Below are 57,671 nucleotides of genomic sequence, written 5' to 3' on the forward strand. Positions count from 1 at the left end.
AGCCATATTGCCAATAAAGCATTTATTTGCATCTGATAGAAACGGCAGAAAGTTCAAACGGCATATATCTTACTGCGTTTCTTAATACATCTTGCCGCGCACGATTCATCCCTGTTATATGTCCTGTTTGTATTCCTGTTTCTCCAGTTCCGATTTCAGGTCTTTGTTTTTTAAATAGTGTGCAATATAATCACGCGTTGCAAGGTACACTTTTTCCCGCGCATATTCAATATCTTCCGGCCGTTCTTCCAGGGCGAACTCATAGGTCTGACGCAATTCGGTACCTACATTGATTTTTGCAATCCCGGCGTTAATCGCGTCCAATATATATTGATGCTTGATCCCTGAGCCGCCGTGCAGAACCAGCGGTATTTTTACCGCCATAAACAGATCCGCAATATGCTGCACATCCAGTTTCGCTTCCGGTTTCTTCTGGTTCCGCACGGCCTCGGCAACCGCTCCGTGAATATTTCCCACGGCGACGGAAAGCCAATCGCAGCCGCTTTCCCGTGCGAACCGGACCGCTTCTTCTATTTTGGTAAACCCCATTTTTTGCGCGAATATTTCCTCATATGGCGGCAAAGTCTTGCTTTCATGTCCCATTACCGCGCCCAGTTCCGCTTCGCATGGTATTCCGGCTTCATGTGCCGTTGCAGCAGCTTCCGCCGTTTTTTCGATATTTCCCGCCAAGCCGAGCCTTGACCCATCTATCATAATGGATTGGTAGCCGGCAGATATCGCGCGTTTAATAAGCGGCATATAAGGAACCGGTTCATAGTCCTCGTCTATCACGGGAATATGGTCCAGATGCAGCAGCGTGTGATCCTCTTTTTTATATTTTTCATATTCTTCCGCAACGCGTTCCAGCGATTCCGAATGCATCTTTTCCCATTCTACCCGCGCGACCTGAATCATCGCCACGCTGTTTTCATCGGCAATTGCCTGCGCAATTGGCTTTACCATGGGGATATGCGGAATGTTAAAGGCGGGAATGCATTTGCCAAGCGCCCGTGCTCTTTTTACAATTTTATTCGCGTTCATAATGTCCTCCTCAATTGTTAGTGGTTTCTTAAATAATCGGCAGAGAGTTTTTTATAAGTTTCATAGCTGGCCCGCTGTCTTTTCCCATTGGCATCGTTCGGTTCAAAATACAGCACCCCGTTCCGGACCTGCGACTGTGCTTCCTCCACCGTCTTGCTCCATCCATTTCCAAGAGAAGCCAGGATGCAGCTCCCGAGCGACGGCAGTTCGATGTTCCGCATCCTGCCGACCCGGGCGTTCAATAAATCCGCACGCAGTTCGATCAGTTTGTCCGACCGCGAGCCGCCGCCCCCGAAATGGATATTGCAGAATATCCCGTCTGCGGTTCCTTTGATATAATCGATACAGGCGATAAATTGATATGCTAGGCTTCGGAGCAATGCCGCGAAAATGTCGTCCAACGTCGTTGCCAGACTCATGCCTACGACCGCCCCGTGGTAATTTTCCATATAGGGAAGTACAAAAAGCCGGCTCTCTTTCTGCAAATCTGCCTTTGCTATCATTTCGCCGATATCTGCTTTCGGATTCATCAGAAGGTTCTTGCAGTACCATTCCAGCATGGCCCCTGCCGTAGGGAATGCATCCATCACCGTATATTTTCCTTTAAACGGCGAATTGTAACAGCAGGAAAATATCAGGGAATCCCCAAAATCATTGCATCCCGTTATAAATTTATCTGAAAAATATCCGATTTGCTCATAGGTCCCCATGAGTACTCCCAGAGTTTCTATTTTATCTGTTTTTACGCCTGCGGCCAAAAGAGAAGCGGATACGTCATGGCAGCCAATCGTTACCGGGACCATGCCGCCCAAATCTACCCGTCCATAATGGCGAACCTTTCCTACGACCGTCTGGGATTCGACGATATCCCTTCCAAGCTGTTCTTCCGCCATGCCGCACACGTCAAGAATCGGTGCGGACCACTTGTCTTCCTTTACATCATAGGCGAGCTTGCGCGCCGCCATCGTCCTATCCTGTATATCCCCAAAACCCAGTTTATGCATCACGTACTGTTGATTGGTATAAAAGGCTTTCGCCTGTGCGAAAATCTCCGGACGGTTGCGCCTGAGCCATAAAATTTTAGACGCAGAGCTTAAGGTAGTCAGAGTATTTCCAGTAATATCCCCATACCGGTCCGCGCCGATCTCCCGGTCTATGGTCTCAACTTCCCGGTGCGATCTTCCGCAAAAACCGGGCAGCATCTTGTACAATGCATTGCCGTTCCCATCAACCGGTGTGATATTATCCCCAAAGAATGAAAACGTCATGGCAGCAACTGATATCCCTGTTCCGCCGCGGCGTATGGCGTCGGCCACAGCTTCTTCGGAAGCCGTCCACATCTCATCTGCATCCAGTTCGATCTGGTCGGCTGCCGGCGTATACCACCGGTATTTTTTATTTGCGCCGGCAACCGCTTCCGCCGTTTGCTGGTCTATCAGCGTTACATGCACGTTTGAAGTGCCAAAATCAACTGCCAGATAACACGCTTGTTTGCCCATACAAAATTCCCCCGTCTCAGGCGACAATATTTCGCAATGGTTTGCCCGAGAGATAATCCCTAAGGCTATCCGCAACAATATCGACGGAGGCAGTGAAGGTTCCGATCGAAGTCCCCGCAAGATGCGCCGATAATGTAACATTATCCAGCTTACGCAATACATGGTCTTCGCTTAAAGGCTCTTCCTGGAAAACATCTAAGACCGCTCCCCCAATACGTTTGTTCCGCAGTGCGTCTATCAATGCCTGTTCGTCTACCAGGCCCGCTCGTGCCGTATTCACAAAGATTGCTGTCGGCTTCATTTTTTCGATCCAGTGTTTGCCGAACATTCCTTTTGTTTCCGGCGTCAGCCGCATGTGCAGGGATACGAAATCGCATTCCGAAACCACTTCTTCCATACTTCCCGCGGTGCATCCGAGTGCCTCTATATCCTCTTTTTTGCAGTATGGGTCGTATACCATAATCGTTGTTCCAAATGCCTGCAGGCGCTTTGCAATCCTTTTCCCAATATCTCCGAACCCGATCAGCCCTACCTTCATATTGCACATATTGTCCGAATATGCCATGTTCTCGAACTTTTTAGTCCAAAGTCCCTTTTTGATGTCGGCATCCGTCCGGGCAATATTCCTCATCTCGCACACCATTGCCGCAACTGTGAAATCCGCTACCGCCGCTGCCGCGCGCCCCGGGGCGTTAATTACTTTGATGTTCCTTTTTTCCGCTTCTTTCAGGTTGATGTTCTCCACTCCCGTGCGCAGCGTTCCGATTATCTTCAGGTTGGGTGCGGCATCCATCAATTTCTTTCCGACCGGTGCAAAATGCGTAATAATGATCTCCGCATCCGCCACCGCCTGATAAGCTTCGGGATTGATGGGCGTCTTATCCGGTCCGTTCACTTCCACTTCCAACATGGAATTCTGATACTCAAGAGGCGTTTCGCCTACTGTTTTCTCGATGAGCTCCACCTCATATCCATATTCCTCTAATTGACAAAAGCCGCTCATAGCTGCCTTATCTATCCCTCTGTCATAAATGCAAACGACTTTCTTAGCCATCTTTTTCTCTCCTTCTGTCATGATTTATTCGTGGTCAAAGTCGACCCACCCTTTCATATAATCCGGATCGCCGCCTTTCATCATCGTTTCGAGCAGGCTGTCGAGCGTACACCTGTGCGTAAATATATCCCCAAAGCCAAACTGTTTGAATTTGCACAACATCTGGAACGCTTTATTGAACGCTCCCGCAGTATTGACACTCATGCCGATATAGGTCGCATGTTTACTGCACAAATCTCTCGCGGGATCAAATTCTACCGTGCTTTTCCCTACGATGTTTCCTGTCTCAATCAAGGTCCCGACATTTTTCAGGAGGTCTATTCCGTCCCGGAATGCCTGCGGCGAACCCGCGCACTGGAATACGACATCCGCACCTTTTCCATGGTTGAATCCGGCAATGATTTCTTTTCGTTCTTTAATCGGCATCTTCGCTGAATTCATCACGGCGTCCGCCTTGGACAACTTTTGCGCCAGCGCGAGTTTCTGTTCGCTGAATCCGCTGATAATAATATTCTGTACACCCAGCGCGCGGGCAATCATTGCCGTGAGGGCGGCCACCTGCCCATCGCCTATCACAAGTACTGTAGAGCCTAAATTGAAAGAATCTTCGAATATTCCCGGGGCACGTATTGCCAGCTCTACCGACCGCATTGCAACCGCCATTGGATCGAGCAGTGACGCAACATTGCTCGGCATTTCTTCCGGCACCTGCCACATAAATGTCCCGGGGAATACATACATATATTCTGCAAAACCGCCTTTTAAATAAGGCGCCTCATCAACGGCATTCGAGCGGACCGGTATGCCTCCGACCCCCAACTCTTCAAACGGGACGCCATACACAAAAGCATTTTCGCATATTCCGCAAGCGCCTATGCCGTAGGTAAGGCAATTCGAACATGTTCCGCATACGACCCACGGATAAAGGCATATCCGGTCGCCGACCTTAATATTTCCCGTATAGCAGCGCATCGCCCGCGCGGCATTTTTCCCCATTTCGACAATCCGCCCGCACATTTCATGCCCTAAAATAAGTGGTGACGGCGGTGCCTGCCGGAAAAGATGCAGGTCTGTTCCGCATATACTCGCCGCTTCCAGCTTGATGATGAGTCCGTCGTCCATACATTCCGGCATCCTGATATTTTGAATCTCTATTTTCTGCGGTCCAGACCAGACCGCCGCTTTACATGTGGTATTCATACCGCTCTCCTCCTTGTCATGCCTCTGCGCCTGCCGCTTCTGCAGCGATCCGTGCGCTGCGTGCACGCTGCATATTGTCGAACGCAACTGCAAACAGCAGAACCGCACCTTTTACGACCCACTGCCAATATGTATCGAGGTTCAGCAGTGTCATGCCGTTGCTCAGCACGCCCATAATAAGAACACCGGCAATAACATTCAATATTTTCCCTTCGCCGCCCGCGACGCTCACGCCGCCCAGGACAGCGCCTGTGATGACGTCCATCTCAAATCCCTCGCTTGTATTCGGCTGCCCGGAGTTGATGCGTGAAAGCATGATGACGCCCGCAAGGCCCGCGAAAAAACCGCTCAGCGCGTATACTTTCAGCAGTCCTTTTTTCACATCAATGCCGGAAAGCCGCGCAACTTCTTCATTTCCGCCTATCGCATAGACATAACGGCCAAATCTTGTTTTTTCAAGCAGCCACCATCCCAACAGGAAAACAAGAGCCATAATGATAACCGGAATCGGAATACCTGCCATATACCCCTGCCCTATGACCTTGATATCTTCCGGCAGTCCGTAAACTGGAATTCCTTTTGTCAATATAAAAGCAAATCCGCGGGCGATCGTTTGCATAGCAAGGGTCGCGATCAGCGCGGGGACTTGGAACTTCGCCACCATAACGCCGCTGATGGTTCCGCAGCCAGTTCCCACCAAAACCCCTATTATCATCGCCAGCGCGACTGGCATTCCGGTATTGGCAATGAGTAGCGCCGATACAACTCCGACAAGTGCAATGACAGAACCGACTGAAATATCGATCCCCGCTGTCAATAAAACCATAGTCATGCCAACTGAGCATATTCCAATCATGGAGACCTGACGCAGCATATTAAAGATATTATTGGATGTCAGGAAACTATCCGGTGCGGAAAATGAGAAAAATGCCACGACAACGATCAATATCACATAGACAAATATATTGCTGAATGAAAATTTCTTTTTCATGATATAACTGTACCTCCTTTGCGCGCACGGTTCTTCAGCCGCACGACGCCATCTCCAATATTTTCTCCTGGGAAACCTCGTCTCCGGATATCTCACCGACGATTTTTCCCTGCTGCATCACGACGATCCTGTCGCTCATCCCAATCAATTCCGGCATTTCCGAAGAAATCATAATAATAGATTTTCCCGCTTTAATCAGTTCGTTCATCAAAAGGTATATCTCATACTTGGCCCCGACGTCTATTCCGCGGGTGGGTTCATCCAGAATAAGAATGTCCGCATCGACTGCCAGCCATTTGGCGATCGCTACTTTTTGCTGGTTCCCGCCCGACAAGTTTCTCGTTAATTGTTCCATGCTGGGCGCTTTTATGTTGAGCGCTTTTATATATTCATCCGCAACGCTTCGTTCTTTTTTCCGGTTAATACCCAGTAAGGAACAAATCTCTTTTCCTTTCAGTTTTACGAGTGATATATTTTCCCTGATATTCAGCGTCAGGGATACCCCCTGCCCTTTGCGGTCCTCCGGTATCAGGCTGATACGCTGTTCAATAGCGTTTTCCGGTTTATGTATCGTTACCTTTTTCCCATATAAATAGATATCCCCCGCGGTCTTCCTGTCTGCGCCAAACAAAGCGCGCATTACCTCGGTACGGCCCGCGCCGACCAATCCGGCAAATCCGAGTATCTCTCCCCTGCGCAGGGTAAAAGAAACGTCGCGAATCTTAGTCAGGTCTGTTGACAGATGCTCGACCCGCAGTATTTCTTCGCCTGGGACGCTGTCCCTTTTTGGATATTCTTCCGTCAGGTCCCGTCCGACAATCAGGCTGATTAGTTCTTTCCTGTCCGTCTTATCCGCATCCATCGTTTTGATATACTTGCCGTCCCGCATGACGGTGATGCGGTCCGCAACTTCAAAAATTTCTTCCATCCGGTGTGAAATATAGATAATGGAAACGCCTTCTGCTTTCAGCGAACGAATCAACGAAAACAGGATTTCCACTTCACGGTTGGAAAGCGGAGCTGTCGGCTCGTCCATACAGAGAACCTGCGCATTCTCGAGCACGGCCTTTGCAATCTCGACAAGCTGCTTATATGCATTTGACAGGTCGCAGATGCGCGCTTCCGGGTCAATTTTGATTTGAAAACGGTCGAACACCTCTATCGTTTTTGCAATCATTTCTTTTTTATTAAGGTTCAACCCTTTTATGAGCTCTTTTCCCAAAAACAGATTTTCGTAAACTTTCAGATAGGGGACGAGGTTAAACTCCTGATAGATCATGCTGATCCCCTTCTCTTTGGCCGCATGCGGGGTCAGGCCCGTAACTTTTTCCCCGAACAAATAATATTCCCCCGATGTCATCGGCTGGGCCCCCGCAATGATCTTGCATAAGGTCGATTTTCCGGCGCCGTTTTCTCCCAGCAGGGCATGCACTTCGCCTTTCCTCAGTTCGAAATTGACGTTGTCGAGCGCTTTGACTCCCGGAAAATATTTACAGACATCTACCATTTTAATATTGAGATTGTTGTCTTCCATTTGCACTTATAATACCTCGTGTCCTGAGCGGCTCGTTTCAGGAGCGCCTTGCCGTACGGCAGGGCGCTCTCCAAAACCTGATTTTTCTTACAAAGATTTATTGGATATATTCGTCGATGTTTTCAGCGCTGATCGCATTGACCGGCACCATATAGGATTCCGGGATCTCTTCTCCGTTTTTCAGCGACAAAGCATAATCGATAAACTGCTGGCCTGTGCCGACCGGGTTCAGGTATACAGTGCCGCGATAAATGGTTCCGTCTTTGATGAGCTGGAGTGCCTGGTCAGTTCCGTCTACGCCGCCGATAAAGAACTCATCCCCCATATCGCGCGCGGAAACCGTTTCATAGGCCCCCAGGGCGCCGGAATCGTTGATACCGATAATCGCGCATACATCCGGATTTGCGGAAAGGATGTTTTCAGCAGCGGTCATACCAAGGTCTGTCGTATGCGCATCGACCTTCGTTACGCATTCCGCATTGGGCACAAATTCCTCGATGCCCGCCTGAATACCGTTTTCGCGGCCAATTGTCTGCTCCAGAGAACTTTGCGTGAGGATGGCGTACTTACAGCTTGCATCTTCCCCGAAGGTGTCCACCATCCACTGGCCGGCAAGCTGGCCAATCGCCGTTCCCATTTCGATCTCATCTACGTTCATGTTGCACGTTGCGTCTTCATAAGCCGTTGTATGCGTAATAACGGGGATATTGGCACTTTTCGCTTCTGCGATCACGCCTTGAAGCGACTCCGCGTCAACCGGGCCGACTACGATAACGTCCACTCCCTGCGAAATGAAATTCTCCAGTGCTGTTACCTGCGTAGCCGCATCAGACTTTCCATCCGTCACGATAGTCGTAATACCCGCTTCCGCACCGGCTTCTTCAAATGAATTTGCAATAGCGGCCCAGAAATTGTTCGACAGGTCCATCGGGCAAAAACCTACTGTAAATTCTCCGTCGGCAGCAGCCGGTTCTTCTGCGGCGGACGCCTGCGCATTCACATCAGTATCCGTTCCGGGGCTTTCCGCCGGCGAGCTCATGCTGCACGCTGCCAAACCAAAGACCATGAGAGTTCCCAATACTAGCGCGATAATTTTTTTCATTCTACATTTCCTCCTTATTTTTAATCGCAAAGAGTTTCTCTTCTTCTTTGCAAAATATTTCGAAATCATTTTTGATTTTTCTTATTTCAAAATTTTTCGCTTCTTATTTTCCGATTTATGTTTTGATTTTGAGTTATTCGAACGTTTTATATTTCATATATTACTCATTTAAAGTTTTAATGTCAATATTTTTTTCGATTATTGCGAAAAATATTTTTATATTGTTCTTTTTCCGCTTATACTTTCTTTTTAATTTCGTTTTTTATTCCGATTTCCGTCATTTCTTTTTCTTGCAAAATCCTGATTTTATCCTTTTAATTGGTAACTTCAAATGCTTTTAGGACTAAATTACGAATTTACTTGATTTTTCTTTTGAAATTCGATATCATCTATTTAGATTTCGAATATACGATAAATAGGAATTAAAAAATGGATAGTCATACAAATGGCAATAAAAAGCGGCTCAGCATCGAAAAACGAAAACAATATATTCTGTCTCTTTTGGATAAACAGGGCTCTGTTACGGTTTCAGAGCTTAGCGAGTGTTTCCAAATGTCTGACGTTTCTATTCGCAAACTATTGATCGCCATGGAGAACGAGTCTCTTTTACAGCGCACCTGGGGCGGGGCGACAAAGCTGACCCGCGCGACCAATGAACTTTCTTACCCAATGCGCGAAACGCGTAACCTGGCTGAAAAAATTGCAATCGCTAAGGCTGCATACGGCTACATCGAAGATGGCGACGCTGTATATTTGGATAGTGGAACTACCACCTTAGAACTTGCCAAAATGATCGCGCAGGGTGATAAACAAAATCTTCTGATTGCAACAAATGCATTGGATCATGCACGCGAATTACAAGTGAATCCTGAGTTGAATGTTATTATGGTGGGCGGAGAGATCCGGCCTGATGTTCGGGCTTGCAGCGGTTATATTACAAATGATATCATTCGCCAGCTTATTTTCGATAAGGGGTTTATCGGTGTAGAACATATTTCCTTGGAACATTCCTTTACTACACCCAATATGCGTGACGCGGAATTGAAGCGTACAATTATACAATCATCCAAGCAAAATTATGTCTTGGCAGATTATTCAAAATTCTGGAACGATTCCCTTGTTCAAATTGTTCCTCTCCAACAGATTTATCGTGTGATTACCGATTGGCACATGCCGGATACGGAACGCGCCCTCTTTGTTGAAAAGGGAATCGATATTACCGCAGCGGTTTCGCCCGCTCTTTTTTAGGCCTTTGGTTTTGACTGCGGTATATCGGATAAAATTTTTGATCTATATCCAATTTTTTCATATCTTTTTCCTTTCCATGCCAGTCCCGGAATATTATTTTGCCCAAAATGCCATAACCACGCTCTTGCCCACGACTATCCAATATGCTATGATGGGTAAGGTTATTATTCCAAGGCAGGTATTTTATGAGTAAAAAAATCGTTTTGACAGGCGGCGGCAGCGCCGGGCACGTAACGCCCAACCTTGCCCTCATTCCCGGGCTTCAAGGGCATGGGATCGAAGTACATTATATCGGCACGGAAGACGGCATCGAGCATACGCTCGTACATGGCATTCCCTACCACGTAATCGAAGCAGGCAAGATGCGCCGCTATGCAAGCGCCAAAAATATCAGCGATATCTTTAAAATTATCAAGGGATACGGGCAGGCAAAAAAAATCCTGCGCGACCTTCGTCCTGATCTCGTGTTTGCAAAGGGCGGCTTTGTATCGGTTCCCGTCGCATGGGCTGCCGCAAAAATAGGAATTCCCGTTATTCTGCATGAAAGCGATTATACTCCCGGCCTTGCGAACCGTCTGTGCACAAAAAAAGCGCAGAAAATCTGTCTTTCCTTTGATACGCGTGAGTCTGCGGGTGGAAAGGGGATCCTGACCGGATCACCAATCCGAAGCGACCTTCTAACCGGCGAACGGGCTGCCGGTCTAAAAAAACTGGGGTTTAGCGGCTCAAAACCCGTGTTATTAATAATGGGAGGATCTTTAGGTGCACAGGCGATAAACGATGCTGTAGACGCGGGAATTGATAGATTGACCAAACGGTATAGTATTGTCCACCTGCGCGGGAAAGGAAAATTGAATCCTGCATTGGAAGCTATGCCCGATTATCGGCAATTCGAATATGTGGAAGATGGTCTTAACGATATCTTTGCGGCGGCCGATCTTGCGCTTTCGCGCTCGGGCGCCAATGCGATTTTTGAATTTCTTGCGTTGCGGCTCCCTGCGCTCCTTGTACCGTTGCCTCTTTCTGCAAGCCGCGGAGATCAAATTTTGAACGCAAACTATTTCCAGAAACGAGGCTATGCAAAAGTGCTGGAACAGGAAAATTTGAATTGCGACACTTTGCTTACAGCCCTTTGTGATCTTGAGGCACACCGGGAAGAATTGGTATTGAATATGACGCAAAGCGCAGAAGCCGATGGTACGAACAATGTCCTCAATATTATTTTAGAGAGCATTGGAGTAAAATGAACATTCAGAATTTTATTGAAAATTATCACAGTATGCCTGCCACTGAACGCAAAGAAGGACTTTCCTATATTATCAAAGAAGGAAAACTTCAAACTGTGTTCAATCAGGCTAAGGGAGCGAATACGCGTGCCGCCCTGCGTGTAATTGCCGATATGGACAACCGCGCGGCCGATTTTGTACGCGCCAATATCGACGGCATTTTAAAGTTTTTGCGCACGGGGGATGCAAAAGTACGCATGCACGCCGCCCAGATTATCGGCAATACTTGTGCGAATGAGTATCTGGATGATCTCATTGACGCGATTATGCATGAACAAACAATGTTTGCCCTTCCTTCTTACCTGCTGGCAATCGGCCGGGCAAAAAACGACCGGGCAAAACGCTTCCTTGATTCTTACCAACTCAGGAGTGATCTGGATAAACACCGCGAAGAGGAAAAGGCAGCCCTTGATAAAGCGCTTGCGGGTTTTATTATTCGCAAAAAAGCGCGCGTGCGTATTCTTCCTACGGATATCGTAATGCTGGCTTCTCCCAACCCCAATGTTACTTATGCCCAATGTGCGCAGGCAGGACTGAATCCCAAGAAACTAGGACGGTATATTGCCGTTTCCGGCCTGAATGATTTTTATGACATTTATCAGCTTCGCACTTATACGGACGCATATATTTATCTTGGTTCCGCTTCTGTCGGAGATCTTCCCACATTTCTTGCGCAGCGCGAACGCGCGGTGATTCAGCGTACCGGCGTGACAGGGTATCGTCTCGAGGTGCGGAGCGTTACACATGAAGTTCGGCTGGATATCATCAAGAAATGTGTTGCTGCAATGAAGGAGCTTATTAATACGCCTTCCTCTTATTCCATCGAAATCATGATTGAAATGGATGGAGACAAAGCGCAGGTGTTTCTGAACCCACTCACAGACGAACGCTTCGCTTACCGCAAAAAAGCGATCCCCGCCAGCATCAATCCCGGAGTCGCTGCCAGTGTATGCGCCTATGCAAGCGAATTTTTCAATCCCGATGCGCGGGTGCTGGATAATTTCTGCGGCAGCGGTACCATGCTTTACGAACGTGGGTTCTATCCGCATCATTCCCTGACCGGAGCGGATATTAATATGACGGCCGTCGAGGCAGCTAAGGAAAACAGCCGGTATGCTCACGTTCATCCCCAGTTCCACTATATCGACTGCCTGAAATTCACGGCGAAAAAGTACGATGAAATCATTGCGAATATGCCTTTCGGATTGCGTGTGGGCAGTCATTCCAAAAACGAACGGCTGTATAAGGCTTATTTTCGGATCCTGCCCGATATCCTTACAGACGAAGGCCTGGCGGTACTATATACACATGAAAAGCAGCTAACGGAGCAGCTCGTTAAAGAATGCGGAAAGTTCGACATATTGAAGCGGGCGACCTTCACCGCGGGCGGTCTTTATCCCGCCGTGTATGTACTGCGTAAAAACGCAAAATAATCAACTTATAAACAAAAGGAAGCTTCGCTCCCTTTTTTTATTTCCAACGTATTCATCACGCACCTTGTTGTTCCCCGCCCATTTTGCCCGGCACTTCCTGCTTTGTCCTTATCCGTCTCATTGCCAGGATTCCACCGGCGATGATCATTGGAAATACCACTGCGGATAAAAGTCCAATTTTAAGGCCAATTTGTTCCGGTGTAAATCCATCCGCCGCTGCCTGCGCAACAAGCGCGGGTGAACTTTGCGCTCCTTCCGATACGAATCCTGTAATCCACGGTCCAATAGAACATCCGAGGTCTCCGCAGATTGCGAGGATACCAAACATCGCCGTACCCCCGCCTGGGTAACAGGCAGAAGAATAACTGAGCATGCCCGGCCAAAGCAGGCTGACCGCAAGGCCGCAGAGTGAGCATCCCATCAAGGCAAACGCAGGAATATTCGACAATGAGGCAAGCAGATAAGATACCACGCATAAAATAGAGCATACAAGAAGCGCACCCGTAAGATTGATTTTCTTTCCCCACAGTCCATAGAAAGTTCTTCCGACGCCCATAAATACGGCAAACAGGCATGGACCAAGCAAATCGCCCATCACCTTGGAAACCCCCAGCGCCTTTTCCGCAAATAAGGACGACCATTGCGCCATAGATAATTCGGCAGCCCCCGCACACAACATCATAATCATGGCAATCATGAATATTTTTGATGCAAGTAATTTCTTAATCGGGATCTTTTCATGCCCTTCCGCAGGCGTAGGGATTGGCACCTTCAGGAAACTGAGACCATTCACAAGCGGAAGCACCGCCCATAAAACGGGCAGTATCATCCACATACCATGCCCGCATATCTGCAGGAATACCGTGGAAAGCAACACCACCAACACCTGCCCCCAACAATAAAAGGAATGCAGCAGGCTCATTGCGGATGCCTTGTCATCCCCCGGCACCGCATCTACGATCGGGCTGATCAACACTTCGATCAGGCCCCCGCCGATTGCATAAAAAATCACCGCAAGGCACAGCCCGGCATAAGGCATCATGATGTTCGGCAGGATCCCGAGGGCAACCAACCCAACCGTACAAAGGATATGCGCCGTTACCATGCACTTTCGGTAGCCGATTTTGTCTGCAAATTTTACTGCGATCGCATCCACGACAAGCTGCGTACCAAAATTCAGAAAAATCAGGTTCCCGATCATGGAAAGCGATAAATCAAACTGCTGTTGGAAAATAACGAATAAAAGGGGCGCCAGGTTGTTAATTGCCGCCTGTACGATATAGCCCCTGTAGCAGGCATGAATTGTCCGTTTAAAGGTATGTGCCATTTTGCCTCTCCGCTATGCCGCTTGCTTCAGAACTCCGCGCCCATCTTTTCTGCGCGTACGAGTCCATCTGTTTTTTCGATGTCTCCTTTTGCATTTACGCCCGTAAGAACCAGCCTCCCCCGGTCTTTCCAGCCCAGGTATTCCGCAATCAGCTCATAGCTGCGTACAAGGCCGTCAAACGCTTTTTCTTCGGAATCCCCGCCGCAGGTAAGGAGAGCGCATTCTTTATTTTTAAACTCTTTTCCGCCAACCACAAATGCATAAAATTTGTCGATTACATTTTTAATCTGCGCCGGGAAAGAAAACCAGTACAGCGGCGTTGCCACCACCACTGCATCCGCCTCCAATACAGACTGGGCAATGCTGTTAAAATCATCGTTAAAAAAACATGCCCTGCTGCCCCGGTAGCATCCGTCGCATGCCCGGCACCCTTTTACGTCCAAGGCGGCCGTTTCAATTTTTACGGTAGTATGCCCCGCTTCTTGCGCCCCTCTGATAAAAGCATCCGCCATCCGGTCGCTGTTTCCGCCCTTACGCGGGCTGCCCGTTAATACTACAATATTTTTCCCCATATATAGTTTCTCCTTTTGTCCTGATTGAAGCTACCTCTATTCTACGGGAAAACCATAAATCCGTAAAGCGTTTATCTTGCGCCATAAGATGATTTTCTTGCGTTTCCAAAGATATCTTTTTTACTTCTATCTCATTTTCTAAAACCAATCGCAGGTCCTGCATATTGGGAAAAGGCAAACAAAAAAGGCTCCATCCGTTCGTATCTGATTGCAAACCGCGAAGCCTTCCCCTCATTCTGTATTAAACTACACCCCGGCTTCAAAACCGCATTCCCGTATCATTTGACTATCGCTTTCTTTGGTGATTCCCGCCGTAGTGAGCATATCTCCCGTGATCGCCGCATTTACGCCGGAGCGCAGCATGCGCCTGCCCCGGTCTCTCAAGTGAATCCTTCCTCCCGCAAGCCGTATTTGCGCCTCTGGCAGCAAAAAACGGAACACTGCCGCCGTCCGCTCCGCCTCCTTGCCGCTCAATACCGGATTGCCGTCAAGCGGCGTGCCCTCCACGGGGTTAAGGATGTTCAGGGGAACGGAACGTATTCCCAGCTCCCGAAGTGTGAGGGCCATCTCAATGCGGTCTTCCATGCTTTCTCCCATGCCGATGATCCCACCGCTGCATACCGTAAGGCCCGCATTCTGCGCCGTACGAATGGTTGAAATTTTGTCGTCATAAGAGTGCGTCGTGCATATTTTTGGAAAATAGTCCCGCGAAGTTTCGAGGTTATTGTGATAACGCGATACGCCTGCCTGCCGAAGCATCTCAAATTGTTTTTGCGTAAGCAGGCCGTGGGATGCACACAGGGAAAGCCCGCATTCTTCCTTTATTTTCCGGTAAATCCCGCACAGTTGCTCTATTTCCGCGTCCGTAAGCCGTTTCCCGGAAGTAACGATGGAAAAGCGGTTTACGCCGCCCGCGCAATTTTTTCGTGCAGCCGTAAGAATTTCTTTCGCATCCAGAAGTTCATAAAACTCCGTTTTGGTTTTATAGTGTATGGATTGGGCGCAAAATTTACAATCTTCCGGACATCTTCCGCTTTTCCCATTGATAATTGAGCATAAATCAAATCTGTTCCCACAGGCTGTACGCCGGATTTCATCCGCTGCGCGCCGCAGTTCCTCCAGTTCACATTTCGAGAGAAACAAGGCCTCTCCCTTGGACAAAAGCCCTCCCCTTACAGCCTTTTCCTGAAGCTGCCGGATGTTCATTGTCCCGCCTCATTTCTTTTCAGCACTGGAATCATTCGTTTGGCAATCCATGATGCAAGCAAGCACCTTAAAATATCGGCGGGTAAGACAAGCACAATGCAAGACCAAATTGCCGCCCACATACCAATTGGCGTTTGAAGCGCGTAGTTCATAATAAAATAAAAATACAGTACGCCGATCAGATATACAGGTATCATGCCAATCATGCCCGTTGCAAAAAGATTTCCCACTGTCAGTTTTTTCAGCTTTCGCGTACGCATTCCAACTATAAAGGCGCATACTGCAAAACCAATGAGATAACCAAACGTAGGCTTCAATACATACATAATCCCGCCGCCTTCCGTGAAAATCGGAATCCCGGCAAGGCCGATGGCAATATAAATCAGCATTGAAACCGCACCATATTTGGGCCCCAAAAGAAACCCTGCGAGCAAAACGAAAAAGCCCTGAAAAGTAATCGGTACATAAGGAATGGGGATCCTGATGAAAGCGCCGATCGCAATCAGAGCGGCAAAAAGCGCGCATAGAATCATATTCCTTGTTGTGATACGCCGTTTGTCTGTCGTTACCATTATAACTACCTCCGGTTTTTTGTACCGTCTCAGAATATCATATTCCGTTTTTATTGTAAACCTTAAATTTAAAATTAGTTTACACATCTATCTTAAGCTATCGCTCTTTCGCCTTTTTAGCGTCCTTCCACAAATGGAGCTTTAAGATCGCCAAACGCGCGGCCGGTTGGGCTATGCACAGTTCTACGAATAAAGATATGGCAAAATTGTGCGGCCATTTATAGAAGAACAGCCGAATCGGTTCTAATGTAATTGACCGTGTTCCGATCCATATTCCGATTATAGTTAATAAAATCGACATCAGAAAAACCGTACATAAGGTATTCACTATGATCTGGGCATGAAAGCTGTCTTTTTTAGAAACGATTATCGAAGTCAATTTTTCAGCGGGCATATAGGTCAACAATACGGCGCCTATAACGCTCATCCAAATAAAAGGCAGTACAGTCAAAACGTCTTGCCAAACAGACAAATAGAAGCCTGCTTCAAAACAGGTAATCAAGGGTGCTATAATATTTACAGATATAATTGAGACAATTCCCAAAAATATAGCAAATTCTTTTTTGCTGCGCGGTAATTTCATATAAAATTCCATTTTTCCCTCCTTAAAATAGAAAAAGCGTAAAACCAAACAAATTGATTTTACGCTGAACCATTATACGCATTTTCATTATTTAAATTATATCACCAAAAATGATATTTAGCAACGAATGACAAATTTAATTATTAATGGTTCCATTGTATATATGAAGCAATAACGGTATAGTTTAAAGATCCGCCATGATTGGTTATAAGATTGTTCTAAAAGAGTATACCCTCTATATTGGCCGTTTTCAGGAGTTCTTTTGTCCTATCGTAATTGGACGTTCTTTTGACGGCATCTATGAAATGGCAGAAGAGGTAGTGATGTTGATTCTGTATTGTTTAAAATGGAAAGGAGGCGGGCTTCCCCGCCCCACGCCACTGAAAACGTCCGTCCCCAAGCAAAAATTGAAGGACATGGCCCCGCTTCAGTTCCGCGTCCACCCCCTTCAATCCGCTTAATCCATTTTTGTCTGACTTTTGGGGGTCAGTTCATACTGCCGGCGTTTTTCATTCCTATTTCTTTTTCGGCTGTAAATAGTGTTCGGGAGTTGCATTATCAAAAATGCGCTTTAAATATTCTCCCGTATAACTCCCCGGCGTTTCCGCTACCTTTTTCGGTACGCCCTGTGCGATCACCGTGCCGCCTTTGTCGCCGCCGTCCGGTCCCATATCAATGATGTAATCCGCACTCTTGATCACATCCAGGTTGTGCTCAATGACCACCACTGTATTCCCCTTATCCGCAAGGCGGTTCAGCACTTTCACGAGACGCTTCACATCGTCCATGTGCAGGCCCGTCGTCGGTTCGTCAAGGATAAAAAGCGTATTTCCAGTCTGTTTCTTGGCAAGGTGCGTAGCGAGTTTCACACGCTGCGCCTCGCCGCCTGAAAGAGTCGTGGATGGCTGGCCAAGTTTGATATAGGAAAGCCCCACGTCCAGCAGTACTTTCAGCTTGCTTTCAATACGCGGAATGTTCTCAAAGAACTTATGCGCCTCTTCTACTGTCATGTCCAGCACTTCAAAAATATTTTTGCCTTTATAGCGCACCTCGAGCGTCTCGCGGTTGTAGCGCTGGCCCTTGCATACCTCGCACGGTACGTATACATCCGGCAGGAAGTGCATTTCGATCTTGATGATGCCGTCTCCGCGGCATGCTTCGCACCGCCCGCCTTTGACATTGAAGGAAAAGCGGCCTTTCTGGTAGCCGCGCGCTTTCGCATCCTGCGTCATGGCAAAAATATCGCGGATCATGTCGAACAAGCCGGTATATGTCGCCGGATTGGAACGCGGCGTCCGTCCGATGGGCGACTGGTCAATATCCACAATCTTGTCCACATACTCCAGCCCGTCGATGCGGTCGTATTCGCCCGGCCGGTCCTTGGAATGGTAAAATTTCTGCATCGCCGCCTTTTTGAGGATATGATTTACAAGCGAGGACTTTCCACTGCCTGATACGCCCGTTACCGCAGTAATTACACCCGTCGGAAAAGAAACGTCGATGTTTTTCAGATTGTTTTCTTTTGCGCCGCGTACGGTGATCCACTTCTTCGGTTTCCTGAGTTTCGCCGGAATGCGAATCAGCTTTTTACCAGACAGGTATTGTCCGGTAATGCTCTTTTTATTCGCCATAATCTGCTTTGGCGTTCCTTCTGCAACCACCTTGCCGCCGTGCGCGCCCGCTCCCGGCCCGATGTCTACAATATGGTCTGCGTTAAGCATCGTTTCTTCGTCATGCTCCACCACAATCAGCGTGTTTCCAAGATCACGAAGCCCTTTCAGTGTCGCCAGCAATTTATCGTTGTCCTTCTGGTGCAAACCGATGCTTGGCTCATCAAGTATATACAACACACCCATAAGGCCGCTGCCAATCTGCGTCGCCAAACGGATGCGCTGCGCCTCCCCACCGGAAAGCGTTCCCGCCGCGCGGGAAAGCGTAAGGTAATCGAGCCCTACGTTAATAAGAAAGTCAAACCGCGCGTTAAGCTCCTTCAATACCCGCTCAGCAATCATTTTCTGCTTGTTGTCAAGCTTCACGGTATTCACGTAGTCCCGCGCCGCACGAATCGACATATCCGAAAGCTCCGCAATGTTTTTGTCGCCGATCTTTACGGCGAGCGTCTCCGGTTTGTAGCGCTGGCCATGACATACTGGGCACGGCGTCTCTACCATATAGCTCTCGATTTCGCCCTTCATGTATTCCGAGGTCGTCTCCGCATAGCGCCGTTCAAGGTTGGGGATAATTCCTTCAAAGGCGGCGTTATAGTGGCCCGAGCCACCCATGCCGTCATATTCCACGCGCAGCTTTTCTCCATTTGTGCCATACAAGAGCGCATGCTTCACCTCATCCGTCAGTTCCTCATAAGGTGTATCCATATCAAATTTATAACGCTTCATCATCGCGTCGAGATAATTTTTGGCAATCGTTCCAACCGTACCGAAATTCCATCCTGAAGCTTTTACCGCCCCCTCGCGCAATGTCTTTGTTTTATCCGGCACAATAAGGTCCGGATCGATTTTGAGCAGCATGCCAAGGCCCGTGCATTCCGGACATGCCCCGAACGGACTGTTAAAGGAAAACATCCGCGGGGAAAGCTCCTCAATGCTCACGCCGCAGTCTGCGCAGGCAAAATTTTCATTCATCAGCGTCTCTTCGCCTGTCTCCATATTTCGGATAATCACAAGCCCGTCCGCCATCCGCAGCGCTGTTTCAATGGAGTCCGTGGCGCGCTTTGCACTCTCCGGTTTTACGATAATGCGGTCCACTACCGCAGAAATAGAATGCTTCTTCTGCTTCTCAAGCTTGATTTCCGCATCCAGTTCGACCGTTTCCCCATCTACCACCGCGCGCACATAGCCTTCCTTTGCAAGGCCTTCGAGCACCTTTTTATGTTCGCCCTTCTTGGCACGGATCACAGGGGCGAGGATCATGAGTTTCGTTCCTTCAGGGTTCTTCATTACCCGGTCTACCATCTGGTCAACCGTCTGCCGCGAAATCTTCTTGCCGCACTTCGTGCAATACACCTCGCCCGCCCGCGCGTAAAGAAGCCTCAGGTAATCATGTATTTCCGTCACCGTCCCAACAGTGGAACGCGGGTTTCGCGCCGTGGTTTTTTGATCGATGGAAATTGCGGGTGACAGCCCTTCAATGAGGTCTACATCCGGCTTTTCCATTTGTCCCAGGAATTGCCTCGCATACGAAGACAGCGATTCCACATATCTTCGCTGGCCTTCCGCATAGATCGTATCAAACGCGAGCGATGATTTCCCGCTTCCGGAAAGCCCGGTAATTACAATGAATTTGTCGCGCGGAAGCATAATATCAATGTTTTTCAAATTATGCTCGCGCGCGCCCTTGATGCGTAAGTAGTCCATTCTTCCTCCTCGTTGTCCAAATTTTAAATTTTCTTTTATTACGGCAAAGAGCTGCATGGGCAGGGTATCTGCGCAAATAGGCTTTGCCGCGCCATCCGCCGTCAAGCCTTCGAATATCGCGCATAAATCCTCCCGTGCACCCTTCGCGTTACTTTTTCAGTTCTTCGATCATATCACGCAGTTTTGCCGCAACTTCAAATTCAAGCTCTGCGGCAGCCTGCTTCATCTGCTGTGTCAGCAGGTCAATGCGCATATTGCGTTCGCCCTTCGGCAGTTTTGCAAGATCCTCTTCTTCCGCCTTTTGTGAGATTGCCAGCGCTTCGCTGACCTCTTTTGAAATCGTCGTAGGCGTAATTCCATGTTCTTCGTTATATTTTCTTTGCAGTGCACGGCGGCGCTCGGTCTCCGTCACAGCGGCCTTGATCGATCGGGTGATCGTATCCGCATACAAAATGACGCGCCCTTCCGCATTCCGTGCCGCGCGGCCAATCGTCTGTATGAGGGATGTCTCGTTCCGCAGAAATCCTTCCTTATCCGCATCGAGGATAGCAACAAGCTCCACTTCCGGAATATCGAGTCCTTCGCGCAACAGGTTGATGCCCACCAGCACGTCAAATTCTCCAAGGCGCAGGCCACGCACAATCTCAATGCGCTCCAGCGTATCTATATCCGAATGCATGTACTTCACGCGGATCCCCATCTCCGTATAATACTCCGTAAGCCGCTCTGCAAGCCGCTTGGTCAGCGTCGTTACGAGTACGCGCCTGCCGCGCGCGGTAATTTCCCCGATCTCCCCTAAAAGGTCGTCAAGCTGTCCCTCTGTTTTGCGGATCTCAATTGCTGGGTCAAGAAGCCCCGTTGGACGGACGATCTGTTCCACCACAGCGCCGCCGGCCAGGTCGCGCTCATATTCAGCGGGCGTCGCGGAGACATACACCGCCTGGTGTACACGTTCGTTAAACTCGTCAAACTGAAGCGGACGGTTGTCGAAGGCAGATGGCAGGCGAAACCCATAATCCACCAGCATCTGTTTGCGTGCGCGGTCGCCGTTGTACATCGCCCGCACTTGCGGAAGCGTCACATGGGATTCATCCACAAACAGCAGGTAATCATCCGGAAAATAATCCATCAGCGTATATGGCGGTTGACCGGGCGAACGCCCGTCAAAATACCGCGAATAATTTTCAATTCCCGAACAATATCCCAGCTCTTTGAGCATTTCAATGTCATACATTGTGCGCTGCTGAATCCGTTCGGCTTCGAGCAGCTTGCCCTGCCCTTGGAACAGTTCCACCTGTTTTAAAAGATCGCGCCTGATGTCCGGCAAATGGGCCAGTACCTTTTCGTGGTCCATCGCATAATGCGATGCCGGAAAAATGATAACATATTTCTCGATACTCAGCTTTTTGCCCGTCAGCGCGTCGATCTCCGAAATCTGCTCGATCTCATCCCCAAAATATTCCACGCGGACCGCTTTTTCACTCTGTCCCGCCGGAAAGATTTCCACAACCTCCCCGCGTACCCGGAAGGTCCCGCGCATCATATCCGTATCGTTTCTCGTATAGTTGATGGAAACAAGTTTATCGAGGAGTACCTCGCGCGAATATTCCATACCCTCCCGAAGGGCAACTGCAAGATTGCCGTAATCTTCCGGCGCGCCGATGGAATAAATACAGGAAACGCTCGCCACTACGATGACATCCCTGCGCTCCAGAAGAGACGAGGTTGCCGAGTGGCGCATCTTATCGATTTCATCATTGATGCTCGCATCCTTTTCAATATAGAGGTCACGTCCCGGAATATATGCTTCCGGCTGGTAGTAATCATAGTAGGAGACAAAGAATTCCACCGCATTGTTTGGGAAAAATTCTTTGAACTCGCTGCAAAGCTGCGCTGCCAGAGTCTTGTTATGTGCGAGGATCAGCGCCGGGCGCTGTGTACGTGCGATCACATTCGCCATGGTAAACGTTTTCCCGCTGCCCGTCACTCCGAGAAGTACCTGCGCCCGTTTATTTTCTTCCACTCCGCGCACCAGTTCGTCAATGGCCTGGGGCTGGTCGCCCGCCGGAGCGTACCGTGAATGCAGTTCGAATCTGTCCATAATGCCTCCATTTTCCCAAAAATGAGTAACTTATATTATACCATATTTCGCAGGAAAAATGATTAATTTATCGGTATTTCCACAAACAAAAAAAGACGCGGGGCACCTCTTTCTTCCTTGTGCCAATCCGCCTCTAAAAAAGCTTCGGCGGCTCCCACAGCCGCGTTTTCCCGTCCATGGGATAATACGTTCGTATTTTTCCAATAGGCCATATAACTCCAGCCGGTTTTCTTTCGTCCCCATGGAACGGTTATATCAAACAAACAGCCTGCCGTTTGTCCCTCCATGTCTGGTCCGCCGCCGGTCCTTTTTGAACGTTTCTTTTTTTGTTCCGCGTACAAAGATCACCGCCAGAATGAGCGCCGCCGCGCATAATATTGCAGAGAACAGGAAAGACATATGTACTCCATAAACACCCGCGCGGGTTGGCGAATCAAAATCCGAACCTGCAATCGCAGCCGACATTACCGTCACCATCAGGGCCGAACCGATGGCTCCCATTACCTGCCGCATGGTGTTGTTAACCGCTACACCGTCTGGTATTTTTTTCAAATCCAGGGAATCTACGCTCCATGTGGTCGTCGGCATAATCAGGAATCCAAGGCCGATACAGCGTACACAGTAATCTGCCACCAGCACTCCCATTGGCGTACTCGCGTTTGTCATCACAAGCAGCAGCGTTCCTCCGGTCAGGAACGCTGAGCCAATAATCAGCGTTGCCCGCGCTCCCAGCCGGTCAAGCATCCAGCCTGAAATTGGGCTGGTTATTGCCATCAGAAATGCGCCGGGCAGCAAAGTCAGCCCAGAAACAAAAGCCGTCCTTCCCAGATAACTCTGGATATAAATAGGCAGCACAATCCCCATTCCGAGGAACGCAAAATAGTAAAGGGAGATGAGCGCGGTTCCTACGGCAAAATCCCGGTTTTTAAAAATACGCACGTCCAGCAGCGGATTTTTGATCCGAAGCTGCCGCCGCACAAAAAAAACGAGAGACAGGATTCCCACCGCCAGCGGTACGATCACGAGCAGATGAACCAATCCATAGTCCGAAAGGCTCGTGAATGCAAGCAGCAGCCCGCCAAACCCGCACGAAGAAAGAAGGATCGACGTTTTATCGAGCGTCCCGGATGCTTCCTCCCGGTTTACATTTTTCAACAGAAATACGGAGCACAGTAAAATTGCCCCGGAGAACACGGACAACAGCAGGAAAATGCTTTGCCATCCGTAAGTATCATTCAGCCATCCGGACAGGGTGGGCGCAATCGCGGGAGCAAAGCTGACTGCAAGCCCCACAATTCCCATGGCAAACCCACGGCGGTGAAGCGGCGCCAGTTCGAGCACAATAACATTTAAAAGCGGAAACAAGATTCCCGTACCCATCGCCTGCAAAACCCGCCCCATAAGCAGTATCATAAAATTCCCGGAAAAAAGGGCGAGCAGGGAGCCCGCAAAAAAAAGCGACATACAGGTATAAAACAATTGGCGCGTAGAAAATTTCCCAATCAAAAAAGACGTGGTCGGTACCATGATTCCAATGACGAGAAGATAAATTGTCGTGAACCATTGCCCTAGGCCGACCGATACTTCAAGTTCGGCAACAATACGCGGCAACGCGGATGTAAGGAGCGTCTGCGTAAGCGAGCCGACGAATGTTCCAACCAGAATGACCATAATGGTCGGCATATATTTTTTATCCACGCCCATTGTTCCTTTCCCTTGTCCGCAAAAAAGTAGTTGCATTCGCAACTACTTTCAGCAATACGGTTATGTTACCTCTGTTCCATCCGTTTGTCAAGAAAATCTCTTCCTATCTAAAAAGAATGCCCGAATCAAAGCTTTTTTGGTCCGCCTTTGATTGGATAAGCGCCATATTTCAAGGTCGTATCGATCATAGCCAGAATATTTTCCGGCGGCACATCCGCCTGTATATTGTGCCCGCCCGACATAATATATCCACCGCCCGGCGCAAGCGCGTCAATTTTCAGTTTGACGTCGCGTTCCACTTCTTCCACGGTTCCGTACGGCAGCACAGTCTGGTTCCGCAGGTTCGAATAAAAAACCAAGGCATTTCCAAATTCTTTCTTCAACAAATAAGGATCCCGGAGCCCCTCCGCATCTCCCTGCACAGGATGCACAACGTCGATCCCGGCTTCTGCAAACGCCTCGAGTGCCCAATAGACTGCGCCGCACGAATGAAGCGCAACCTTTACATTCGCACGTTTTTTTACAAAAGCAGTAAATTCCCGGTAGCGCTTCACAAAGATATCCCGGAACATTCCCGGACTCATCAGCGGAGCAATCTGCGTCCCCCAGTCATCCCCCATCCATATCATTTCAATAAATTCCCCAATGGCGTCAAGATATCCCCCAAAAAAGTCGATCTGCCATTCCAATATCCGGTCGATCAACGCTTCCATCATCTTTGTTTCAAGGGCAATTTTTTCCATAAATTCCTGATATCCTACGATTTCCGAGGGCAGGTAAAACAATGAGGCCGCATTTCCCCCAATAACCGCGTAATCCGTCGTATCATACAGGTTTTGCGCCTTTTCACGCAGTCCGGAAAAACGTGAAGGATCCGCGGCGTCCGGAATCCGGTATTTTTTTATTTTTTCCATCGTGCATTCTGCGAGCGGCGCTTCTACGGCCTCATCATACAGGCCTGCATTGATCCGTTTCACACCCCATTCATCGTGCCAGGAGGAATCCTGCTCTACTCTGATTTCAAATCCCTCCGGTGCATTTGCAAAAAGGTAGCGCGTATCTGAATGCAAGCGTTCATATACGGATTCCTTAAGCGCAGCCAAATGTTGAATCCGGTCATAGTAACAGATCTCGTCCCGTTCCCCAAGGAATTCGAGCAAATTCCGATACGCCACATCATGCACTCCGTTGTGCATATCTCCCCCTACGTCGATCGGCACCCGGTCCGCTTCCTTATGTTCGAGCGCCAGACGAAACCTTTCCCTTGAAGTCATCATGATTTTTCTCCCCGTTTCTTTTTATTTTCAAAATTGTGCACGTGCACAATTTTGTTTAAAAATTTTTCTTATATGCTCTCGCTGGTAATAATTTCAATTTTTGTAAGATATTCCTTTTGCGCTGGCATTTCCCCTTTCACCAAATAATCCAGCAACAGCTTCAAAGCCAAATATCCTTCGCGGTACGGCTCCTGGCAAATTATAAAATCCGCACTTCCCTGAACCAGCATACGGACCGAGGACGTCCCCATATCGCTTAATATCACGCGTACCTTCCCTTGCTGATTGCATTCCCGCAGTGCGCGTTCCAAGCCGTCCGTCCCAAGCCCTGTTGTCATATAAATTCCATCCGGCCGTTCCTCTAAAATCCGCTTTCCGGCTGCATATGTTTTTTCGTCATCATCCCCATTTTCATAAATACCAAAGACCTCAAGCCCATTTTCCGCCGCATATCCACGAAATCCTTCGATCCGGTCCCGGTGCGCCTGCAAGCCGAGCCCTGTGGCGATAATGCCAATTTTCGCAGATGGACGCAGCAACATCGCCATAAGCTGCCCTGCCGTTCTCCCGCTTTTTACCAGTTCATTTCCAACAAAACAGATTCGTTCGGTTCCACGGATATCGGACAACAACGTAACCACCGGGCCAGGGAAATTCCTTAGCGCATCTTTTACCTTTTCATCGTCCACACCAACCAAAACGATTCCATCCGCACGCCTTTTCTTCATTTCGGCAATTGCGGAAAGTTCATCTTCCGCCGTCAGTCCGCTCATTTCCAGACAGCCTACTTCAAATCCCATTCCTTCGTATTCCGCGGCCGCAGTATCGATTCCTTCGCGAACCTGCATATAAAAATCGCTTTCAATTTTTGGCAGCAATACGCCGATCACTCCCTGCCTCCGCTGCTTTACAAGGGCCTTTCCGGCGACATTCGGCCGATAACCGTATTCATCGATTACAGCTTGGACTTTCAAGCGTACTTCATCCTTCACATTCGGTTTATGATTTAAGACGCGATAAACGGTTGCGCGCGATACACCCGCCAGTTTCGCAATTTCGTATGAGGTCATCTTTGATTGCCTTTCATAATTGTTCACGTGCACAATACTATTATACCAAACTTTTCATATAAGTCAACTTCGCCTTCCCGCAGGCTTTACTCAATTGATTTCATAGATTCCACCATATTAATTTTTTTCAGCTTGAAATGCAATACGAAGTTCACAATGAAAGTGAAGGCCATCGTAAGCGCACCCGCGTACAAAAATGCCGTCCACGGAATTTCCGGCGCAAACATCACGATATCCACTTCCGCCGTCTGGATGACGAATTTCTCGAGGAATATACCCCCAACAAGCCCGGCCAGCATGCCGATCACTGCTGAAATATTGTTTTCACGGTAAATATAAGCCGACACTTCCTTATCGTAAAAGCCAAGCACCTTGATGGTCGCAAGTTCACGGATACGCTCCGTCACGTTGATGTTCACGAGGTTATACATCACGATAAACGCAAGCAGCCCCGCCGACATAATCAGCACAAGTACAATGCTTCCAAGGCTGTCTGCAATATCGGAAAACTGGGTCACTGAGCTCTCTGCATAAGAGATTCCCTGAATATTGTCATACCCGAGGATCGTCTCGGAAAGGCGGCTTAAATCCGCGCTGTCTTCCGTATTGAACAGGAAAGTGTTTACCACAGGTTCCGCACCAAAAATCTGCCGGTAATATGCAGGCGACATATACACATAGTTCATCGCATAATTTTCCGTAATACCGGAAACGCGCACTTCCGCCTCAGTGCCATCCGTAGTTTCAAGAGTAAATGCGCTTCCTTCCTTAAGCCCCAAAAGCTTGGCCAGTTTCTCGTTCACCACCGCGCCGTCGTCCGAAAGTGAAAGCGGAGTGTGCCCTTCCCTTGTGCGCAGCGTTATGTAGTCCCCGAGTCCATCTGGATCCTCCGGCACAAACGCGGTCACGCTCGCTTTATTTTTGCCGGTGCCGGCGTCCATCCCCTGATAGAGCAACATCATATCCTCCGCAATCCCCGGCGTTTCCGCGAGCTTCTGCCGCACGGTCCCGGTCTCTTCCGGCGTGATGTTGCTGTTCATCGCGCCCATTGCGTCATAGATAAAAATTTCACCAAACTGTTTGGGAACGATGGCTCCCACGGAATACTGGAGGCCGAAGCCGGTCAACATCAGCGCCGTACAGCCCGCAATGCCCACAACGGTCATCAATACGCGTTTTTTATACCGGAATAGGTTGCGTGCGGTTACTTTCTGTGTGAAATTCAATTTATTCCACAACCACGTCCATTTTTCAAGCAATACCCGCTTCCCGGAAGGCGGCGCCTTGGGCCGCATCAGCTGTGCGGGCTGCTCTTTAAGCTCCGCATATCCTGCGGCCCACGCTGAAATTCCTGTCACCAAAACCGCTGCTACCGTACACCAAACAGCGTAGTCCCAGCGGAACGGCGTAATCGGTTCGGGCATGAAGTAGCGGAGTTGGTAAGCATGGATAATTGTCGTCGGAAACAAGGTAAAACCAACCGCCAGGCCTGCAATGCTGCCAATAAGGCTCGCCGCAATCGCGTACCAGAGGTATTTTGCCATGATCGCGCGGTTTGTATAGCCAAGCGCCTTCAGTGTACCGATCTGTGTGCGCTGTTCCTCCACCATGCGTGTCATTGTCGTCAGGCATACGAGCGCCGCCACAAGGATAAAAAATACCGGGAACACCTGCGCGACCGCGTCGACTTTCTCCGCATCGTCCTGATAGCTGGAATAACCGGGATTATCGTCCCTGTCCCATACATACCAGACCGGTTTTTGCACATCCGCAAGCTGCGCTTCCGCATCGGCAATCTCCCGGCGGGCGTCTGCCAGTTTTTCGTCCGATTCGCGCTTTCCCTCATCGTAGTCCGCGCGCGCCTGATCAAGCGCCGCCTGTCCGTCCGCAAGCTGCGCTTCCGCGTCGGCAAGCGCTTGGCTCCCCGTCTTTTTTTGAGCCGCAAACTCTGCCCGCCCCGCAGCAAGTTCCGCCGTTCCCGATGCAAGCTGTGCCTTTGCCGTGTCAAGCTCCTGCTGCGCATCGTCAAGCTGCACTCTCGTGGCGTCAAGCGTCTGCCTTGCTTCGTCTAGCTTCTGCTGCGCATCGTCAAGCTGCGCATATCCGTCTGAAATACCTTGCTCGAGTTTAGCAAGTCCCTCTTTTGCGGGCACAAGCTGCTGTTCCTGCGTATCAAGGTAACTATTTACGCCATCCACAACCTGATAAATGCCTGACTTCAGGATTCCTTTCATCGGGCTGTCCGGCGGCGTGAGTACATATTGTTCCAGCATTTCCTTTACCGTAGTCCCGGCTGGTAACGTACCCGGTGGGATCATAGCATCGAGTGTTCCCGCCCCGTCGATCACAGCTGCAACATCCGGCGGTAGCTGCGAAAGATCCGCTGCCGAATCATTTTCATAAGCGGCTGCCACATTGGAGATCCCGGCAGTAAGACTCCTGCCTTCGCTGATCTGCTCTTGCCCGTCCCCAACTTGTTTTTTCAGGATATCACGCTGCTGCTCAAGACTGTGCAGTTCTTTCAGCGCGGCGGCTTTTTGGTCCTCAAAATCGGCGAGGCTCTGGGTATATTCCTGCAATCCGTCTTCATATCGCCGCATGCCGTCTTCATACTCTGCAAGCCCAGCTTCATACTGTGCCTGCCCGTCCTCGAGTTTTTGCCGCGCGGCATTAAGCTTCTCCTGCGCGGCGGCGATCTGCATATCGTATTCATTCCTGTTCTGGTCAAGTTCGGCGCGTCCGGTCAAAAACTCCGCCTGCGCGGCATCGAGCTTCTGCCGCGCGCCCGCAAGCTCTGCGGTTTGTTTTTGCTCGCCGTCCGCAAGTTCCTTCTTTGCATTCCCGATCTTCTCCTGTGCTTCGCTTACGATTTCATCGTAGCGCTCCTGTTCCCGGGTCTCTGCGGTCTGCTCGAACCGTTTGACAGCCTGCTCCACTTCGTCCCGATACGGCTGCTCAAAAGGCGAAAGTCCCTGCGCCGAACCAAGCGTCAGGTAGACATCGGTATATACGTCGAGTTTAAAGTCCCCTTCAGGGATCATTATGAAAGTATCGATTTCTCCGTCGCCAATCTGCGTCTTGCCGCGGTCAAAGGAAATATACTGCGGCGATTCCACGATCCCTACAATAGTAAAGATATCCTGCGCGAGGGTGTCTTCGATCTCTTCGTCTTCTTTTCCGGCAATGAGCTTTATCGTGTTTCCGATTTGGAATTCTTCGGGAGAGTGAATATTTTTTTCCACAACGCATTCGCCCGCTTTTTCGGGCAGACGGCCTTCCTGCAGGACGGGTTTATTGAGCGTGCCCGGATTGTTCAGGTTTTCCGAATCAAGCGAAAGTACTTTTACGATCGTATCGGCCCGGTTCCCCACGTCTACAAACGCGTCTGTGGAATAGGCGGGCATCATCGCCCGAATATCATAATCTTTGCGGATTGCGGCAAGGTCATTGTCGTTAAAACCATAGGTCGAAACAAGATGTACGTCGGCAAGGGCTGTATCCTCGTAGTAACGCTCCATTGTAAGCTTCATATCCGGGCAGCTCGCTTTGACCCCGGCAAAAAAGCCGACGCCGAGCGCAACAATACCCAATATGGAAAAAAAACGGTTGCGGCTTCGCCATATTTCGCACAGCGTTTCTTTGACTAGTTTCGACTTCATATGCCTACCACTCTATTTCTTCCACCGGGGTCGGGTGGCCGTTCAGCTTCACATCCACAACTTTACTGTTTTTAAGCGTAATGACCCTATCCGCCATCGGCGTAATCGCATGGTTATGCGTAATGACCACAACCGTCATATGATCCCGCCTGCACGTATCCTGCAAAAGTTTTAAGATCGTTTTTCCCGTTTCGGAATCAAGCGCGCCCGTTGGCTCGTCGCACAGCAGCAGCTTGGGATTCTTCGCAAGGGCGCGTGCAATTGAGACGCGCTGCTGCTCTCCACCCGAAAGCTGCGCCGGGAAATTGTCCATACGGTCTGCAAGCCCTACCTCCCGCAGGGCTGTTTCCGCATCCTTTGGCTCGCGGCATATCTGCGTCGCAAGTTCTACATTTTCCTTTGCCGTCAGGTTTTGTACGAGATTGTAAAACTGGAATACGAATCCGATATCAAACCGCCTGTATTCCGTCAGCTCCTTCGGCGAATAGCGGCTGATCTCGCAGCCATCCACAAGAATGGTTCCTTCATCGCATTGGTCCATCCCGCCAAGAATATTGAGAACCGTTGTTTTTCCCGCTCCGGAAGAGCCGACAATAACGGCAAACTCTCCTTTTTCTATTTCGAAAGAAACCCCATCCGACGCAGTAATCGTCACTTCACCCATCCGGTATCTTTTATATACGTCTTTTACCTGTACAAAACTTCCCATTGCTTTTCCCGCCTGTAATTGATTGCCGTTTTTATTATATCACAAACTCATATGAACGAAGCTGTATGAATAAATTATGTATGAATTCCTTTTGATAAATAATATACCCGTTTCCCCTCCCAAAAGACAATTATTTCCATTTCTCATCCTCTATAAAACAGATTTACAAGTGAAAATTTGTATGATATAATAATGCGCGTACGGGGCATTAGCGCAGCTGGCTAGCGCACCACACTGGCAGTGTGGGGGTCACCGGTTCGAATCCGGTATGCTCCACCAAACACCAAACAAACCCGCTATTTAAGCGGGTTTTATCTTTTCCATACACGATTTATAAATAGTAGAGCCATCCATTCATAGATGTTCTAGGATCATTCTCAGAAAAGACCGACCTTATTTAGAGCGGCCTATTGTCTCTTTTATTTTTCCCCGGAGCCGGTCTGCGTAAGTCATATCCTATCCCTTAAGATGCTCCTTTAACTCGTCGTTCTGCAAAGGCGCTGAGTCGCCCGTATTTTCCTTTTGCCATTCCAATTCTTTTTTATAGTTTCTCGACATTTTCGCGCCCTCGCTTCCTTGATATACTGTGCCAGTAGGCATACGCATATTATAACTGCGGCAGCGTTTATTATCGATGATTTATCCCCGCTCCCCGATTTTAACCGTTCCAAATATGCAGTGGCCTTTTTGTGTTTCCATAACCGAATCCTCCATATTTATATATTGTATTCCATGGATTCGAAGTTGCCGGGCGAATCAAGCAGCTTTCTCCATGAGTGTGAAAAAAATAATTTTCCCTGGGCCCTCCCGCTTTGTTTTGGTATACTGCGGTAGGGCACCGTCATAGGCAGGAAAAGCAGTTCGGCTGCAGCGCTGGCCTTGACATATTTTTTCCCGTTCTGTTATGATAATTTCCGGAGGCAAAAATATGATTGGCTTGATCGACGGCGGAGGCGGAATGCGCGGTGTCTATACCGCGGGTATTTACGACCGTATGCTGGATGAACACACAAAAATTGATTATGGAATTGGCGTATCCGCCGGGGCCGCCAATATGATTACCTATCTGGCAGGCCAACGCGGACGGACGCTTACTTTCTTTGCGGATTATACCTTCCGCAGGGAATATATGAGCGTCGCCAACTGGCTTAAGGATCGGAATTACCTGAATCTCGATTATATTTATACTACGCTCACAAACCGCGGCGGAGAAAATCCTCTTGATTACGAGGCCTTCTCCAGAACTTCCTGCCCCTTTTTCATCGTGGCAACGGATGCGCAAACAGGAAGGGCACACTATTTTACCCGCAGCGATATTGCACAGGATAGTTATGACGTCCTGAAGGCATCCTGCGCGATCCCGGCGGCATGTAAGCCGTATCCGGTAAACGGCAGGCTTTATTATGACGGCGGCGTCGCCGAGCCGATCCCCTATCAAAAAGCTTTTGACGACGGTTGTGATAAAATCATCGTGTTAATTACACGGCATAAAGATTATGTAAAGCCTAAGCAAAAGAATATGCGTCTCCTTGGCTGGATGTTAAAAAAATATCCGGAAATTGTACAAAAGCTCGCGCATCGCCATGAAGCATATAACCGTTCTATCAAGGAACTCAAGGAACTTGCCCAGCAGGGACGCGCGCTTCTTGTTGCGCCTTCCGATGGTTGCGGTGTGGATACCTTCACCAAAGACCGGAAAGCATTTTTAAGATTATATGAGAAAGGTTACAAAGACGGCGGCGAAGTAGCGGCATTCATACAAAAAAATAATTAGCCCGGGAGTGCCTTCTTGTTTTATGCAGAACCAATAATAAAAAAGAGCCTGTGATTTCTATTTTCACAAGCTCTTTTTTGGCTAAAGTACTATTGGAAAAGCGCTGCCAGGCGGTCCCAGAAGGTCTCGTTTTCTTCTCCTGTTTCCTGCGGCTCCGTTTCCTCCTCCGGCTTCTCAATTCCCCCGCATTGCAGTACGAACTGCACAAACTCCGTATCTGTATTTTGAGGTGACGTGAAGGAGACCGGATCAAAATCCGAAGGCATATACTCTTCTTTCATTTTGTCGATTTCTTCCTGTATTTTGCCCGGCATATCCGCAACCTCGCCGCTCATGGTATTGGTGCCGTCCATCAGTTCCCCCACGCCGTCATTTAACTCTCCTACGCCCCCGCTGAAGGAGGAAAGACCCGTATGGAACGAGTGATATCCGGAAGAAAGTTCCGTTACCCCACTTAAATATGCGGTCAGCCCGTCATGGAATCCCGTGTAGTTCTCAGCCAGCACCCGAAGCCCCGATGCCAATTCGCCGAGTTGTTCAATCCCATCCATCTGCGAGAGCGCCCCTCCAACCTGCGCGGATATCGTATCCAGCGTATCCGCAATGGTATCGATCGAACCGGCCAGCGTATCCGCAGTGGCGTCCACCGCATCAAAAGCTGCCTTCACCTGGGCATAGGTTCCTTTCACAGTCTGCGCTGCCTGGTACTGTGCCGTGAGGCGGGTAACGACTCCCCTCTGGGCATCCGTAAGATTCGAATTGGCAAGCAGGTCGGCAATCTCCTGCTGCGATATGTCAGCATCCGGGATTCCCTGTATCGCACCGTCAAGGGCGGCATATGCCGTAACGAATCCGCTTCTTAGCTGTGAAAGCCCATCCGATGCTCCGCGCAGTCCGTCCGCCAACTGTTCCAGACCCGAAGGGAGCTGCCCTACTTGGCTGAGGTCAATTCCTTCCACGTCGAGGGCGGAAGCGATTTGCCCAAGAGCGCTGCCAATTTGGGATGATGCATTTTCAATCTGGCCTGCATTTTGACTGAGCTGCGCAAGTCCGTCTTGAATTCCGTCCGAACCGTCCACCAGGCTGTTTGCCCCAGACGTCATTTGCTGCGTTCCGTTTTTGAGCTCGGCTACGCCTTCATTGAGCTTATCAATCGCTTCCGGCAGTTGCTCGAGGCCGTCCAATTGATCCTCCATGGCAGGAAACTCCATACTCATGGAATATGGTACGGCGGAAATGGAAATTCCCGTCATTGTAAAATCCGTTACATCCGCTTTCAATGCGAAATCCGCGTCTTTACCCGGAAGCACGGTATAGGCAATCATTTTGTCTTTGCCCGCGCTCGCAGGCGTCCCGTCTGGCGCGTCGATATTGGAACATTTATCCGTATCGAGCGTCACTGTGATCTGGAGCATATAATTGTCATAAAAGGTCGGGTCCATCCGGTCATTTTTTGCGGATATAATTTTTATTTCCAACGAACCGCTTTTCCCGGCAATCTCCTCCGGCTCAAGCTTCTTGCCGTCAAGGTAATATTCGATGGTAAAATCCCATGGAAGATCCGTGCTTTTCATATTGCCCTGATAATAATAATTCTCTTCATTTGCGGTAAACGAAACAGTATTTCCTTCCTGCGTCAGGGAATCGCTGCTCGAAAGGTTCACCACCGATTCATAGTCTCCATAGTCTGTCACATTCCCGCCCTTTGCAAGCGTAAAATGGTTGACTGTATAAATCGCGCGGACGCCTCCGTTTGCGGAAAGCGTGGCATAAACCACCTCGTCCTTTCCTGCGATTTCCGCCGCTCCATCGGCGCCCTGCTCCACTTTTGCAGGAGATTCTTCCGTCTGTCCGGCACTGCCGGATGCCGCGGCCAGCCCAATTGTCGCAGCCGCAATCAGGCACACGGCCAAACAGGCGGCAATCCAATGCCTCGCTTTCATTTTTCTCTCCTTATGATTATCTTTCATTTTTCTTTACTCCTATCGATCAAAAAACCGGCCTTATAGGTCGTCTTTGCAATTGCCTTATCAAACACCTTCAAAAGCGCGGGCAGGAAGCATACTACCATGAAAAGGGACAGCAGCGTCCCGCGCCCCAGCAGCAATCCGATATCGGATACCGCAGGGTTGGAAGAGGTCGCATACAGAGTGAAACCCGCCGTTGCAAGCGTCGCCGCAGATACCAGGATCGATTTGAACGAATCGCCCATCGCCTGATGCATCGCCTCTTTCTGCGGCATGATCTTTCTCTTCCGCATATACGTCGTGGTCAATAAAATGGCGTAGTCAACCGTCGCCCCAAGCTGCACCGTATTGAGCACTAAGTAGCCGATAAAGTTAATGGAGGTACCCGTAAAATACGGAATCGCCAGATTAATCCAGATACCCGCCTCAATGGTCAGCAAAAGGAGGAATGGCAGGGTTCCCGATTTAAAAGTGACCAGCAACACAAAGAAGATCGCAAGCACCGCCAAGATCGTAACAAACTGGTTGTCTTCCTGCACCACGTTTTTCATATCGTAAAGGTTGGCGCTCTCCCCAACGGAATAGACGGTATCTCCATAATAAGACTGGGCAACCGCCGTGATTTCCTCTACCACGCCGAATGCCTGGTCGCCCTCGGCCGGCGTATCGGTGTATACCACAATACGGGCATAGTTATCCGAATAAAACTGCCCGGTCACATCTTTCCCCAAAAATTCCGGCGGGAACGCCGTCCCCACCATATTGGCATACGATACGACCGCGGTTACATGGTCCAGATCCTCAATCTCCTCTCCCATCTTAAGCTCCTTTGAAACGTCTCCCCGCGGCACAAGCAAAGCCATAATGGTAGACTGTCCGAACTCCTCCTGAATCGCCTCTTTCGCGCGGCCGCTTTCGCTTGCCTGGGCGGCGCTGCTGTTGCCATATACAAATCCCGTTTGCCCCTGTCCGAGGAAAGCGGGAACGACAATAAGGATTACCAGAATAAGCGCTGGAATGGCAAGTTTTGAGAAAACCTTGTTTACATTCTTGAAATTCGGCATCAGCCGCCGGTGCTGCGTTTTGTCGATCAGCTTAAAAGTACACAGCGTAAGCGCAGGCAAAAAGACCATCGTCGTCACAAAGCTCAGGATAATCCCCTTGGCAAGGTTCCAGCCAAGGTCTGCCCCGATCTGGAAATTCATAAACGTCAGCGCCAGGAAGCCAAACAAAGTAGTCGCCGCACTGGCCGCAATAGTCGAGGCCGATTCCTTAATTGCATGGCGCATCGCCTCGTTTACGTCGCCGTATTTCTTCCGGTTATCGGCAAAGCTGTGCAAAAGGAAAATGGCATAATCCAGCGAAACCGCAAGCTGCAGGATCGGGCTCACGGAATTGGTCATAAAGGAAACTTCGCCGAAAAAAATATTGGTTCCCATATTGATTAAAATGGAAATGCCAATGGTCAGGATAAAGAGCAACGGCTCGATCCACGACGAGGAAGATAAAATCAGAATTGCAATGATGATAGGGAGCAGAATCGCCATTGCATTTCCGACTTCCGCGCCCGTCGCCTGCTGCATCGTTGCAAGGTCGGGCGATTCGCCTGCGAGCGCATTCCCTTCGCCAATCAGGTCCCGGATCGCTTCCGAAGCCTCCTGTTCCATACCGTCTGCGATCGTAACGGTATAGAGGGCGTTTTCGTTCTTGTAATATCCTTCGACCGTGTCTGCATCCGCCGTTTCAATAGGCTCTTTCAGGTCCACCACATCGTCCAGCCACATCACGCTGTCAACTCCGGATACCTCCGCGAGTTTCTGCTTATACTCCAGCGCCTCCTCAATGGAAACGCCTTTTACCATAACACTGGCGTTCGGCATATCCGTATCGAACTCTTCCTGCATAATTTCCAGCGCCTTCGTCGACTGGGCATCCGGCGGCAGATAATCTACCATGTTATAATTTACGGCTACAAACGACTGCAATACCGCACATACCGCCGCTGCGGCAATAAATAGTATCAGAATCGCCTTTTTATGTTTCACTACCAAATTTGCCAATCCGCTCATGAAGTCCTCCACAACGCCCTGTTGCAATATCGTATGCTCTGTATTATAATCAACACAATGTTGGATTACAACCGACAATCCCTCTGGATCTGTTGATTGGGCAACAGAAAACAGAAAAATGTTGGATTTTTACAATAATTTTAAAATCAGGATGCAAGACAATGAAAATAAAAAAAATAGACAGAAGAGTAAAATATACGATCGAAATGTTGAAAGAGGCCCTTGTCAGAGCTATGCAGAAAGAACACATTTCTAAAATCTCCGTGAAATCGTTGTGCGAGCTTGCCGATATCAACCGCAGTACGTTTTACGCGCATTTCCGCGATCAATACGATCTCCTGCATTATATCGAGCAGGAAGTGCTCGCCAATATCACGCGCCAGCTGGAACGGCAGGACTTTGGCGGGGAGGGCCCTATTTCATTTCAGGTATTGAATTTGATTTTAGAATATGTACAGCAAAACGCTTCCCTGTTCAAGGCTCTCCTGAGCGATAATTGCGAACCGGGCATCCAGCGTGAGATCATGAAGCTCCCCGACATCATTTCCGTCCAGATTTACGAAGGCGTGGACGAACGCGTAAAGGATTATCTTTCCGTTTTCGGTGTAACCGGCTGCGTCAGCATCCTGCAAAAATGGCTGCAGGACGGAATGCCGGAATCTACCGAACAAATTTCCGAACTCATCCTGCAAATTCTTTATCACGGTATTGCCGATTTTAACAGGGAAGCCCGCTAACCCGCGGAAATCAAATAAAGTTTTGTACCGGCGCCCTGCCGTTTTCATAAGATTTTTTGCTAGGCGTCATCCCGGCCATAACCGATCCATATAATTGCATTTTTCTTTTTAAGAAAATGTAATATTTTTTCCCGTTAAGCGCGTCCATCGTTTCACCTGGCTGCAAAATCGCCCTCCCATTGCCGGAAGGTAAGCATTTCGCTTTCTCTATCATATTCCAGCCATGACCTTCAAAGTGCCAGTCCCCAAACCGGTTTTCGTCTTTTCCATTGGCCCCGCCTCTCTTTTTCCCGATTAAAAAGCGTGGAACATTTACACTTTGCTGTAAATCGACTATAATAACAATATAACAAAAATATAATACTCCCTATGTATTGTATGATCGGAAAAGGGCGCATATGCGAAAGCCGAAAAAAATATTTGTCGTTTCATTGATCATCGTCCTTGCCATCGCAGTGGTGGCGGTTTTTTCGATGTTCTTTTATGCTGGCACCGTCCGCCAGATTCTGGATGAAGAAAGCACATCCTATTTGCAGGAAGTTACCCAACAGGAAGCGTCTATTATCGATACCCAGGTAAGGGGCGACCTTGCCACTCTGGAATCCATTTCAACCGTATTCGGCAGCGCAGTCACTCCCAGTATTACCTCCGGCGTTTCCATGGATATGCTGCGCGAAATTCAGGAACAGAACGGCTTCAAGCGGATGGGAGTTATTTATCCGGATGGAAGCGCATTTACGACAGACGGTTACGAATACGATTTTTCAGGCCGGGATTATTTTAAAAAGGCGCTCGCGGGCGTTCCCAATATATCCGATACGTTTTTGGATATTGTGGATGGTGAAAATATTAATGTATATGCGGTTCCCGTTTATAATGGCACGCAGATAGAATGTGTGCTGTTTGCCACCAATGCTACCGATGTATTTGAGAACAAAATTTCCGTTACCACCTTCGGCGGATATGGCTATTCCTATGTCGTCGATAAAATGGGCAATAAAATTGCTACTTCCCATCATGAAGACAGTATCACGTTTGATAATATTTTCAACCTGAATGGAAGCATCGTGGAAGACCCGGATGGAAATTTTTCCGTCATGCAGGAAGATATGCTTGATGGAAAAAGCGGCGTCGTGCACTACCTGAAATATGGAGAGCCCTACTATATCAGCTATGCGCCTATCGGCGTAAATACATGGTATATTGTTTCCGCAGTGCCTGCGTCTGTCGCCACTGCCAAAAGCACCTATCTGATTACGCTTACCGGTTGGATGACGGGAATCATTGTATGCACAGTTGCTATTTTCTTAATATATATTGCTTTATCGCAGAGCCGATCCCGCCGCAATCTCGAACGAATTGCGTATGAGGATGAACTCACCGGTTCGCTTAGCTGGCTGAAATTTCGTGAAGAAACCAAAGCTATCCTGCAGGAATCTTCCGGACGTTTGTTTGCGATGATCAATTTCGATATCAATAAATTTAAAATTTTTAATCAATTATATGATTACCAAAACGGCAACGCCCTCCTCCAGCACATTGCATCCGTCCTGAAAAAAGATATGCGTGAACGGGAGCTTTTTACGCATACGGGCGCGGATGATTTTGACGTGCTGATTGAATATTCTTCTGACGAGGATATTGTCGGCCGTATCCTGAAATGGAACCAGAAAATCCGCGATTATGGATTTGCCCGCAAGCGGAGATATAATCTTCTTCTTTCCTATGGAATTTATAAAATCCAAGCAAATGATCTTTATATTACACGGATGAACGACCGCTGCAAGATTGCCAAAAACAGTGTGAAAAACAATACGCATACCTTCTATGCCTTTTACGATAACGCAATGAACCAAGAGATGCTGCGCGAAAAAGAACTTGAGAACGATATGGATGCCGCGCTTGCAAATCATGAGTTTGAAGTTTACTATCAGCCTAAATTTGATTTGGAAACGCAGAAGGCGGTTGCCGCGGAAGCGCTGGTGCGTTGGAAATCCCCGGAAAAAGGCTTCATGAGTCCCGGGGCGTTTATTCCCGTATTCGAACGGAATGGGTTTATTACCAAGGTTGATATGTATGTATTCGAGGAAACTTGCGCGGCCATTCACCGCTGGATGGAGCTTGGGCAGCCTGCGCTCCCTGTTTCCGTCAATTTTTCGCGTCTCAATATGTACGATGATAACTTTGTCCAGAGCCTGAAAGATATCGTCCGGAAGTATGACGTTTCTACCAATTTGCTTGAGATTGAGCTTACCGAGAGCGCCCTTGCCTATAACGACGAATTAATCATACGGCGTATGAATGAACTGCGCGAAGCGGGATTCTGTATTTCAATCGACGATTTCGGCACCGGCTATTCTTCTTTAAATTTACTTCGTACCCTTCCGGTCAATGTAATCAAACTTGATAAGCGTTTCTTTACCCTCAATTTTGATTCAGAACGGGAGCGCATCATTATCACGAGTATTGTCAGTATGGCGCAGCAGCTTGGCATCACCGTTGTCGCTGAAGGAGTGGAAACGAAAACGCAGGCCGACTTCCTGAAAAAAGTAGCAAAAAACATCATCGTCCAGGGCTTCCTGTACGCACGGCCTATGCCGGAAGAGGCTCTTCTTCGTTTACTCATGGGAGAAGAATAGTCTCATACTTGCAAAACGTGCGCTGTCCGGCCATCTGTTGCTTTACTTCCCTATAAATAGCCATTTCCATGAATGCGGAGCATATAATAGTATTCGCAGCCAAAATCATGATTGACTGTGTTTGTACCCATCTTTAAATGTAGAATGAAATTCTTGGGTTTCGTAAAACACAGGGAGAGGCCAGTTATGGACGCGGCTTTAAAAATAATATTTCCGAGACGGGATGTAGCGCGAAAAAGACTTTCCTGAAAAATTAGCGCCTCCGGAAAGAATGTGGGGCACAGGCTTTCCTACGGTAATTTATCAGAAAAATTGCGTGCCATTACAGGCAGGTTGAGCTGTGATATGCCGGTGTTTTTTGATTTTGGGAATACCGGCAAACAGATATAGGAAAGCTTTTGCCGGTACAAACAACACCCGGCAGTCATTGGGTTTTCAATGTAAAACGCGGCGGACATACTGTCCGCCGCACCCTTTGTACGGGTATATTTTTCTTGTTTCCACCGTCATCACAGCGTTTCATAAAAAACAGTCTCGCTCCGGGCTTTGCGCATTTTCTCGTGCCGTTCCGGGCTTTGCGCTTCTCCGTCCGCATAGCCGACGGCCAACAGATTCACAATCTCCAGATTTGGCGGAATATTGAATTCATCGCGCAATACTTTCGGGTCAAACCAGCAGATCCAAAGCGTTCCCAATCCAAGCTCCGCCGCCTGCAACATCATATGGTCGGTTACAATACTCGCGTCGATATCGGTCAGCTTTTTCCCGTCATACGGGCGTTTCCATGTTTCTTCCGTATCGCTGCATACGATGATGACACACGGCGCACCATAAAACCGTGCAGCTTTTTCCACCTTCCCGAGGCCTTCTTCGCTCTGTACCACAATCAGGCGCTGGGGCTGTTTATTTGCCCCCGTGGGCGCGACCCGCCCCGCCTCGAGTATTCGGTCGAGCTTTTCCCGTTCTATCGGCATTTCCTGATAGCTGCGCACTGAATACCGCTTCTTCGCAATATCTAAAAAATCCATGTGGTCATCCTCCATATCTTTTATTATTGTTTGGCTTCTTCCATAATTTCCCGCGCGAACTGTGCCGCCTGCTTTTGCACCGTTTCATCCTTAGCCAGCCCGCCGATACAGTGAAATTCCCGCTCGACAGGCGTGATGCCGCGTTTCTGAAGCTGCTTTTTGATCAGGCCCGACGCGCCGCCCGGATTTCCCGCCGTGCTGAATACCGCAATTTTTGCTGTCGATTCCGGTGAAAGCGTCTTGATAAACTTTTTCAGCCTGCCCGCAATGTGGAACGCATACACCGCTCCGCCCAGAAACAAAATATCCGTATTGCCTGAAAGCGGCATACTTATATCATGCGCCTCCGCACCCACCGCGGCGGCAATGGCCTGTGCAATCGCTTCCGTATTGCCCGATTTGGAAAAATACCGTACTTCAACCATACTTGTCACCTCTCTTTTCTTCATTATACCATTCTTTTCTCTTTTTCGGAATTTATCGAAGTGAATAAAAGGCTGGTATCCTGATATTGTTTCCACCGATGATAATAAATGGGTATTGGCTTGCTGTATGATAGTCCCGCCTGCGAGGCCTTACTGAAAATTTGCTTTCATATAAAAAACGAACCGCCGACAGTGATTGCGGCGGTTCGTTCTGATAACAACGTTTTTCTTTGGTTACTCAATTTTTTCTTATATCCGAATTTGTATCAACCGTAAATCTTTAATAGGATTTTGCAAAATACATCATTTTCTTTGCAGGCTTGCCGCAATGTACGCATACGTCGCCGAGGTTCTTTTGCTCAAACGGCGCGCAGCGTGTCGTCACGCCTGTTTTTTCCTTGATCGCTTCTTCGCATTCTGTCTCTCCGCACCACATCGCGCGTACAAAACCATGCCCTTCTTCGATTCCCTGCATAAATTCTTCCCAGTTTCGCGCATCAAACGTGCGTTCCTCGCGGTATTGGAGCGCGCTTGCAAGCATATTGTCATGAATTTTATCCAGCAATTCCTGCACCGTTTTCTGGATATTTTCGAGCGGATAAGACTCCTTTTCACAGGTATCCCTGCGCGCGAGCATACACGCACCTTTTTCGATATCGCGCGGGCCGATTTCCAGCCGTACCGGGACGCCCTTCAACTCCCATTCGTTGAATTTCCAGCCCGGGCTCTGGTCGCGGTCGTCAAGCTCCACACGGATTCCCGCACCCTTAAGCATATCATAAAGCTCCCGTGCCTTTTCAAGCACGCCCTCTTTGTGTGCCGCTACGGGAACAATGACGCACTGGATAGGCGCGACGCGCGGCGGAAGCTTCAGGCCGCGTTCATCGCCGTGTACCATAATAATACCGCCAATCATGCGCGTGGATGTGCCCCACGAGGTCTGCCACGCATATTTCAACTGCCCATCCTTATCGAGAAATTGAATATCAAAGCCCTTTGCAAAATTTTGTCCAAGGTTATGCGACGTTCCCATCTGGAGCGCCTTTCCATCGAGCATCATGGCTTCTACGGTATACGTATGGTCCGCGCCCGCGAATTTCTCTTTCTCGCTTTTCTGTCCTGAAATAACAGGAATGGCCAGTACATCATGCATAAAGTCGCTGTATACGCCAAGCATCCGCACAGTTTCTTCTTCCGCTTCCTCCTGCGTTGCATGTACGGTATGGCCTTCCTGCCACAGGAACTCCGAAGTCCGCAGGAACGGACGCGTACTTTTTTCCCAGCGCAAAACATTGCACCACTGGTTCAGAAGTACCGGCAGATCCCTGTAGCTTTGCACCCATTTGGAATACATGGAACAAATAATCGTTTCCGACGTAGGACGAATGCACAGCGGTTCTGCAAGTTTTTCCGTTCCTCCCTGCGTAACCCATGCCACTTCGGGCGCAAATCCCTCCACATGCTCTGCCTCTTTTTCCAATAGATGTTTGGGGATCAACAACGGAAAATACGCATTTTTATGCCCGGTTTCTTTAAACCGTTCGTCCATTTGCTGCTGAATCAATTCCCATATTCCATAACCATATTGCTTAATGACCATGCAGCCCTTGACTTCGGAATAGTCGATCATATCCGCCATTTTAATGACGTCCGTATACCACCGCGAAAAATCCTCATTTTGCGGCGTAATGTGTTCCACAAATCCGCCTGTTTGCTTTGCCATAATAGTCTCCTTCAAATATGTACTGAAACTCTATTAGTTTATCATCATGACGCGCTTTTTTCAAGCACGCGTACTCCCAAACTCATTCCGGCGTCTCTATTTTTCTCTCCTTCGCCGCCTCAGCAGGATCGCCGCCGCGACGGCGGCTCCTCCGCCCGCAATCACGGCAAGAAGAATCCACGGCGCCATGTCACGTGTGTCTCCCGTTTTGGGTTTGGTTCCTGTATCTTCCCGTTCGGCCTGTCCTTCCTGCGAACCGCCGCCCGCGGGCTGTTTCCCGTTCGCAAGCACATATTCGGAGCAATGCTCGAGGGTAAACGCCGTATATCCGGCGCTGTCCACGCGCTGCGCGCTGACATCGTCGTATCCCCTCCCATTGAAATAATACAGATATGTTTCTTCTCCCGTCTCAAACGGCGGCACGGCAAGCACGGAGACCGTCACTTTACCGGGAAGCGCCCCGCTGTGCTCAAAATTCAAGAACAACAGCTTCGCCCCCTGCGGAAATACCGCCGCATTTTTCGCCGCTTCTCCGGGCGTATTGGAAAACGCAAGGCTCACATCTATTGCCGCCGTAATATCCTTACCGTGGAATACGAACCGCGCAACCACCTTACCCGCATCATCCAGAACCGCAAAAATAATTGTCTTATCCTGTCCCTTGATCTGTTCAAAAACCTCCTTAGGGGCAACTGTGCCTTCTTCCACAGGAAGAAGCAGCGCCTGCTGCGGCCCAAGGCCAGACAGGCTTTCTTTTACTTTTTCGAGGTCAAAGCCATCCTCCATTCGCGGCAATGAAACAATCTCTTTGCCTTCCGCCCCCGGAATCTGTGCTTCCTGCACGATCCGAACCGTTTTGCTTACCGATTTGGTATCGTCTGCAGCGCTTGTCGCCGTGACCACAACCGTTCCGGTCGCTTTTGCGGTAAACAACACTTCCCTTTCCCCGCTAAGCCCGGCTTCCGCTTTAATATCGATACTGTCAAGGTCGCCCGCATAGCTCCATTTAATCCCGGCAAACTCTTCCCGGTCTGGCGTTACCACCGCCGCTGCTGAAAAGTCGGCCGTCTTCCCGATTTCCAGACAGACTGAATCCGCACTCTCAATACTGACGCTTTCCACACCCAGCTGTTCGGCAATATTATTTTGCCGCAGCAGAATACTTTCCGCACTGCTCATCGCCGCAAACGTCCAGCAGGAAGGAATCCATCCCTGGTTTTTCACCGGGGTAACCGCGCCAATATCCCGCAGGTCGAACTTTTCCGGCAGATTTGTAGCCGGATCGGCCGTCCTGCCCTGCGGCAGGGCATTGGTCTTGTTCTGGCCGCTATCTGAGGCGTTATCCGCCGCTGCCGCCGGGGCGGATAGTTCGTCCGTCTTCTCGAGCTGTGCCGCGCTGAATGCCCGGCCTGTGCCGCCCTGGGATGAATCGTCCGTTCCGCCGCCCGCGCCGTCCGTAAATACCTTGATGCAGTTATTCGCAGAATATTGCGCGGAAATATCGCTCCAGTCCCGTCCATCCGTACTGGTAAAGCTCTGCCCGGCCTGTGCCCGCGCCCTATCCGAACGGCCTGTAATCGGCATTTCGATCGCCGCTACAACGTCGCTTCCGTCCTTATTTTGCAGCCGCACGGTCACGCTGAACTCTTCCCCCGCGGCAACAGGAACCCCCTCGCCAAGCTCCACCGTATAATATCCCTTATATTTATGGATCCCGCTTGCCACATGGCGCGTCTCTCCATTCACCTCAAGGTAAATATCATATTCCTGGTCCTCATGCATAGAATAAAACGACACAGCCTTCACGTCCTGCCCGCCTGCCGCCGTAAATACGTTCTTTGTATACAGCACCTTGCCCCGCGAATATTGACTGGGCTCGTAGAGATTCGTGTAGCCGAGCGGGTCGTACTGGTAAATATTATCATAATCGTTCACCGGATCATCCACGAATATGGCGGCAGCGGGATTAGCAGACAGGTCCGCGCTGTAATAGGAAATATAGAAAAAACCGTTCTGCCCCTTTTCCGGTCCATAGCTGTTTTTGGCGAGAAACGCACCGTCTCCCGCAGGCGTATACGTCTTCCCGTCCACAGTTACTGTGAATTGCTCCGCCGGAACCGTATCGTCCCATCCGATCAAAGAAATCGCATGCCCGCCCCCGGCCATATCCGCCTCCGGCTTGAAATAATATGAACCGGTCTCGTCATAATATCCGTCTTCGCCCTCCTGGTGGCGGATTCCGCAATAGAGCGCCCCATAGGTATAAATCGCGTTTTTATAATGAAGCGTATCTTCGGCCGTTTTCTCCCGGTCGGGCAGAAGGATCGCCTGCCGCAGATGATAGCGCGCCGGAAGCTGGTTATAGGTAAACTCGCTCACATCGCCGTCAAATTCGTCCAACATATACGGATCTTCCTCTTCCATCACAGGGCCGCTCCAGCGTGCAAGATAGGCGAGCGCCATATAAGTGTCTCCTCCGGAAAGCACCCCGCCGCGTCCGTCTGTCGGCGTATAGCTTTCCTCGGAGGACTCCGCATTGAGCATTGCGTTGAGCATATTGTATTCGGAAAAATCAAGTCCTTCCGCTGCCTGCTTGGAAACCGCAAGCGTATACTCTTTCGCGGAAAAATGTCCATCCGGGCTTTTTACCACTGCATAATAATCCCCTTCGTCAAGCTCTGCCGTGATACGTTGGTCTCCCGTAAGTTCGCTCGCCGCAATCTCGGTTCCGTCGCTGCTGAGGAGCGTAAGCGAATAGGCCGCGCTCTCTTCCTCCGGCTGAAACAGCAGGAGCTCTACAGGCGTCGCGTAGCTGTAATGGAATTTGTAATAATCTTCATCCACAGCACTGTGGATCGTAGCCCGTATTTTAGAAGGAAAGGAAACACTCGTCGCCGCCGCCTGAGTGTCGTTTGGCTCGTACGCGTCGCCCGTTCCTCCCACCGTATAGGAAAAACGCTGCACATCGCCCGGCGCAATACCGTCTTTATAGGTACGTGCATTAATGACCGTATCCCGGTCGATCACAACCTTTGCCGTATCGTCCCCGGAATCAGTCGTTCCCGCCGCATCCAGCGCCGGAACAGTTCCGTCCGTCGTATATAAAATTTTCTCGTCCGCCGCCGAAGCACGCAGAATCACCTGTGTTCCCACATCCACCGTGCCCGGCGCAGGATTAGCCGCCACTGTCCCGCTTTTCTGCACGGTATAGGCCGCCGATGAGGGTTCGCTGCTCTTGAGGCCCGCCTTCCGCGTGCTTGCCAAAATCCTGCTGTCTTCGGTCAGCGTCAGTTTATCTGCCGAATCATACAGGGAAGCGCCCGGGAGCTTCGGCGACGTTCCATCCAACGTATAATAGATTTCCGCGTCCGCCGTTTCACTCGAAAGCCCAAGCTGCGTTCCTGCCGGATATTCCCCGGCCGCCGGATCGAAGGTAACCGGCTTGCATGTTGCCGGCATAAACCGTGCGTTGCCGGATGCAACCGGATCGTATTCGTCCCCCGCCGCCATGTCGATAAACGCAACGCCCACTCCGTCGAGTTCCTCCTGCGTCAGCACCCCGTCCGCCACGGCCTGCGCAATTGCTTTCCGAAGCGACACCGTTTCCGTATATGGAACGCGTTCCGTCATCCTCACTTCCTTGTTCTTCAGGGTAAACATCAGCATATAGTAAATCGGTTCTCCGCCCGCAGGAGCGATATCAGCCACCCGGACTGTTGTGTCCTCTTCCGCCGCGTAAAGGTCTCCCTCTTCCGGTGGATCGCAATTTTCAAAAACCAGAGAAAGCTCTGCGGGACCTTCCTCCGCGAGCGCGAATGGCGCGAAAGAAAATACCGCAGTGACCGCCAAAACCGCTGCCAATAACAAGCATACCGTTCTTTTCATTTTATCTGCCCTGCCTCCATAACCGTGTCTACAGTACATACCATCATTTTCATTCGGTATTATTATATCATGCCTGCGGCGAGTCCGCATTATGCGGATAAATAAAAAACAAGCCTGCGCCGAAACCGCAGGCTTTCCTTCCGTTGTTCATTATATCATCTCCGGCAAAATATAGGTAGAACCGTCCTCCGCCCGTATCATACAAATTTTTGTATCGTATACCGCCTCAAGAATATCCTTTTTCAGGATATCCTCCGTCCGGCCGTATTCAATCACGCGCCCCTTTTTCATCAAAACGATTTGATCGCAGTAATGGCTTGCAAGGTTCAGATCGTGCAGGACGCATACGCATAAAAGCCCGCTGCCTGCAATCAGGTCTCTTACAAGCGCAAGGATCCCTACCTGATGCTTGATATCAAGATTTGAAACCGGCTCGTCGAGCAGCAGGATATTCGACTGCTGCACGAGGGCGCGCGCAATAATCATCCGCTGCCATTCTCCGCCCGAAAGCCCGATCACCGACCTGTTTTCCAGATGTGCAATGCCTGTTTTGGCAATTGCCTCCCGCGCAAGACGTATATCTTCCGCGCTTTCGCTTTCAAAAGTCTTCTTATGGGGGTTGCGCCCCATCAAAACTGTCTCCAGTACGGTAAAGTCATATTCCAGCGCATAATTTTGCGGAACAAGCGCCATTTTTTTTGCCAGTGACTTTACATCTATTTTGCGGACGTCGATGCCGTCAATCTCCACGCTTCCGCTTTCCGGTTTCAAATATCCGGAAATCGTGCGCAAGAGCGTCGTTTTGCCCGCACCGTTCGGCCCGATGATTCCAACCATCCCGGAAGTAAAATCTAATGAAATATCATGTAGTATAGGGGTCTCATTAATTGTACAATTCAAATTGCGAATAGAAATCCCCATCAAATTCCCCCTTTGTTTCCGCGGCGCAGCAGGAAAATAAAGAAAGGCACGCCAAGAATCGAAGTCACAATGCCAACCGGCATTTCCTGTCCGTTTAAAATGACGCGTGCTATCACGTCGCAAAAAAGCAGGTACATTCCTCCTCCCGCAAAACACAGTGGAAGGAGTTTTTTATTATCCGGCCCGGCAATCATGCGCAGCAAATGCGGCACCATCAGGCCTACAAAGCCAATAATCCCACTGATAGATACCGCCACCGCAGAAAGCAGGGACGTTAAAATCAGCATATTCCTCCGCGTTTTATGCGTGTCTACGCCAAGACTCTGGGATACCTCGTCGCCATTCAGCATAATATTGAGTGGTTTTGCATAAAACATCAGCAAGCCCGAACACACAATAATCGCGGGTAAGGCAATCCATATTTTATCCCATGTCATATTGGCGAGGCTGCCCATATTCCACATGACAACATTTTCCATTTTGTCCCGGTTCAGCAGCATAATCAAATAGATAATTGCCGAAAACATAGCGCTCATGGAAAATCCTGAAAGAAGGAGGGAAAACGTTGATACCTTGCCGCGTATCCGTGAAATATTATAGACTATGAACACGGCGGCAAGCGCTCCCGCAAAGCTGAATACGGCAATGGTGCCCGCCCCGAATATGCTCATCCCCGACATGAACGTCATTGCGACCGTCGCCCCGAGCGCTGAACCCGACGAGATTCCGAGCACAAAAGAATCCGCCATTGGATTTTTAAATACGCCCTGCAGGCAGCATCCCGAGACCGCAAGCGCCGCTCCCACGAGGAACGCGCCGATGGCCCTCGGGAGCCGGATATTGAGAAAAATATTATGTACCGTGGAAGATGCCGTTCCGTCCAGTATTTTCCCAAATTCCGCGACTGAAAAACCGGAACTTCCCACGAAAAAAGCGCACACAAAGGCGGCAGCGCCGCCTAAGATGAGCACCAACAGGAGTATTTGAAATTTAACAGGCCCTTTTTTCATAGGCCCTCCTTGCCGCTATTTGTTGAGAATCTCGCTGATCATTGTGAGCGCCTCCGCGATCCGCGGGCCCGGACGCGTAAGTACGTTTGCATCCACTTCATAGACGCTTCCATTTTTTACCGCGTCAAGATCCTGGTATCCCTGTGCGTTTCCGAGGTCTTCCGCAGTGCTTCCCATGCTCGAATCCACAAGGATAATATCCGGATTTGCTACCATGAGATCTTCCACTGGATATTCAATCCACGGATATTCCGCATCCGCAGTTACGCATTTACCGCCCGCCATCTCAATCATCGTATTAATGAAGCTGCCGGGGCCGCTCGTCCAGTTTCCCTGGTCGCCAAAACTCATCGCGTAGTAGACCGTTTTTTCCTCCGCCGGCCTATTCTCCTCTGCCAGGCGGACAGCCGCATCGATCTCTCCGTTCACAGTTTCCGCCGTGTCCTGCGCGCCTAGAATCTCCCCCACCAATTCGATTGCTTTTGGAATATCCTCAAAGGAGGTCGCTTCCACGCTCACTACCGTAATTCCCAGGTTTTTCATCTGATCGATTGCCTCCTGCTGAAGGCTGTTTCCCGCAAGCACAACATCCGGCTCGAGCGAAGCCACTTTTTCCACATCCGGCCCGTTGAAATCGCCGACCACTTCGATCGACTGCACAATATCCGGATAATCTGAATTAGCGTCGATGCCTACGAGTTGCTTCGCCGCACCAAGCGCGCACACGATCTCTGTACCCGCCGGAGTAAGTGAAACAATTTTATCTGCTTTTTCCACAGTGACTTCATTGCCTGCCAAATCAGTTACTGTTACTCCTCCTCTATTTTCTTCCCCAATATCCACAGCCGCTTCCGCGGACGCGCCCGCCGAAGGCGATTCCTCCGGTGCGGAAGATTCCGTTTGCGCGGGAGCCGTTTGCGCGCAGCCCGCAGCTATTGCAAGGCAAAGCACGATACACGTAAATACTGCAATCCATTTTTTGCTCATAAAAAAAATCTCCTTTTCCTGTCCCGGCCCATTTCAGCAGATCTGTCCGCTATAAAAAAGAACTTCATAAACGCCCTGTAAATGGGCACGGCTATGCGTATAACTATATCATAACGCCGCGGCGTATGACAATAAAATTTTCCTCCGGCCCGGCCCGCTGTCCTCATTTCTCTCGCTTGTGCTTTTTCAAAAAAATTGTTACAATACTTTTAGTTATATCAGCAGAAGAGCAGGACGGAGAAAAGCAATGCCTGAATTGATATCGATTATTGTTCCCTGCTACAATGAGCAGGAATCCATTCCCCATTTCTATAAGGAAATCACCCGGATTTCCTCCGAAATGAAGGAGCGTTTCGGTCTTCTTTTCGAGTACTTGTTCGTAGACGACGGGTCGCATGATAAAACGCTTCCTGTGCTTCGTTCTTTGGCCGCCGAAGATAAACGGGTGCGCTTCCTTTCTTTCTCGCGCAATTTTGGCAAAGAAGCGGCAATTTACGCAGGCCTCCAGAATGCCCGCGGTGATTATGTCGCCATTATGGATGCGGATCTTCAGGATCCGCCTTCCCTGCTGCCCGAAATGTATCTGGAAATCGCACAAAATGATTACGACTGCGCCGCAACGCGCCGGGTTACACGGAAGGGCGAACCGCCTATCCGTTCTTTCTTTGCCCGGATGTTCTATAAACTAATCAATAAAATCTCCAAAACCGAGATTGTAGACGGCGCACGGGATTTTCGCCTGATGACCCGTCAAGTGGTGGATTCCATTTTATCCATGCCGGAATACAACCGCTTTTCCAAGGGCATCTTCAGTTGGGTCGGCTTTCGCACAAAATGGCTGGAATATGAGAACGTGGAACGTGTTGCCGGAGAGACAAAGTGGTCTTTCTGGAAGCTGTTTACCTATTCTATCGACGGAATTGTCGCGTTTTCCACCTTCCCGCTTTCCATCGCCTCGTTTGTCGGTTTCCTGTTTTTCCTGATCGCCCTTGTTTTCATCGTGATTATCGTTGTCAAAACGCTTGTCTGGGGCGACCCGGTCGCGGGATATCCTTCAACAATTTGCCTCATTCTTTTGATTGGGGGAATCCAGTTATTCTGTATCGGAATTCTGGGGAAATATCTTTCCAAAACTTATATGGAAGTCAAAGGGCGCCCCGTATATATTATAAAAGAAGACGAAAAAAGCATGGAAAAACAAGCGGCAAAGCGGCCGCAATAAGAGGTAGGAAGCAGATGGAACGCACACTGGGCAATTATCAATCCTTTTGGAAAAAAACGGCTGTCTGGCCTTATTGGCCGATTGTGCTTCTGGGCTGTATTTATTTTATCATTCATTTGCGCATTTCTCCGAATTTTGCGGACGACCAGGTGTTTGCTTCCATCGCAGCGGCGGATGGTTTTAATATTTTCCAGTATTCTGTCAGCCGTTACCTCACATGGTCCTCGCGTACTCTGCTCGAAGTCCTGCTCATGTGGAGCGTCAGCGTTCCGCCTGTTCTATGGAAAATATGCGATACCCTGATTATTGTTGCAGTGGGCGTATTCCTGTCAAAGCTGCTTCTCCGTGACGAACACCGCATGCAGGGAAACATGGCCATCGCAGCACTGCTCCTCTTGATTCCGTACCAGATGATGAGCTCAGCCGGCTGGATTGCCACGACAGTAAACTATATTTGGCCTCTGGCCTTTGGCCTGATTTCCCTGTATCCACTCCGTAAACTTGCAGACGGCAAAAAAATAAAGGGATATGAATACGTTCTCTATTCAGCCTGCTTGCTTTTCGGCGCCAACCAGGAACAGATGTGCGCGATCCTGGCCGCAATATATGGTTTCTTTACCATTTATATGTTTGTAAAAAAGAAGATCCATATTTATGTGTTCATTCAGTTTATTCTGTGTATTTTAAGCCTTGTATATATCCTGCTCGCCCCCGGAAATGACGTCCGTACCGTGCAGGAAACGGCGAGGTGGTATCCGGAGCATGGAACGTTTTCCCTGATGCAAAAAGTAATGCTCGGGATTGTCGCCGCCGGAAAAGATATTATTTTTAATAAAAACTGGCCTTTCCTGATTCTTTGTATCCTTTCCTGTGTGCTTGTGTGGCAAAAAAGCGAAAAGGTATCAAACCGGATCTTTGCGCTGGTTCCTCCTTTTTTTGCAGCTTCATTATTTGCCTTTTTGCCTTATTCCGCCGGTTATCAGGCGCTTCTTTCCAATCTGGAAGTTCTGACCGCTTCCACAAAGACTGCTGCCGTAGCAGTCGTATCTATTTGTGTACTGGCTTGCCTGATTTATTCCCTGCGCCTTGTTTTCCGGCGAAGCGCGCATTTTTGGCTTACTCTCGGTATCCTTTTTCTTGGATTTGCCAGTCGGGTCGCAATCGGCCTTTCCCCGACTATATGGGCGTCGCTTGACAGGACAGCCCTCTTTTTCCTCGTTTCCCTGATTGCGTGTATCGTATTCCTTCTGAATGAATGGGATTTCAAAAACAAAAACGCCACTTTCCTTCTTTTGATCGTCCTTGTTTCTCTGGGCGTATATGGCGGGGTTTCCAATTTCTTTGCAGTGGTGTGACCTGCGTATTTTCCTTCAAACAGCTATTGCATAATTATTCATTTCAATGTATAATTATTAACATTGAATAAAATTTGGGGCGCCTATACCGCTCCCCTTTATAAAAAAGGAGCTGTTTGAAATCATGGTTAATGTCAGTATAATCGGTGCGACAGGATATGTGGGGGCAGAGCTGCTGCGCCTGCTCAGCGCCCATCCCGGCGTACAGGTCAATAAAGCCGTATCCAAGAGCTTTGCAGGAAAAAAACTGCACGATATTTATGCAAACTTCCTGCCGGAAAAAGAATTGGATTTGCAGGAGGGTGACGGCGCGTTCGGTGCGGATGATTTCGTGTTTCTCTGCCTGCCCCACGGCCAGTCCCTTGCGGCAGCGCCGTCTCTTTTGAAAAAAGGCCATAAAGTAATCGACCTTTCGGGCGATTTCCGTTACGATAACACGGATATTTATGAAAAATGGTATGGAATTCCCCATTCCGCAAAAGAGGAAAACAGCGAGGCTGTTTACGGCCTTCCTGAATTTTTCAGCGAAGAAGTGAAAAAAACAAATTTCACTTCTAATCCGGGATGTTATACCACAACGAGTATCCTGGCGCTGGCTCCGCTCCTCCGGGAGGGCCTGGTCAGTGAAAAGGGAATTGTGATCGACGCAAAATCGGGCGTTACCGGTGCCGGACGGAAAGAAAAGCTCGCTTTTTCCTATTGCGAAACCGCCGACAACTTTAAGGCCTATTCCGTTCCTATGCATAGGCACACTTCCGAAATAGAGGAACAACTGTCAAAGTTTTCCGGGAAGGATGTCTGCCTGCTCTTTACACCTCACCTGCTTCCCGTAAAACGGGGTATTCTGGCGACAATTTATGCAGATCTTATGGAAGGCGTTACCCCCGGGGATATCGCTGCAGCATATGAAAAATATTATGCGGATGCTCCATTCACACATGTACTGCCCCATAGTAAACTCCCGGAACTGAAATATGTGGTGGGTTCCAACAATTGCATGATTGGGTTTGAAATATCTCCCCGCACCGGAAAGATTATCGTAGTTTCATGCACCGACAACCTGATTAAGGGTGCGGCCGGCCAGGCGGTACAGAATTTCAACCTGATGAACGGCTTCGATGAAACGCTGGGCCTGCCCCGTACCGCATGGTACCTGTAACGGAAATAAATTAAATTTTCATAGAAATAAAGGTGGAAATCATGGAAGATCAAAAAATGGAACAATATCTGGAACGCGCGCACATGCTGGTGGAAGCCCTGCCTTACATCCAGCGGCTGTTCGGCAAGACCATCGTCATCAAATACGGCGGGGCCGCCATGATGCATGACGACCTCACACAGAAGATCATGGAGGATATCACCCTGCTGAAATTCGTCGGGATGAATCCGATCCTTGTGCACGGCGGCGGCCCGGACATCAATCATATGCTCGATTCACTCGACATCAAGCCGAATTTTGTAGACGGCCTGCGCGTAACCGACGACGCCACCATGGAAGTGGTGCAGATGGTGCTCACAGGTAAAATCAACAAGGAGATCGTCGCCAAGCTGAACGGCATGGGCGCGTCGGCAATCGGCCTGTGCGGGATCGACGGCAACATCATTAAGGCAGTGAAAGCCCCGCCCAAAAACGGCGTGGATCTTGGCAACGTCGGTCAGATTACGTCCATCAATACGACGCTCCTCAATACCCTTGCGCACGACCAATATATCCCGGTCATCGCGCCTGTCGGTACGGGCGACCACGGGGAAAGCTATAACATTAACGCGGATACGGTTGCGGGAGCGATTGCGACGGCGCTCAAAGCGGAAAAGCTGATTTTCCTCACGGATACAGACGGCATCCGTACAAAGGAAGATGATCCCGAATCCCTCTTGTATGTAGCCTCCAAAACAGATATACTAAATATGATTGATGAAGGCAAGATTACAGGCGGGATGCTTCCCAAGGTACAAAGCTGTCTCTCTGCCATTGAAAAAGGCGTAGGACGCACCCATATCCTGAACGGTACGATCCCGCACCCGATCATTCTCGAAATCTTTACGGATTCCGGTATCGGGACGATGGTGACGGGCTGAAGTTCCCGGCAGCCTGTTGTTTTGGAGAAAAATATGACATACGATGAACTGAAAAAACTGGATTCGGAATACTACATGAAAACCTTCGGTACCCGTCTGCCCGTCGTGTTTACAGGCGGCAGCGGCGCGGTCCTTACGGACGAGGGAGGCAAAGAATATATTGATTTTCTCGCCGGAATCGCGGTCAATTGCCTCGGCTATTCAGATGCGGGATTTGAGGCGGCCCTCAAAAACCAGATGAATACCGGAGTGATCCATACCTGCAACTATTTCTATAACGAGCCGCAGACGCGGTTGGCGCAGCTCTTATGCGAAAAAACAGGGTGTGACCGTGTGTTTTTCGGCAACAGCGGCGCGGAAGCCAACGAATGCGCCCTCAAACTTGCAAAGAAATATGCCTACGGCAAGGGGAAGAACTCCTCCCGGTTTGTTGCGCTCAGAAAAAGCTTCCATGGACGTACGTTGCTCACGCTCTCCGCGACCGGGCAGGAGAAATTCCACGAGCCTTTCCGCCCGACAGCCTATGATTTTACTTACATTGACGCAAACGATATGAATGCCGCAAAATCCGCTGTCACGGCGGATAAATGCGGTGTAATACTCGAAGTAATACAGGGCGAAAGCGGCGTGCTTCCCCTGCGGGAAGAGTTCGTTTCGCTCATCCGCGCGCTGTGTACGGAAGCGGACGTCCCCCTCATCATCGATGAGGTACAGACAGGCATGGGCCGCACGGGCCGCTTGCTTGCACAGGAACATTATGGTATCAGGGCGGACATCATTACGCTGGCTAAGGCGCTCGGAAATGGTCTGCCGATCGGTGCCTGTCTTGCATCCGGGTCTTTTGCAGATGCTTTTGGCCCGGGCGACCATGGCTCCACCTTCGGCGGAAATCCGCTTGCGTGTGCGGCAGGGCTTTATGTAACGGAAAAAATTGACGGCCAGATGCTTTCCCATGTCGGGAATATGGGTGCATATTTCCAGTCACAGTTGGAACTGCTGATGGAAAAACATCCTGAAATCATTGTCGATGTACGCGGGAAGGGCCTTCTTCTGGGCGCGGAACTTTCCGAAAAAGCAGATGCACATGCAGTGCAGCGTACACTCCTTAAGGATGGTTTTGTTATCGGTACAGCCGGGGTAAATACGCTTCGTTTCGCGCCGCCGTATATCATTACGCAAAAGCAGATTGACCTTTTGATCGAGACGCTCGATCGGCTATTCCAATGATGTTCAAAGCAGGCGCAAGCGTCTGCTTTTTTAAAAAGATTAGATTTTGCAAGAGAAAGGGAATGCAAGATGCCAAAACTTACAGACATTGAAAAAATACTCGTAATTGGTTCCGGCCCCATCATCATCGGCCAGGCCGCAGAATTCGATTACAGCGGTACGCAGGCGTGCAAAGCCTTGAAGGAAGAGGGCTATGAGGTTGTACTCATCAACTCCAATCCCGCAACGATCATGACAGATCTTAATATGGCGGATAAGGTATATATCGAGCCGATTACCCTTGATACGGTAATTCGCATCCTCAAAAAGGAAAAGCCGCAGGGAATCATTGCCACGCTTGGCGGGCAGACCGGCCTCAATATGGCCATTGAGCTCGATGATTGCGGTATTCTTCCCAAACTCGGCATCCGCCTCCTCGGTACACAGCTTGATTCCATCCGGTTGGCGGAAGACCGCGAATTATTTAAAGACCTGATGGTAAAGACCGGGCAGAAGACCACCCACTCCACCATCGTCACCTCGCTTGAAGAAGCGGAAGCATTTTCACACGAATGCTCCTTCCCGCTGATCGTGCGCCCCGCCTATACGCTCGGCGGTACGGGCGGCGGTGTGGCGCATAATATGGACGAGCTGAAGGATATCACTGCCCGCGGCCTTAAAATGAGCCTGATTCACCAGGTTTTGCTTGAGCAAAGCGTTGCCGGCTGGAAGGAGATCGAATATGAAGTGATCCGCGACAATGCCGACAACTGCATTATTGTATGTAATATGGAAAATATCGACCCAGTCGGCGTCCACACGGGCGACAGTATCGTTGTCGCGCCTTCACAGACGCTCACGGACCGGGAATACCAGATGCTACGCACTTCGGCGCTGAAGATCATCCGCGCGCTCGACATCAAAGGCGGCTGCAACATCCAGTATGCACTCGACCCAAATTCCTACGATTATGTAGTCATTGAAGTTAATCCGCGCGTATCGCGCTCCTCCGCGCTCGCGTCCAAAGCGACGGGCTATCCGATTGCCCGCGTCGCGGCGAAGATCGCGGTCGGCTATAACCTCGATGAAATTAAGAATTCCGTTACCGGAAAAACCTACGCCTGCTTCGAGCCTACGCTCGACTATGTTGTTACCAAGGTTCCGCGCTGGCCGTTCGATAAATTTACGGGGGCGGACCGTATCCTCGGCACACAGATGAAGGCGACGGGCGAGGTCATGGCCATCGGCCGCAGCATTGAGGAATCGCTTTTAAAAGCAATCGACTGTCTCGACGTAAAGCTGAATTACAACCTCGGCATGAAAAATATCGACGACTGGACTCTGAATGAGCTTGACGAATCGCTCCGCAACCCAGACGATGAACGTATCTTCGTGCTCAGCAAGGCGCTTGAGCGCGGCTATACGGTCGAAAAACTGCATGAGATCACCCAGATCGACGAATTCTTCATCAATAAACTGAAAAATATCGTTGACCTTTCGAGCCGTCTTCGCAGCTATACCATCGAAGACCTGCCTGAATGGGTGCTCCGCAAGTGTAAAAAAGCAGGCTTTGGCGACGGCTATATCGCGGACTGCATCGGCGCACACGAATCGCAAATCACTTATATGCGCGGCGCTATGGGCATCCATCCGTCCTTTAAAAAGGTCGATACCTGCGCAGGCGAGTTCAAGGCCGTTACTCCCTACTACTATTCTACTTATGATAATGAGGATGAGGTGGAGAGGACCGACCGGAAAAAGGTCATTGTCCTCGGCTCCGGCCCGATCCGCATTGGCCAGGGTATTGAATTCGATTATTGTTCCGTGCATTCCGTGAATACCCTGAAGGAGATGGGGTATGAGTCCATCATTATCAATTCCAATCCGGAAACGGTATCCACAGACTTCGATACGTCGGATAAATTGTATTTCGAGCCGCTTACCAAAGAATGCGTGCTCGATATCATCGATAAGGAAAAACCAGAGGGCGTTATTGTCCAGTTTGGCGGGCAGACGGCGATCAACCTTGCCAAGCCTATCGTAGACACAGGCAAGACCGTACTCGGTACCACGGTCGAGGATATCGACCGCGCCGAAGACCG

At 49.5% G+C, this 57,671-nt stretch carries 40 protein-coding genes and 1 tRNA gene (1 of these 41 cut by a window edge); 13 read left to right on the top strand and 28 right to left on the bottom strand.

From position 1 onward, the window contains the following. Positions 1 to 114: 114 nt before the first annotated feature. The 7 genes from H8S18_RS14060 to H8S18_RS14090 form a co-directional block, all read right to left on the bottom strand. On the bottom strand, positions 115 to 1,041 hold the full coding sequence (locus H8S18_RS14060; RefSeq protein ID WP_186858918.1) for a class II fructose-bisphosphate aldolase: 927 nt from the start codon (positions 1,039 to 1,041) through the stop codon (positions 115 to 117). A 17-nt stretch (positions 1,042 to 1,058) separates the two neighbouring features. After that, positions 1,059 to 2,540, bottom strand: a complete 1,482-nt coding sequence (locus H8S18_RS14065) for an FGGY-family carbohydrate kinase (protein WP_186858919.1) — start codon at positions 2,538 to 2,540, stop codon at positions 1,059 to 1,061. A 16-nt stretch (positions 2,541 to 2,556) separates the two neighbouring features. Continuing rightward, positions 2,557 to 3,594, bottom strand: coding sequence for a 2-hydroxyacid dehydrogenase (locus H8S18_RS14070; protein ID WP_186858920.1), 1,038 nt, complete (start codon positions 3,592 to 3,594; stop codon positions 2,557 to 2,559). A gap of 24 nt (positions 3,595 to 3,618) precedes the next feature. After that, the gene (locus tag H8S18_RS14075) at positions 3,619 to 4,794 is read right to left on the bottom strand and encodes a zinc-dependent alcohol dehydrogenase (protein ID WP_186858921.1); all 1,176 of its coding nucleotides are present in this window, start codon (positions 4,792 to 4,794) and stop codon (positions 3,619 to 3,621) included. A gap of 16 nt (positions 4,795 to 4,810) precedes the next feature. After that, on the bottom strand, positions 4,811 to 5,785 hold the full coding sequence (locus H8S18_RS14080; RefSeq protein WP_186858922.1) for an ABC transporter permease: 975 nt from the start codon (positions 5,783 to 5,785) through the stop codon (positions 4,811 to 4,813). A gap of 34 nt (positions 5,786 to 5,819) precedes the next feature. Then, positions 5,820 to 7,319 (bottom strand): sugar ABC transporter ATP-binding protein, encoded by a 1,500-nt coding sequence (locus tag H8S18_RS14085; protein WP_186858923.1) that lies wholly within the window; start codon positions 7,317 to 7,319, stop codon positions 5,820 to 5,822. 97 nt (positions 7,320 to 7,416) lie between these two features. Further along, a complete protein-coding gene (locus tag H8S18_RS14090; RefSeq protein ID WP_186858924.1) occupies positions 7,417 to 8,421 on the bottom strand; it encodes a sugar ABC transporter substrate-binding protein in 1,005 nt (334 codons plus the stop codon). Between the two features lie 429 nt (positions 8,422 to 8,850). Here H8S18_RS14090 and H8S18_RS14095 point away from each other — a divergent pair, with 429 nt between their 5' ends. The 3 genes from H8S18_RS14095 to H8S18_RS14105 all read left to right on the top strand — a co-directional run bounded on the left by H8S18_RS14095 (position 8,851) and on the right by H8S18_RS14105 (position 12,388). Further along, positions 8,851 to 9,669 carry a DeoR/GlpR family DNA-binding transcription regulator gene (locus H8S18_RS14095; RefSeq protein ID WP_186858925.1) on the top strand — a complete coding sequence of 273 codons (819 nt, stop codon included), beginning with the start codon at positions 8,851 to 8,853 and terminating at the stop codon, positions 9,667 to 9,669. 185 nt (positions 9,670 to 9,854) lie between these two features. Next, the gene (locus H8S18_RS14100) at positions 9,855 to 10,916 is read left to right on the top strand and encodes an undecaprenyldiphospho-muramoylpentapeptide beta-N-acetylglucosaminyltransferase (RefSeq protein WP_186858926.1); all 1,062 of its coding nucleotides are present in this window, start codon (positions 9,855 to 9,857) and stop codon (positions 10,914 to 10,916) included. After that, positions 10,913 to 12,388 carry a TRM11 family SAM-dependent methyltransferase gene (locus tag H8S18_RS14105; RefSeq protein WP_186858927.1) on the top strand — a complete coding sequence of 492 codons (1,476 nt, stop codon included), beginning with the start codon at positions 10,913 to 10,915 and terminating at the stop codon, positions 12,386 to 12,388. The genes H8S18_RS14100 and H8S18_RS14105 overlap by 4 nt, the downstream gene beginning before the upstream one ends. 55 nt (positions 12,389 to 12,443) lie before the next feature. Here H8S18_RS14105 and H8S18_RS14110 read toward each other — a convergent pair whose 3' ends face one another. From H8S18_RS14110 to H8S18_RS14165, 12 genes are all read right to left on the bottom strand, one after another. Further along, the gene (locus tag H8S18_RS14110; RefSeq protein ID WP_186858928.1) at positions 12,444 to 13,715 is read right to left on the bottom strand and encodes an MFS transporter; all 1,272 of its coding nucleotides are present in this window, start codon (positions 13,713 to 13,715) and stop codon (positions 12,444 to 12,446) included. Between the two features lie 26 nt (positions 13,716 to 13,741). Continuing rightward, positions 13,742 to 14,287 carry a flavodoxin family protein gene (locus H8S18_RS14115; RefSeq protein WP_186858929.1) on the bottom strand — a complete coding sequence of 182 codons (546 nt, stop codon included), beginning with the start codon at positions 14,285 to 14,287 and terminating at the stop codon, positions 13,742 to 13,744. A 246-nt stretch (positions 14,288 to 14,533) separates the two neighbouring features. After that, the gene (gene bioB, locus H8S18_RS14120; protein ID WP_186858930.1) at positions 14,534 to 15,493 is read right to left on the bottom strand and encodes a biotin synthase BioB; all 960 of its coding nucleotides are present in this window, start codon (positions 15,491 to 15,493) and stop codon (positions 14,534 to 14,536) included. After that, a complete protein-coding gene (locus H8S18_RS14125) occupies positions 15,490 to 16,065 on the bottom strand; it encodes a biotin transporter BioY (protein WP_186858931.1) in 576 nt (191 codons plus the stop codon). Before H8S18_RS14125 ends, bioB begins: the two co-directional genes overlap by 4 nt. Before the next feature lie 97 nt (positions 16,066 to 16,162). Then, positions 16,163 to 16,660: a hypothetical protein gene (locus tag H8S18_RS14130; protein ID WP_186858932.1), complete on the bottom strand. Its 498-nt coding sequence runs from the start codon at positions 16,658 to 16,660 to the stop codon at positions 16,163 to 16,165. Positions 16,661 to 17,163: 503 nt separating this feature from the next. Then, the gene (gene uvrA, locus H8S18_RS14135; RefSeq protein ID WP_186858933.1) at positions 17,164 to 20,022 is read right to left on the bottom strand and encodes an excinuclease ABC subunit UvrA; all 2,859 of its coding nucleotides are present in this window, start codon (positions 20,020 to 20,022) and stop codon (positions 17,164 to 17,166) included. Between the two features lie 148 nt (positions 20,023 to 20,170). Continuing rightward, positions 20,171 to 22,123, bottom strand: coding sequence for an excinuclease ABC subunit UvrB (uvrB, locus tag H8S18_RS14140; protein WP_186858934.1), 1,953 nt, complete (start codon positions 22,121 to 22,123; stop codon positions 20,171 to 20,173). A 255-nt stretch (positions 22,124 to 22,378) separates the two neighbouring features. After that, positions 22,379 to 23,863, bottom strand: coding sequence for an MDR family MFS transporter (locus H8S18_RS14145; protein ID WP_186858935.1), 1,485 nt, complete (start codon positions 23,861 to 23,863; stop codon positions 22,379 to 22,381). Between the two features lie 89 nt (positions 23,864 to 23,952). Further along, the gene (locus H8S18_RS14150) at positions 23,953 to 25,104 is read right to left on the bottom strand and encodes a uroporphyrinogen decarboxylase family protein (protein ID WP_186858936.1); all 1,152 of its coding nucleotides are present in this window, start codon (positions 25,102 to 25,104) and stop codon (positions 23,953 to 23,955) included. Between the two features lie 68 nt (positions 25,105 to 25,172). After that, a complete protein-coding gene (locus tag H8S18_RS14155; protein ID WP_186858937.1) occupies positions 25,173 to 26,174 on the bottom strand; it encodes a LacI family DNA-binding transcriptional regulator in 1,002 nt (333 codons plus the stop codon). Between the two features lie 86 nt (positions 26,175 to 26,260). Beyond that, positions 26,261 to 29,833, bottom strand: coding sequence for an FtsX-like permease family protein (locus H8S18_RS14160; RefSeq protein ID WP_186858938.1), 3,573 nt, complete (start codon positions 29,831 to 29,833; stop codon positions 26,261 to 26,263). 4 nt (positions 29,834 to 29,837) lie between these two features. Further along, entirely contained in the window at positions 29,838 to 30,542 is a 705-nt protein-coding gene (locus H8S18_RS14165) for an ABC transporter ATP-binding protein (protein ID WP_186858939.1), read from the bottom strand. A gap of 202 nt (positions 30,543 to 30,744) precedes the next feature. Between H8S18_RS14165 and H8S18_RS14170 the strand changes: the two genes are divergently transcribed. Further along, a tRNA-Ala gene (locus tag H8S18_RS14170) sits at positions 30,745 to 30,821 on the top strand. A 649-nt stretch (positions 30,822 to 31,470) separates the two neighbouring features. Further along, positions 31,471 to 32,316, top strand: a complete 846-nt coding sequence (locus H8S18_RS14175; protein ID WP_186858940.1) for a patatin-like phospholipase family protein — start codon at positions 31,471 to 31,473, stop codon at positions 32,314 to 32,316. An 89-nt stretch (positions 32,317 to 32,405) separates the two neighbouring features. Here the strand turns inward: H8S18_RS14175 and H8S18_RS14180 are convergent, their stop codons facing one another. Then, entirely contained in the window at positions 32,406 to 34,259 is a 1,854-nt protein-coding gene (locus tag H8S18_RS14180; protein WP_207721780.1) for a GumC domain-containing protein, read from the bottom strand. 23 nt (positions 34,260 to 34,282) lie between these two features. Beyond that, on the bottom strand, positions 34,283 to 36,352 hold the full coding sequence (locus tag H8S18_RS14185) for an efflux RND transporter permease subunit (RefSeq protein WP_186858942.1): 2,070 nt from the start codon (positions 36,350 to 36,352) through the stop codon (positions 34,283 to 34,285). Between the two features lie 161 nt (positions 36,353 to 36,513). Here H8S18_RS14185 and H8S18_RS14190 point away from each other — a divergent pair, with 161 nt between their 5' ends. Both H8S18_RS14190 and H8S18_RS14195 read left to right on the top strand, forming a co-directional pair. Next, positions 36,514 to 37,089, top strand: coding sequence for a TetR/AcrR family transcriptional regulator (locus tag H8S18_RS14190; protein WP_186858943.1), 576 nt, complete (start codon positions 36,514 to 36,516; stop codon positions 37,087 to 37,089). 398 nt (positions 37,090 to 37,487) lie between these two features. Continuing rightward, positions 37,488 to 39,728 (top strand): bifunctional diguanylate cyclase/phosphodiesterase, encoded by a 2,241-nt coding sequence (locus H8S18_RS14195; protein ID WP_186858944.1) that lies wholly within the window; start codon positions 37,488 to 37,490, stop codon positions 39,726 to 39,728. Positions 39,729 to 40,237: 509 nt separating this feature from the next. On the opposite strand, the gene H8S18_RS14200 is transcribed toward H8S18_RS14195, so the two are convergent. The 7 genes from H8S18_RS14200 to H8S18_RS14230 all read right to left on the bottom strand — a co-directional run bounded on the left by H8S18_RS14200 (position 40,238) and on the right by H8S18_RS14230 (position 49,707). Then, positions 40,238 to 40,756: a nitroreductase family protein gene (locus tag H8S18_RS14200; protein ID WP_186858945.1), complete on the bottom strand. Its 519-nt coding sequence runs from the start codon at positions 40,754 to 40,756 to the stop codon at positions 40,238 to 40,240. A 23-nt stretch (positions 40,757 to 40,779) separates the two neighbouring features. Continuing rightward, complete coding sequence (locus H8S18_RS14205; protein WP_186858946.1) at positions 40,780 to 41,181, bottom strand: flavodoxin family protein; 402 nt, start codon at positions 41,179 to 41,181, stop codon at positions 40,780 to 40,782. A 280-nt stretch (positions 41,182 to 41,461) separates the two neighbouring features. After that, positions 41,462 to 42,904 (bottom strand): proline--tRNA ligase, encoded by a 1,443-nt coding sequence (gene proS / locus H8S18_RS14210; RefSeq protein ID WP_186858947.1) that lies wholly within the window; start codon positions 42,902 to 42,904, stop codon positions 41,462 to 41,464. 96 nt (positions 42,905 to 43,000) lie between these two features. After that, the gene (locus H8S18_RS14215) at positions 43,001 to 46,789 is read right to left on the bottom strand and encodes a lectin like domain-containing protein (RefSeq protein ID WP_186858948.1); all 3,789 of its coding nucleotides are present in this window, start codon (positions 46,787 to 46,789) and stop codon (positions 43,001 to 43,003) included. 150 nt (positions 46,790 to 46,939) lie between these two features. After that, on the bottom strand, positions 46,940 to 47,710 hold the full coding sequence (locus tag H8S18_RS14220; protein ID WP_186858949.1) for an ABC transporter ATP-binding protein: 771 nt from the start codon (positions 47,708 to 47,710) through the stop codon (positions 46,940 to 46,942). After that, positions 47,710 to 48,720: a FecCD family ABC transporter permease gene (locus tag H8S18_RS14225; RefSeq protein WP_186858950.1), complete on the bottom strand. Its 1,011-nt coding sequence runs from the start codon at positions 48,718 to 48,720 to the stop codon at positions 47,710 to 47,712. The genes H8S18_RS14220 and H8S18_RS14225 overlap by 1 nt, the downstream gene beginning before the upstream one ends. Before the next feature lie 15 nt (positions 48,721 to 48,735). Further along, a complete protein-coding gene (locus tag H8S18_RS14230) occupies positions 48,736 to 49,707 on the bottom strand; it encodes an ABC transporter substrate-binding protein (protein ID WP_186858951.1) in 972 nt (323 codons plus the stop codon). Between the two features lie 247 nt (positions 49,708 to 49,954). Between H8S18_RS14230 and H8S18_RS14235 the strand changes: the two genes are divergently transcribed. The 6 genes from H8S18_RS14235 to carB all read left to right on the top strand — a co-directional run. Continuing rightward, positions 49,955 to 50,929: a glycosyltransferase family 2 protein gene (locus tag H8S18_RS14235; protein WP_186858952.1), complete on the top strand. Its 975-nt coding sequence runs from the start codon at positions 49,955 to 49,957 to the stop codon at positions 50,927 to 50,929. A gap of 14 nt (positions 50,930 to 50,943) precedes the next feature. Next, on the top strand, positions 50,944 to 52,284 hold the full coding sequence (locus tag H8S18_RS14240; RefSeq protein ID WP_186858953.1) for a DUF6056 family protein: 1,341 nt from the start codon (positions 50,944 to 50,946) through the stop codon (positions 52,282 to 52,284). A 124-nt stretch (positions 52,285 to 52,408) separates the two neighbouring features. Continuing rightward, the gene (argC, locus tag H8S18_RS14245; RefSeq protein ID WP_186858954.1) at positions 52,409 to 53,443 is read left to right on the top strand and encodes an N-acetyl-gamma-glutamyl-phosphate reductase; all 1,035 of its coding nucleotides are present in this window, start codon (positions 52,409 to 52,411) and stop codon (positions 53,441 to 53,443) included. Between the two features lie 41 nt (positions 53,444 to 53,484). Next, the gene (gene argB / locus H8S18_RS14250; RefSeq protein ID WP_066688933.1) at positions 53,485 to 54,363 is read left to right on the top strand and encodes an acetylglutamate kinase; all 879 of its coding nucleotides are present in this window, start codon (positions 53,485 to 53,487) and stop codon (positions 54,361 to 54,363) included. A gap of 33 nt (positions 54,364 to 54,396) precedes the next feature. Then, positions 54,397 to 55,590 (top strand): aspartate aminotransferase family protein, encoded by a 1,194-nt coding sequence (locus H8S18_RS14255; protein WP_186858955.1) that lies wholly within the window; start codon positions 54,397 to 54,399, stop codon positions 55,588 to 55,590. A 69-nt stretch (positions 55,591 to 55,659) separates the two neighbouring features. Further along, a protein-coding gene (gene carB, locus H8S18_RS14260; protein WP_186858956.1) for a carbamoyl-phosphate synthase large subunit crosses the window boundary here: on the top strand, positions 55,660 to 57,671 show its 5' portion. Its footprint extends 1,183 nt past the window's final position; the window shows 2,012 of its 3,195 coding nt (coding positions 1–2,012); it begins with the start codon at positions 55,660 to 55,662; the stop codon falls past the right edge of the window.

The sequence above is a fragment of the Christensenella tenuis genome (assembly GCF_014287795.1).
In the GTDB taxonomy this organism is placed as follows: Bacteria; Bacillota; Clostridia; order Christensenellales; family Christensenellaceae; genus Christensenella; species Christensenella tenuis.

Coding starts and splice junctions, on each gene's coding strand:
- H8S18_RS14060 (WP_186858918.1), bottom strand. CDS start 1,041: ATGAACGCGAATAAAATTGTAAAAAGAGCACGGGCGCTTGGCAAATGC.
- H8S18_RS14065 (WP_186858919.1), bottom strand. CDS start 2,540: ATGGGCAAACAAGCGTGTTATCTGGCAGTTGATTTTGGCACTTCAAAC.
- H8S18_RS14070 (WP_186858920.1), bottom strand. CDS start 3,594: ATGGCTAAGAAAGTCGTTTGCATTTATGACAGAGGGATAGATAAGGCA.
- H8S18_RS14075 (WP_186858921.1), bottom strand. CDS start 4,794: ATGAATACCACATGTAAAGCGGCGGTCTGGTCTGGACCGCAGAAAATA.
- H8S18_RS14080 (WP_186858922.1), bottom strand. CDS start 5,785: ATGAAAAAGAAATTTTCATTCAGCAATATATTTGTCTATGTGATATTG.
- H8S18_RS14085 (WP_186858923.1), bottom strand. CDS start 7,319: ATGGAAGACAACAATCTCAATATTAAAATGGTAGATGTCTGTAAATAT.
- H8S18_RS14090 (WP_186858924.1), bottom strand. CDS start 8,421: ATGAAAAAAATTATCGCGCTAGTATTGGGAACTCTCATGGTCTTTGGT.
- H8S18_RS14095 (WP_186858925.1), top strand. CDS start 8,851: ATGGATAGTCATACAAATGGCAATAAAAAGCGGCTCAGCATCGAAAAA.
- H8S18_RS14100 (WP_186858926.1), top strand. CDS start 9,855: ATGAGTAAAAAAATCGTTTTGACAGGCGGCGGCAGCGCCGGGCACGTA.
- H8S18_RS14105 (WP_186858927.1), top strand. CDS start 10,913: ATGAACATTCAGAATTTTATTGAAAATTATCACAGTATGCCTGCCACT.
- H8S18_RS14110 (WP_186858928.1), bottom strand. CDS start 13,715: ATGGCACATACCTTTAAACGGACAATTCATGCCTGCTACAGGGGCTAT.
- H8S18_RS14115 (WP_186858929.1), bottom strand. CDS start 14,287: ATGGGGAAAAATATTGTAGTATTAACGGGCAGCCCGCGTAAGGGCGGA.
- bioB (WP_186858930.1), bottom strand. CDS start 15,493: ATGAACATCCGGCAGCTTCAGGAAAAGGCTGTAAGGGGAGGGCTTTTG.
- H8S18_RS14125 (WP_186858931.1), bottom strand. CDS start 16,065: ATGGTAACGACAGACAAACGGCGTATCACAACAAGGAATATGATTCTA.
- H8S18_RS14130 (WP_186858932.1), bottom strand. CDS start 16,660: ATGGAATTTTATATGAAATTACCGCGCAGCAAAAAAGAATTTGCTATA.
- uvrA (WP_186858933.1), bottom strand. CDS start 20,022: ATGGACTACTTACGCATCAAGGGCGCGCGCGAGCATAATTTGAAAAAC.
- uvrB (WP_186858934.1), bottom strand. CDS start 22,123: ATGGACAGATTCGAACTGCATTCACGGTACGCTCCGGCGGGCGACCAG.
- H8S18_RS14145 (WP_186858935.1), bottom strand. CDS start 23,863: ATGCAACTACTTTTTTGCGGACAAGGGAAAGGAACAATGGGCGTGGAT.
- H8S18_RS14150 (WP_186858936.1), bottom strand. CDS start 25,104: ATGATGACTTCAAGGGAAAGGTTTCGTCTGGCGCTCGAACATAAGGAA.
- H8S18_RS14155 (WP_186858937.1), bottom strand. CDS start 26,174: ATGACCTCATACGAAATTGCGAAACTGGCGGGTGTATCGCGCGCAACC.
- H8S18_RS14160 (WP_186858938.1), bottom strand. CDS start 29,833: ATGAAGTCGAAACTAGTCAAAGAAACGCTGTGCGAAATATGGCGAAGC.
- H8S18_RS14165 (WP_186858939.1), bottom strand. CDS start 30,542: ATGGGAAGTTTTGTACAGGTAAAAGACGTATATAAAAGATACCGGATG.
- H8S18_RS14175 (WP_186858940.1), top strand. CDS start 31,471: ATGATTGGCTTGATCGACGGCGGAGGCGGAATGCGCGGTGTCTATACC.
- H8S18_RS14180 (WP_207721780.1), bottom strand. CDS start 34,259: ATGAAAGCGAGGCATTGGATTGCCGCCTGTTTGGCCGTGTGCCTGATT.
- H8S18_RS14185 (WP_186858942.1), bottom strand. CDS start 36,352: ATGAGCGGATTGGCAAATTTGGTAGTGAAACATAAAAAGGCGATTCTG.
- H8S18_RS14190 (WP_186858943.1), top strand. CDS start 36,514: ATGAAAATAAAAAAAATAGACAGAAGAGTAAAATATACGATCGAAATG.
- H8S18_RS14195 (WP_186858944.1), top strand. CDS start 37,488: ATGCGAAAGCCGAAAAAAATATTTGTCGTTTCATTGATCATCGTCCTT.
- H8S18_RS14200 (WP_186858945.1), bottom strand. CDS start 40,756: ATGGATTTTTTAGATATTGCGAAGAAGCGGTATTCAGTGCGCAGCTAT.
- H8S18_RS14205 (WP_186858946.1), bottom strand. CDS start 41,181: ATGGTTGAAGTACGGTATTTTTCCAAATCGGGCAATACGGAAGCGATT.
- proS (WP_186858947.1), bottom strand. CDS start 42,904: ATGGCAAAGCAAACAGGCGGATTTGTGGAACACATTACGCCGCAAAAT.
- H8S18_RS14215 (WP_186858948.1), bottom strand. CDS start 46,789: ATGAAAAGAACGGTATGCTTGTTATTGGCAGCGGTTTTGGCGGTCACT.
- H8S18_RS14220 (WP_186858949.1), bottom strand. CDS start 47,710: ATGGGGATTTCTATTCGCAATTTGAATTGTACAATTAATGAGACCCCT.
- H8S18_RS14225 (WP_186858950.1), bottom strand. CDS start 48,720: ATGAAAAAAGGGCCTGTTAAATTTCAAATACTCCTGTTGGTGCTCATC.
- H8S18_RS14230 (WP_186858951.1), bottom strand. CDS start 49,707: ATGAGCAAAAAATGGATTGCAGTATTTACGTGTATCGTGCTTTGCCTT.
- H8S18_RS14235 (WP_186858952.1), top strand. CDS start 49,955: ATGCCTGAATTGATATCGATTATTGTTCCCTGCTACAATGAGCAGGAA.
- H8S18_RS14240 (WP_186858953.1), top strand. CDS start 50,944: ATGGAACGCACACTGGGCAATTATCAATCCTTTTGGAAAAAAACGGCT.
- argC (WP_186858954.1), top strand. CDS start 52,409: ATGGTTAATGTCAGTATAATCGGTGCGACAGGATATGTGGGGGCAGAG.
- argB (WP_066688933.1), top strand. CDS start 53,485: ATGGAAGATCAAAAAATGGAACAATATCTGGAACGCGCGCACATGCTG.
- H8S18_RS14255 (WP_186858955.1), top strand. CDS start 54,397: ATGACATACGATGAACTGAAAAAACTGGATTCGGAATACTACATGAAA.